Annotated in this window: 59 protein-coding genes and 1 other annotated feature (2 of these 60 cut by a window edge); of the genes, 40 read left to right on the forward strand and 19 right to left on the reverse strand. The window is 38.6% G+C overall.

Annotated elements, in window-relative coordinates; genetic code table 11:
- A protein-coding gene (locus BABA_RS04550) for a YheC/YheD family protein (protein WP_007083958.1) crosses the window boundary here: on the forward strand, nucleotides 1-58 show its 3' end. It extends 1,223 nt beyond the left edge of the window; only the last 58 of its 1,281 coding nucleotides appear in the window; its start codon lies beyond the left edge, outside the window; it ends in the stop codon at nucleotides 56-58.
- Between the two features lie 89 nt (nucleotides 59-147).
- Here BABA_RS04550 and BABA_RS04555 read toward each other — a convergent pair whose 3' ends face one another.
- Entirely contained in the window at nucleotides 148-603 is a 456-nt protein-coding gene (locus BABA_RS04555) for a YheC/YheD family protein (RefSeq protein WP_338040013.1), read from the reverse strand.
- A 741-nt stretch (nucleotides 604-1,344) separates the two neighbouring features.
- Between BABA_RS04555 and BABA_RS28475 the strand changes: the two genes are divergently transcribed.
- Entirely contained in the window at nucleotides 1,345-1,605 is a 261-nt protein-coding gene (locus tag BABA_RS28475) for a YheC/YheD family protein (protein ID WP_420805978.1), read from the forward strand.
- Nucleotides 1,606-1,766: 161 nt separating this feature from the next.
- Nucleotides 1,767-3,155 carry a UDP-N-acetylmuramoyl-tripeptide--D-alanyl-D-alanine ligase gene (locus BABA_RS04565; RefSeq protein WP_007083961.1) on the forward strand — a complete coding sequence of 463 codons (1,389 nt, stop codon included), beginning with the start codon at nucleotides 1,767-1,769 and terminating at the stop codon, nucleotides 3,153-3,155.
- Nucleotides 3,156-3,232: 77 nt separating this feature from the next.
- On the opposite strand, the gene BABA_RS04570 is transcribed toward BABA_RS04565, so the two are convergent.
- Complete coding sequence (locus tag BABA_RS04570) at nucleotides 3,233-4,165, reverse strand: NlpC/P60 family protein (protein ID WP_007083962.1); 933 nt, start codon at nucleotides 4,163-4,165, stop codon at nucleotides 3,233-3,235.
- 295 nt (nucleotides 4,166-4,460) lie between these two features.
- Between BABA_RS04570 and BABA_RS04575 the strand changes: the two genes are divergently transcribed.
- The 3 genes from BABA_RS04575 (at nucleotide 4,461) to BABA_RS04585 (ending at nucleotide 6,961) form a co-directional block, all read left to right on the forward strand.
- The gene (locus tag BABA_RS04575) at nucleotides 4,461-4,808 is read left to right on the forward strand and encodes a PadR family transcriptional regulator (RefSeq protein ID WP_007083963.1); all 348 of its coding nucleotides are present in this window, start codon (nucleotides 4,461-4,463) and stop codon (nucleotides 4,806-4,808) included.
- Nucleotides 4,789-5,427, forward strand: coding sequence for an HAAS signaling domain-containing protein (locus BABA_RS04580; protein ID WP_007083964.1), 639 nt, complete (start codon nucleotides 4,789-4,791; stop codon nucleotides 5,425-5,427). The genes BABA_RS04575 and BABA_RS04580 overlap by 20 nt, the downstream gene beginning before the upstream one ends.
- A 70-nt stretch (nucleotides 5,428-5,497) precedes the next feature.
- Nucleotides 5,498-6,961, forward strand: a complete 1,464-nt coding sequence (locus BABA_RS04585; protein ID WP_007083965.1) for a DUF4153 domain-containing protein — start codon at nucleotides 5,498-5,500, stop codon at nucleotides 6,959-6,961.
- A 27-nt stretch (nucleotides 6,962-6,988) separates the two neighbouring features.
- Here BABA_RS04585 and BABA_RS27160 read toward each other — a convergent pair whose 3' ends face one another.
- Complete coding sequence (locus BABA_RS27160; RefSeq protein WP_157273105.1) at nucleotides 6,989-7,129, reverse strand: hypothetical protein; 141 nt, start codon at nucleotides 7,127-7,129, stop codon at nucleotides 6,989-6,991.
- 335 nt (nucleotides 7,130-7,464) lie between these two features.
- Here BABA_RS27160 and BABA_RS04590 point away from each other — a divergent pair, with 335 nt between their 5' ends.
- The 14 genes from BABA_RS04590 to BABA_RS04655 all read left to right on the forward strand — a co-directional run bounded on the left by BABA_RS04590 (nucleotide 7,465) and on the right by BABA_RS04655 (nucleotide 22,190).
- Complete coding sequence (locus BABA_RS04590) at nucleotides 7,465-9,213, forward strand: SulP family inorganic anion transporter (protein ID WP_007083966.1); 1,749 nt, start codon at nucleotides 7,465-7,467, stop codon at nucleotides 9,211-9,213.
- Between the two features lie 18 nt (nucleotides 9,214-9,231).
- A complete protein-coding gene (locus BABA_RS04595) occupies nucleotides 9,232-9,585 on the forward strand; it encodes an ArsR/SmtB family transcription factor (RefSeq protein ID WP_007083967.1) in 354 nt (117 codons plus the stop codon).
- Between the two features lie 158 nt (nucleotides 9,586-9,743).
- On the forward strand, nucleotides 9,744-11,555 hold the full coding sequence (locus BABA_RS04600) for a TIGR04190 family B12-binding domain/radical SAM domain protein (protein WP_007083968.1): 1,812 nt from the start codon (nucleotides 9,744-9,746) through the stop codon (nucleotides 11,553-11,555).
- Between the two features lie 258 nt (nucleotides 11,556-11,813).
- Entirely contained in the window at nucleotides 11,814-12,014 is a 201-nt protein-coding gene (locus tag BABA_RS04605) for a cold-shock protein (RefSeq protein WP_007083969.1), read from the forward strand.
- 166 nt (nucleotides 12,015-12,180) lie between these two features.
- Nucleotides 12,181-13,326, forward strand: coding sequence for an exonuclease SbcCD subunit D (locus BABA_RS04610; protein WP_007083970.1), 1,146 nt, complete (start codon nucleotides 12,181-12,183; stop codon nucleotides 13,324-13,326).
- Nucleotides 13,323-16,460, forward strand: a complete 3,138-nt coding sequence (locus BABA_RS04615) for an AAA family ATPase (protein WP_007083971.1) — start codon at nucleotides 13,323-13,325, stop codon at nucleotides 16,458-16,460. The genes BABA_RS04610 and BABA_RS04615 overlap by 4 nt, the downstream gene beginning before the upstream one ends.
- A 165-nt stretch (nucleotides 16,461-16,625) precedes the next feature.
- Nucleotides 16,626-16,958 carry a PadR family transcriptional regulator gene (locus BABA_RS04620; RefSeq protein ID WP_007083972.1) on the forward strand — a complete coding sequence of 111 codons (333 nt, stop codon included), beginning with the start codon at nucleotides 16,626-16,628 and terminating at the stop codon, nucleotides 16,956-16,958.
- Nucleotides 16,951-18,150, forward strand: a complete 1,200-nt coding sequence (locus tag BABA_RS04625; protein WP_007083973.1) for a DUF2812 domain-containing protein — start codon at nucleotides 16,951-16,953, stop codon at nucleotides 18,148-18,150. The genes BABA_RS04620 and BABA_RS04625 overlap by 8 nt, the downstream gene beginning before the upstream one ends.
- A gap of 52 nt (nucleotides 18,151-18,202) precedes the next feature.
- Nucleotides 18,203-18,763: a maltose acetyltransferase domain-containing protein gene (locus tag BABA_RS04630; RefSeq protein ID WP_007083974.1), complete on the forward strand. Its 561-nt coding sequence runs from the start codon at nucleotides 18,203-18,205 to the stop codon at nucleotides 18,761-18,763.
- Nucleotides 18,764-18,828: 65 nt separating this feature from the next.
- Nucleotides 18,829-19,347, forward strand: a complete 519-nt coding sequence (locus BABA_RS04635) for a hypothetical protein (protein WP_007083975.1) — start codon at nucleotides 18,829-18,831, stop codon at nucleotides 19,345-19,347.
- 49 nt (nucleotides 19,348-19,396) lie between these two features.
- On the forward strand, nucleotides 19,397-19,975 hold the full coding sequence (locus BABA_RS04640) for a uracil-DNA glycosylase (RefSeq protein ID WP_007083976.1): 579 nt from the start codon (nucleotides 19,397-19,399) through the stop codon (nucleotides 19,973-19,975).
- Between the two features lie 109 nt (nucleotides 19,976-20,084).
- Nucleotides 20,085-21,056 (forward strand): alpha/beta fold hydrolase, encoded by a 972-nt coding sequence (locus BABA_RS04645; RefSeq protein ID WP_007083977.1) that lies wholly within the window; start codon nucleotides 20,085-20,087, stop codon nucleotides 21,054-21,056.
- Nucleotides 21,057-21,192: 136 nt separating this feature from the next.
- Nucleotides 21,193-21,609, forward strand: coding sequence for a vWA domain-containing protein (locus BABA_RS04650; RefSeq protein ID WP_235749575.1), 417 nt, complete (start codon nucleotides 21,193-21,195; stop codon nucleotides 21,607-21,609).
- Between the two features lie 119 nt (nucleotides 21,610-21,728).
- A complete protein-coding gene (locus BABA_RS04655; protein WP_007083979.1) occupies nucleotides 21,729-22,190 on the forward strand; it encodes a GNAT family N-acetyltransferase in 462 nt (153 codons plus the stop codon).
- Between the two features lie 20 nt (nucleotides 22,191-22,210).
- Here the strand turns inward: BABA_RS04655 and BABA_RS04660 are convergent, their stop codons facing one another.
- Nucleotides 22,211-23,515 (reverse strand): Nramp family divalent metal transporter, encoded by a 1,305-nt coding sequence (locus tag BABA_RS04660; protein WP_007083980.1) that lies wholly within the window; start codon nucleotides 23,513-23,515, stop codon nucleotides 22,211-22,213.
- A gap of 237 nt (nucleotides 23,516-23,752) precedes the next feature.
- Between BABA_RS04660 and selB the strand changes: the two genes are divergently transcribed.
- Nucleotides 23,753-25,633, forward strand: coding sequence for a selenocysteine-specific translation elongation factor (selB, locus tag BABA_RS04665; protein WP_007083981.1), 1,881 nt, complete (start codon nucleotides 23,753-23,755; stop codon nucleotides 25,631-25,633).
- Between the two features lie 40 nt (nucleotides 25,634-25,673).
- On the opposite strand, the gene BABA_RS04670 is transcribed toward selB, so the two are convergent.
- Together BABA_RS04670 and BABA_RS04675 are read right to left on the reverse strand one after the other, a co-directional pair.
- Nucleotides 25,674-27,143 (reverse strand): TerD family protein, encoded by a 1,470-nt coding sequence (locus BABA_RS04670; protein ID WP_007083982.1) that lies wholly within the window; start codon nucleotides 27,141-27,143, stop codon nucleotides 25,674-25,676.
- A gap of 198 nt (nucleotides 27,144-27,341) precedes the next feature.
- Complete coding sequence (locus BABA_RS04675) at nucleotides 27,342-28,802, reverse strand: alanine/glycine:cation symporter family protein (protein ID WP_007083983.1); 1,461 nt, start codon at nucleotides 28,800-28,802, stop codon at nucleotides 27,342-27,344.
- Nucleotides 28,803-29,025: 223 nt separating this feature from the next.
- Here BABA_RS04675 and BABA_RS04680 point away from each other — a divergent pair, with 223 nt between their 5' ends.
- From BABA_RS04680 to BABA_RS04710, 7 genes are all read left to right on the forward strand, one after another.
- Nucleotides 29,026-30,000, forward strand: coding sequence for an efflux RND transporter periplasmic adaptor subunit (locus BABA_RS04680; RefSeq protein ID WP_007083984.1), 975 nt, complete (start codon nucleotides 29,026-29,028; stop codon nucleotides 29,998-30,000).
- A complete protein-coding gene (locus BABA_RS04685; protein ID WP_007083985.1) occupies nucleotides 30,000-30,710 on the forward strand; it encodes an ABC transporter ATP-binding protein in 711 nt (236 codons plus the stop codon). Before BABA_RS04680 ends, BABA_RS04685 begins: the two co-directional genes overlap by 1 nt.
- Nucleotides 30,688-31,854, forward strand: coding sequence for an ABC transporter permease (locus BABA_RS04690; RefSeq protein ID WP_007083986.1), 1,167 nt, complete (start codon nucleotides 30,688-30,690; stop codon nucleotides 31,852-31,854). The genes BABA_RS04685 and BABA_RS04690 overlap by 23 nt, the downstream gene beginning before the upstream one ends.
- A 96-nt stretch (nucleotides 31,855-31,950) precedes the next feature.
- Nucleotides 31,951-32,622, forward strand: coding sequence for a response regulator transcription factor (locus BABA_RS04695; protein WP_007083987.1), 672 nt, complete (start codon nucleotides 31,951-31,953; stop codon nucleotides 32,620-32,622).
- Between the two features lie 9 nt (nucleotides 32,623-32,631).
- Nucleotides 32,632-33,888, forward strand: a complete 1,257-nt coding sequence (locus BABA_RS04700; RefSeq protein ID WP_007083988.1) for a sensor histidine kinase — start codon at nucleotides 32,632-32,634, stop codon at nucleotides 33,886-33,888.
- 278 nt (nucleotides 33,889-34,166) lie between these two features.
- On the forward strand, nucleotides 34,167-34,835 hold the full coding sequence (locus BABA_RS04705; RefSeq protein WP_007083989.1) for a cadherin-like beta sandwich domain-containing protein: 669 nt from the start codon (nucleotides 34,167-34,169) through the stop codon (nucleotides 34,833-34,835).
- 317 nt (nucleotides 34,836-35,152) lie between these two features.
- Nucleotides 35,153-35,434 (forward strand): DUF4190 domain-containing protein, encoded by a 282-nt coding sequence (locus tag BABA_RS04710; RefSeq protein WP_007083990.1) that lies wholly within the window; start codon nucleotides 35,153-35,155, stop codon nucleotides 35,432-35,434.
- Between the two features lie 160 nt (nucleotides 35,435-35,594).
- On the opposite strand, the gene BABA_RS04715 is transcribed toward BABA_RS04710, so the two are convergent.
- Together BABA_RS04715 and BABA_RS28260 are read right to left on the reverse strand one after the other, a co-directional pair.
- Nucleotides 35,595-36,479, reverse strand: coding sequence for a cupredoxin domain-containing protein (locus tag BABA_RS04715; protein WP_007083991.1), 885 nt, complete (start codon nucleotides 36,477-36,479; stop codon nucleotides 35,595-35,597).
- Between the two features lie 135 nt (nucleotides 36,480-36,614).
- Entirely contained in the window at nucleotides 36,615-36,749 is a 135-nt protein-coding gene (locus BABA_RS28260) for a hypothetical protein (RefSeq protein WP_268870142.1), read from the reverse strand.
- Nucleotides 36,750-36,884: 135 nt separating this feature from the next.
- Nucleotides 36,885-37,100 (forward strand) — a binding site (T-box leader).
- Nucleotides 37,101-37,139: 39 nt separating this feature from the next.
- Between BABA_RS28260 and proS the strand changes: the two genes are divergently transcribed.
- Both proS and BABA_RS04725 read left to right on the forward strand, forming a co-directional pair.
- Nucleotides 37,140-38,579 (forward strand): proline--tRNA ligase, encoded by a 1,440-nt coding sequence (proS, locus tag BABA_RS04720; RefSeq protein WP_040345192.1) that lies wholly within the window; start codon nucleotides 37,140-37,142, stop codon nucleotides 38,577-38,579.
- A 275-nt stretch (nucleotides 38,580-38,854) separates the two neighbouring features.
- Nucleotides 38,855-39,418, forward strand: a complete 564-nt coding sequence (locus BABA_RS04725; protein WP_007083993.1) for a GNAT family N-acetyltransferase — start codon at nucleotides 38,855-38,857, stop codon at nucleotides 39,416-39,418.
- A gap of 35 nt (nucleotides 39,419-39,453) precedes the next feature.
- Here BABA_RS04725 and BABA_RS04730 read toward each other — a convergent pair whose 3' ends face one another.
- The gene (locus BABA_RS04730; RefSeq protein ID WP_040345282.1) at nucleotides 39,454-40,038 is read right to left on the reverse strand and encodes a YdcF family protein; all 585 of its coding nucleotides are present in this window, start codon (nucleotides 40,036-40,038) and stop codon (nucleotides 39,454-39,456) included.
- Nucleotides 40,039-40,138: 100 nt separating this feature from the next.
- The gene (locus BABA_RS04735; protein WP_007083995.1) at nucleotides 40,139-40,987 is read right to left on the reverse strand and encodes a DegV family protein; all 849 of its coding nucleotides are present in this window, start codon (nucleotides 40,985-40,987) and stop codon (nucleotides 40,139-40,141) included.
- A 229-nt stretch (nucleotides 40,988-41,216) separates the two neighbouring features.
- Between BABA_RS04735 and hmpA the strand changes: the two genes are divergently transcribed.
- From hmpA to BABA_RS04760, 5 genes are all read left to right on the forward strand, one after another.
- Nucleotides 41,217-42,431 carry an NO-inducible flavohemoprotein gene (gene hmpA, locus BABA_RS04740; RefSeq protein WP_007083996.1) on the forward strand — a complete coding sequence of 405 codons (1,215 nt, stop codon included), beginning with the start codon at nucleotides 41,217-41,219 and terminating at the stop codon, nucleotides 42,429-42,431.
- Between the two features lie 189 nt (nucleotides 42,432-42,620).
- Nucleotides 42,621-43,397 carry an SGNH/GDSL hydrolase family protein gene (locus BABA_RS04745; RefSeq protein ID WP_007083997.1) on the forward strand — a complete coding sequence of 259 codons (777 nt, stop codon included), beginning with the start codon at nucleotides 42,621-42,623 and terminating at the stop codon, nucleotides 43,395-43,397.
- Between the two features lie 12 nt (nucleotides 43,398-43,409).
- Nucleotides 43,410-44,324, forward strand: a complete 915-nt coding sequence (locus BABA_RS04750; protein WP_007083998.1) for an ABC transporter ATP-binding protein — start codon at nucleotides 43,410-43,412, stop codon at nucleotides 44,322-44,324.
- Nucleotides 44,317-45,297: an ABC transporter permease subunit gene (locus BABA_RS04755; protein WP_007083999.1), complete on the forward strand. Its 981-nt coding sequence runs from the start codon at nucleotides 44,317-44,319 to the stop codon at nucleotides 45,295-45,297. The genes BABA_RS04750 and BABA_RS04755 overlap by 8 nt, the downstream gene beginning before the upstream one ends.
- Before the next feature lie 114 nt (nucleotides 45,298-45,411).
- Complete coding sequence (locus BABA_RS04760) at nucleotides 45,412-45,780, forward strand: VOC family protein (RefSeq protein ID WP_007084000.1); 369 nt, start codon at nucleotides 45,412-45,414, stop codon at nucleotides 45,778-45,780.
- Between the two features lie 161 nt (nucleotides 45,781-45,941).
- Here BABA_RS04760 and BABA_RS04765 read toward each other — a convergent pair whose 3' ends face one another.
- Entirely contained in the window at nucleotides 45,942-47,165 is a 1,224-nt protein-coding gene (locus BABA_RS04765; RefSeq protein ID WP_007084001.1) for an NAD(P)/FAD-dependent oxidoreductase, read from the reverse strand.
- A 256-nt stretch (nucleotides 47,166-47,421) separates the two neighbouring features.
- Here BABA_RS04765 and BABA_RS04770 point away from each other — a divergent pair, with 256 nt between their 5' ends.
- Nucleotides 47,422-47,970, forward strand: coding sequence for a hypothetical protein (locus BABA_RS04770; RefSeq protein ID WP_007084002.1), 549 nt, complete (start codon nucleotides 47,422-47,424; stop codon nucleotides 47,968-47,970).
- Between the two features lie 136 nt (nucleotides 47,971-48,106).
- Entirely contained in the window at nucleotides 48,107-48,232 is a 126-nt protein-coding gene (locus tag BABA_RS28265) for a hypothetical protein (protein WP_007084003.1), read from the forward strand.
- Nucleotides 48,233-48,284: 52 nt separating this feature from the next.
- Here the strand turns inward: BABA_RS28265 and BABA_RS04775 are convergent, their stop codons facing one another.
- From BABA_RS04775 to BABA_RS04805, 7 genes are all read right to left on the reverse strand, one after another.
- Nucleotides 48,285-48,500, reverse strand: coding sequence for a twin-arginine translocase TatA/TatE family subunit (locus BABA_RS04775; RefSeq protein WP_007084004.1), 216 nt, complete (start codon nucleotides 48,498-48,500; stop codon nucleotides 48,285-48,287).
- Nucleotides 48,501-48,577: 77 nt separating this feature from the next.
- Nucleotides 48,578-49,780: a D-alanyl-lipoteichoic acid biosynthesis protein DltD gene (dltD, locus tag BABA_RS04780; protein WP_007084005.1), complete on the reverse strand. Its 1,203-nt coding sequence runs from the start codon at nucleotides 49,778-49,780 to the stop codon at nucleotides 48,578-48,580.
- Entirely contained in the window at nucleotides 49,777-50,013 is a 237-nt protein-coding gene (gene dltC / locus BABA_RS04785) for a D-alanine--poly(phosphoribitol) ligase subunit 2 (RefSeq protein WP_007084006.1), read from the reverse strand. Before dltC ends, dltD begins: the two co-directional genes overlap by 4 nt.
- Before the next feature lie 5 nt (nucleotides 50,014-50,018).
- Nucleotides 50,019-51,185 carry a D-alanyl-lipoteichoic acid biosynthesis protein DltB gene (dltB, locus tag BABA_RS04790; RefSeq protein WP_007084007.1) on the reverse strand — a complete coding sequence of 389 codons (1,167 nt, stop codon included), beginning with the start codon at nucleotides 51,183-51,185 and terminating at the stop codon, nucleotides 50,019-50,021.
- Nucleotides 51,182-52,693 carry a D-alanine--poly(phosphoribitol) ligase subunit DltA gene (gene dltA / locus BABA_RS04795; RefSeq protein WP_007084008.1) on the reverse strand — a complete coding sequence of 504 codons (1,512 nt, stop codon included), beginning with the start codon at nucleotides 52,691-52,693 and terminating at the stop codon, nucleotides 51,182-51,184. The genes dltB and dltA overlap by 4 nt, the downstream gene beginning before the upstream one ends.
- Before the next feature lie 15 nt (nucleotides 52,694-52,708).
- On the reverse strand, nucleotides 52,709-52,858 hold the full coding sequence (gene dltX / locus BABA_RS04800; RefSeq protein WP_007084009.1) for a teichoic acid D-Ala incorporation-associated protein DltX: 150 nt from the start codon (nucleotides 52,856-52,858) through the stop codon (nucleotides 52,709-52,711).
- Between the two features lie 191 nt (nucleotides 52,859-53,049).
- Complete coding sequence (locus BABA_RS04805; RefSeq protein ID WP_040345285.1) at nucleotides 53,050-54,072, reverse strand: M42 family metallopeptidase; 1,023 nt, start codon at nucleotides 54,070-54,072, stop codon at nucleotides 53,050-53,052.
- A 233-nt stretch (nucleotides 54,073-54,305) separates the two neighbouring features.
- On the opposite strand from BABA_RS04805, the gene BABA_RS04810 reads away from it, so the two are divergent.
- A complete protein-coding gene (locus BABA_RS04810) occupies nucleotides 54,306-54,620 on the forward strand; it encodes a hypothetical protein (RefSeq protein ID WP_007084011.1) in 315 nt (104 codons plus the stop codon).
- 68 nt (nucleotides 54,621-54,688) lie between these two features.
- Here the strand turns inward: BABA_RS04810 and corA are convergent, their stop codons facing one another.
- The gene (gene corA / locus BABA_RS04815; RefSeq protein WP_007084012.1) at nucleotides 54,689-55,639 is read right to left on the reverse strand and encodes a magnesium/cobalt transporter CorA; all 951 of its coding nucleotides are present in this window, start codon (nucleotides 55,637-55,639) and stop codon (nucleotides 54,689-54,691) included.
- 147 nt (nucleotides 55,640-55,786) lie between these two features.
- Here corA and BABA_RS04820 point away from each other — a divergent pair, with 147 nt between their 5' ends.
- On the forward strand, nucleotides 55,787-57,121 hold the full coding sequence (locus BABA_RS04820) for a spore germination protein (protein WP_007084013.1): 1,335 nt from the start codon (nucleotides 55,787-55,789) through the stop codon (nucleotides 57,119-57,121).
- 21 nt (nucleotides 57,122-57,142) lie between these two features.
- Nucleotides 57,143-57,671: the 5' portion of a GerAB/ArcD/ProY family transporter gene (locus BABA_RS04825; RefSeq protein WP_235749577.1), read on the forward strand. 548 nt of this gene lie beyond the right edge of the window; 529 of the gene's 1,077 nt are visible here — the first part of the coding sequence; the start codon lies at nucleotides 57,143-57,145; the stop codon falls past the right edge of the window.

Consider the following 57,671-nt stretch of genomic DNA (forward strand, 5'->3'; position numbering starts at 1 on the left):
TTATCGGCTGGATGATAAAACAATCTATCAGAATATATCGAAAGCCAGACAAGTTTAAAGATGTAATCATTCAAATTTATTCATAAAGGATATGTATTACCAGACTAATTTTCCTTAGGAAATTTAGTCTTTTTTCATAACGTGAGATCATTGATTTCTCATCTTGCGATTATTGACAATTTGTTTCCAGCTTGATTTGTCATCCAACTGATAAAAAAAGGCCACACTAGGAGTGGTATTCAACTCAAAAATCCATAACCTCCCATCGGGATCAATCCCTAAATCTATTCCGCATTCCTTACACCATGGATATTCTTTACCGTATACCTTCCCTGCTTGAACGCCAATAAATGCTGCATATTCTTCCGTTCTTCTAGCTAGGGAATGTTCCAACAAAATGTAATTTTCGAGCAGATCACTTATTGAAACGGCCTTCGCGCCACGATGTCTGTTCACAATTCTATCATTGCCTGCAGAAAGTTTTCCAAGCATTCCTCCGACAATCCATTTTCCATTAATAAGTTGAACATGAACCCTAATACCTGATGATAGTCCACTGGGAGTTGTACTTTGGATTCCTTCTTGAATAACATATGGAAGGATTCACTGTAATTTAGTATATGGTTGAATGAAATTATGCAAATCCTCGATTGTAGCAATATGCTCATCTACGGATTTTCCTTGCAGCGAGCAGCCCAAAATATGATATCCACCTTGTGTCTCTTTATTGACGAGTAAAATCCCTCTTCCCTAACCACTTAAATCAGGTTTAATAAATACTGTCTTATATCTATTTATAAAATTCAATAAATCGTCTTTACTATACGACCTGGTTTCCGGAAAACAACGGGACAGGATAGAGTCATTCATAAATAGCTTAGCCTGTTCCCACCTGCCAATATTGACGGTCAGGATAACCACCTCTCTAAATTTTTTGATTTTTGCCTTAGGCTTATTCCAATATTGTTCATTGCCCGGTAAATCATCAAACCAGGAAGCGGAAGGAAGACAGGGGTAACGCCATATTATTTTTTGTGAATTGGCCAGTAGCAGGCAATAGTTCCTTTGTCCTTTCCTTAGAACAGGTTTACCAAATTGTAGAACAAGAGAAGGCAATATTAATGGTGAAATAAATTCTCTTTATTTTGGACAGGTAACTATACATTAAATATAAAAATTCATAATTTAATGTATATGAGTTTACTGTATGTATTGAAATAAAAAAGCTAGTCCAAAACTTTATGAGATTAGGAAGGTGAGCCAATGGCTATTGAAAGACGCCGGGTAAAAAGTAAAGCTGTCATGGTTTTTGTTCTTCAGTTCTACCCTTAAACTAAAGATTATCTGTCTCATACAGAGGTACTTGAATATCGCGCATTCAGGAAAATGATGGAATCCTACAACAAAATTTATTTGAAACCCGATCAAGGATGCAAATCAAAAGGAGTTATTCGAATCGAGAAAGCAGAAAATGGATTGTATTTAATACGCAGTAGTGAATCGGCGACACCCCAAGATTTTCACGAGTTCCCTGATTTATGGAAAACTGTTCAACTTATGACCTCTCATACTCGCCATATTTACAACTGTCTTAAACATTATTAATTTATTTGGTTTGTCCTATGTATATATATGCTTTCCTTCCTTTCTTTCTTTTTGAAGCTTGATTTATGGCGGTATAGAAAGGCATTAGCATATTCCAACGCAACACCTATACAATTTGACTCGGATTTTCATATGATATTCAGAGGAAAGGAGGAAGTTGTTTGCAACCATTATTAGTGAAAGACATTCGGCAATTGCTTCAAGGCAAATTAATTAATGGTTCAGAAAATTGGCAGGCACAGGATGCCATTTATTATAATCGTCATGAACATAGAAATCGATATTCCCTCATGTTTGTCAGTAGGGGTGATACGATAAATTGGGATGCAATAAATCGAAAGGGGCCTTCCCTTGTCATCTCGGATAAACCTGAGCCGGAATTGAAACTGGCGCTTCCCAATACAACGGTTATCAAAGTGGAAAGTCTTGTACAAGCATACTGGAAATTTATCGAGTATTATCGCGGTCTTTTTGATATCCCTGTCGTTACAATAACGGGTACATGCGGGAAAACAACAACGAAAGATATGATCAAACATATTTTAAGCGAGAATCGGAATGTTCAGGCTTCCGAAAGCAGCAAGAATGAACCACGAAGATCATTTCCGTACTTGATGGGGATTGATGAAAAAACAGATGCAGCCGTTTTTGAACATGGGTTAGGAAATTCGGGTAATATTAAGCATCAGTGTATGATTTATCAGCCTACAATCGGGATTATTACAAATATCGGTGTTCATCATTTAGATGGATGTAAAAATCTTGAGGGATATATAAGGGCTAAATCAGAAATAGTGGAGGGTATAAGGAAAGACGGCACATTAATTTTAAATGCAGATGATGAAAATACCCGAAAAGTTTCCTTGAAATTATTCAAAGGAAAGGTTATTTATGTTGGGGTAAATATGCAATCAGATTTTAGAGCTTCCGATATCAAGTTTGCAAATAATGGAATGGAATTTACGCTTCATTTTAATGATAAAACATATGAAGCATTTATATCCGGTTATGGCGAACACCAGGTATATAACGCACTTGCGGCACTCGCAGCCGTTCACGAAATGGGAATGGATATCGAGGAAGCCATCACTCGTCTTGGATCTTATAAAAATATGACTAGACACTTGGAATTTTTTACAGGTGTAGGCGGAAGCACAATCATAGATGATACATGGACAATTAATCCCACGTCAATTGAAGCTGCATTAAAGGTCCTCGATTCAATTGGAAGTGGGAAAAATGTCATTCTTGTCTTGGGTGATATTAATAGATTGGGAAATTTTGAAAAGAAGTATCATCGTGAAATTGGCACTTTGGTTGCAAAGAGAAACATCCACACTCTTATTACAATCGGAAACAAGGCTGAAGAAATAGCAAGACAAGCGAGTCAAGACGGAAGCAAGGCAAATATTCATATGTTTAAAGATGTCAAAGGTCTTAAAGAGGTTTTGGATCCTATACTTGATAGTAATGCCATTCTACTTATTAAGGGACCAATGTCAAGCAGATCCATGATAGATTTTGCGAACAGTTTAAAAAAGGATAGTTGATCTAAGAACAAAGAAGCATTCGATGCCCAAATGCATCGAATGCTTTTGATTATTTTTACCACTAATACATAGAATAATTACAGAAAACGTTTTGCCGTAATATAATGTTGATTATAATAATCAACAAATAGAACTCTAGTCAGGATACCGTTTGAATTTGGAATAATAATTCTATGGTCACCCGCGTAAATGGCTACTGTAGCTGGTGTGCTTGAACCTATAGTGCTATTGAAAAAGATCAAATCACCTTTTTTTAGGTTTGCGCGTGAAACGGTTGTGCCCAGTTTCATTTGTTCTTTTATATTCGTTGTCCCTAAATTAACGCCATTTGTTTTATAAACATAGTTAACAAAGCCTGTACCTGTAAACTTCATCGCGGTTTCATTATTCACACTGCCCATGGTCACTTTTTTCATTAAATTATAGGATTGCTCAACAATCTTATCCCCTTTTGTTGCCGGGTTAGAAGGGAGTAAGGTTGGTAATACTCTACGGGCTGACATGTAATTATCTTTATAATATGGCTTGCTATTTAAATCTGAAATGACAATATTTTGCTTCGAGTCTGCCATATGAATTACTTTATTGTCACCAATATACATGGCTACATGATTGGGAACAGTGCTAGTTGGTGTACTTCTAAAGAAAACTAAATCACCCTTTTGCAGCTGATTCCTTGCAACATAGGTTCCTTGTTGAATCATATAATCCTCATTGTACGTAGCAAGGTCAACGCCGTTTTTTTCAAATATATACATAATGAAAGTAGCACATGAAAATTTGTAAGGGTATGTTGGCTTGTACGCGGAATTACTGTAAGTCGCCTTCCCAATTAAACTCTTGCCAGTTTGAATTAATTGATCTGCCTTTGCATTAACTGCTAGTTGATTGTTTTGAGTAGTAACTGTTGCTGCCGAGGCCTTTATTGGATTCAAAGCCATAGGGCCTGCAAAAAAAGTACTTAAACCAATTGAGACAGCCAGTGTTGTTGTAACCAAACGTTTCTTCATGGGTTACCTCCTAAAAGTAGTTTACTTAAACTCGTAATCTGAGCTTAACATATAAAAGTGACTGGCCCTTGTGGGAAAATATTCCCGCTTACTTTGTTACAGAACCAAAACCTTGCCGCTAAAGGGTTTTCCGGATCACTTTACAGTTTGGTTACAAGGGAACGAAGCGGTTCTGTCCATACGCAGATAAGCGGAAGTATTAAGTTTTTCTTTAAAAATTGCCATTTATGCTTTACAAAGTTCCAAAGGAAATGTAGAATTTCTATGTACCTAAAATATCTAGGTAGGTGAAAAAATGTTTAATCGTGAATTGGTCAAAGGCAGCACATCGTTAATCTTACTTCAATTATTAAACGAGCGGGATATGTATGGCTATGAACTAGTAAAAGAGCTTGAAAAGCGCAGTGATCATGGTTTAAGTGTGAAAGAGGGAACCCTGTATCCGGCTCTTCATAAACTTGAGAAGCAAGAGTTTATCGAATGTTATTGGCAGGAGCAGGAAAAGGGCCCTGCACGCAAGTATTACCGGATTACCTATGCAGGAAAAGAATTATTAGATGAAAAGACTCGTGAATGGCAGGACTTTGTTAAGGTAATGAACAAGGTGATTGGGAGATCGAAGCATGGAACGGCAGAAGAATAAGTTTCTTGAAGAACTGGCAAAGGGACTTGGAAATCATCAGGATAAAGAGGACATTCTCCTTGAATACGAATCACATATTGATGAAATTCTGATTGAATCTTATGATTGTCCGAATGAGGAGGAAGTGTTTGAACGGATTGTTTCAAGGCTTGGGACCCCTGAAGAGATTGCGGAATTGTGGAAAGAAGAGCTTTCCGTTACCCCGAGTAATATGAAATGGCTGTTTATTCTCTTGAATATCCTTTTTTTTGGCGGAGGAAGTTTATTAACGCTGGCACATAATCTTTTTCAATGGGAATGGTTAAACACTATGTGGAGTTATTTAACAGCAATCCCTACCTTAATTGCCTTTTTATATATGTTTTTTTGGGCATTACTTGGTTACGAAATAGGCAGAGGGTTTGGACATGGGGGGAGAAGACTTCTCAAGAAGACGTTTCTATTATCGCTCATCCCCAATTTAATCTTAATGTTCTTAACGGTTTTTGAAATTATACCGCATTCATGGTTCGCTCCACTGCTCACAAAAACGTTTATTATTGCTTGTATCATTTTTACTATTTTCCTTTACCCGATCAGCTGGATTGGTTATCGCTGGGGGCGGAAGGCTTCGATATGAGCAGTTTTTTTTGCAGATATACCTAGTAAAACTATATATATAGAAAATCTACTTAAAAGAGGGATGAAAGATGGAAATGAAAATTGGCAAAATGGATGGGCTCTTTTTATTTTTATGTTTACTGCTCGGGATTTTAGCGGAAGAATCATTTTTCCGCGGACAAATAGGCATCTCCTATTTGGTATTTATTATCGGATTTTATTCAGTATTTTACCTGCGGTATCACCGTTTTCGCTTTTCTCATCAACGCTTTGGATACCTTGTTCTTTGTTGTATTTGGCTCCTGTCGGCAAGTTACTTTTTAAATAATAATATGCTGTTTTATGCGCTAAATATTATAGCGATTCCCAGCTTGGTGATATTTCACTTAGTATTAGTTACGAGCCCAAAAAGTTTTCAATGGAGTCAACCTGTTTTTGTTTCCTACTTATTTTCAAGGCTGTTAGACGCATTGAAGTATAATGCGGTGATTGCTGCCTATTTAGGCAGAGGCATAAAAAGCGGTGTAAACGAAGATAAATTACTTGTTTGGAAAAAGGTTTTAATCGGTATAGTCATTTCCGTTCCTGTACTGGCTGTTGTCCTAAGGCTGTTAATGACTGCTGATTCTCAGTTTGAACGGATACTTGGGGGCATTCCTAATTGGTTCCGAGTGGTTGACACTGAAAGTTTTATCAGATTCATCATCATACTTATCTCCACAGCCGCAATATTTTGTCTGATGCAGGTTTTGTTTCAAAAACAAATTAAAGTCATGAAGCAGGAGGCAAATTTACAACAGCTCCAAAAGCTTGACTCGATTATTACCATAACAGTGCTGGTCTTAATCAATATCGTCTATATCTTATTTACAATGGTACAATTCAAGTATTTCTTTAGCGGCACATTAATAGGTGATTTCACATACGCCGAGTATGCAAGAAAAGGATTTTTTGAACTCTTGTTTGTCACGATGATTAATTTGTCGATTACCATCGTGGTGGTAACCTTAGGTGACCGTGGGAAAAATGGTGTCAAACGCTTTACACAGCTCATGCTTACCATTCTCGTTTTATCGAGTGGAGTGATGCTTAGTTCTGCCTTTTTACGATTAAGTCTGTATGAGGCTGCCTATGGATTTACCTTTACGAGGGTGTTGGTGCATTCATTTATGATTTTCCTTGTGATCATATTTATCTATACATTGGTGAAAATTTGGGTTGAAAAGCTGTCGTTATTCCATTTTTATTTTATCACATCACTAATTTACTACACCGCCATAACAGTCATCGATTTGGATAGGATAGTCGTGAAGGAAAATATGAACCGCTTCGAGCACACTAAGAAAGTTGATGTACACTATCTAAACAGTTTGTCGCCCACTGGTGTTCTTGGATTGATAGACCTGTACGAAAAAGATAAGAATATTCCGGAATTACAAACCATATTACTAGAGAGGCAAAAGGTAGCAAATAGTGAGAGTCTACCATGGCAGTCGTATAACATAAAAAGAGAGCAGGCTGCAGATAAACTGAAAAAATTACAACTACAGTAGTGGTTGCTTTGAAACTAAATAAGTGTGCTAAGGCGAAATGGTAGTGTGGGGATAGAAACTGGATAATAACAAAAAAGCAGGATCTATTTGATCCTGCCCTGTAATATTAGTCTCCATTAACTGCATATCATCACCATAAATCTTATACCCGATTTCGTGATTATTCATAACAGAATCCCTCCCATTTTTTATTTCCCAACTTACCTTCATTATAAAAAATTTAGGAAAAAAGTGCTATTTTATTTAAAAAATAAATAAAAAAAGACGCCTGAATAATCAGGCGTCTTTTGCGTATTGAGGCGAAAAACCACACTCCACATAGTGCGCTCCATAAAGGAATGTTTCTCGACTTACACAACTCAGCTCATCGCTTAGCTATTATAACATCATGATGAGGCAAAATACAAGTAAATTATTTTTGAATAAAAACTTGATTATTAATCGTTATTATCATATATTCAAATAATCAGATATACAAAAATAAATAGATAAGAAGGGTGAATATGTTAACTGATAAAAGGTTCCATCATTATTCCTTAAGTAGCTTGCCAAAGGATCTCCTTGCAGGGGTGATTGTTGGGGTCATCGCGATTCCACTTGGTATGGCATTCGCCATTGCTTCAGGGGTGAAGCCGGAGTATGGAATCTATACGACAATTGTTGCCGGGATTCTTATTTCCTTATGCGGCGGTTCAAAGTATCAAATTGGCGGGCCGACGGGGGCATTCATTCCGATTTTGTTTGGGATTGTCATGACATACGGGTATGAAAATTTACTCATTGCCGGTTTTATGGCAGGGATTATACTTTTATTCATGGGAATATTCAAACTGGGATCCTTGATTAAATATATTCCCAGGCCGGTTACAATTGGATTCACAACCGGAATAGCTGTCACCATTTTTACAGGGCAGATTGCTAGTTTCCTAGGATTAAAGGGGATGGAGAAGCATGAAGAGTTTATTAGAAACATTCAAGAGATTTTTATCCACCTTAATACAACTAGCCTATTTAGTGTAGTAACGGCAGCAATTTGTTTAGGTACCGTAATCCTTACACCAAAGATCGCTCCGAAGGTTCCGGGGCCGCTCATTGGCTTAATCGTATCCACCTTAATTGCAACAATATTCTTCCCAAGTGAAGTGGCCACAATCGGAACGGCTTACGGTGAAATTCCTAGTACATTGCCGCAAATTCATATACCGGAGATCAATTTCGAGATCATGATGAAATTAATAAAGCCTGCGTTTATTATTGCCATGCTTGGCGGGATTGAATCTCTTCTTTCGGCAGTGGTAGCAGATGGAATGACAAATAGTAAGCATAATAGTAACAAGGAATTAATCGGGCAGGGGATTGCCAACATTCTCACACCATTATTTGGAGGGATTCCAGCCACGGGTGCGATTGCTCGGACAGCAACCAACATTAAGAACGGAGCCATTTCACCTTTTTCGGGTATTATTCACGGGGTAGTCGTGTTACTTGTCCTACTGTTTTTTGCGCCTTATGCCTCTTATATTCCATTAGCAAGTATGGCGCCAATCCTGATGGTGGTTGCCTGGAATATGAGTGAGCGAAAGGTATTCGCCCATATTTTAAAAATAAAATCCACTGATTCACTTGTCCTTGTCGTGACATTTTTGTTAACGGTTTTTGTCAATTTAACGATGGCAGTGGAAGTCGGCTTAATCATGTCAGCGATTCTATTTGCCAAGCGGATGAGCGATGTGATGGTGACGGAAAAAGCATTGCCAAACCCGCATACGAAACATGAAAAGGTGGAGACAGGAATGGTTACTGACACACATGACTGTCCGCAAATCAGTATTTTTAATGTAGAGGGCCCTTTATTTTTTGGAGCCGCATTGTCGTTTGAAGAAACGATCATGAAAACCATCAATTATCGGCCAAAAATACTTTTACTAAGAATGGGCCGTGTTCCTTTTATTGATACCACAGGGGAAGCGAATTTAGTGCACATCGTTCACCATTTTTCGAAAAATGGTATAGTATTGATATCTGGGTTAAACCCACAGCCGGAAAAGGTTTTGAAAAAAACAGGTCTCTATGACAAGATGGGTGAGGAACATTTCTTTGAACATACCGGTGAGGCCATTCAATATGCACTGTCGCAAATTAATCAAAATAAATGTCTTGGCTGTAAACATTTTGCTTTTAGAGAGTGCAAGAAGCTCTCAGCTCAAGATGCTGTTGAAGGCAGCCGGAAGAAGCTTACTGCTACTTTTTAGTAAAAGGGTGATGATGAATTGAATTTGGAGATGCAACGATTTAAAGCGGAGTTTTTTAAAGCATTAGCACATCCATTACGAATCCGGATCTTAGAGCTGCTGGGGGAAGGGGATAAGAATGTGAACGAACTACAAACCCTTGTCGGCAGTGAGGGGTCTGCTGTATCACAGCAGCTTCAGGTGCTTCGTGCGAAAAATATTGTTTCAGGTACAAAGGAAGGTAACAAGGTTATCTACACATTGAAGGATCCGATGATTATTGAATTGCTTGCCGTGGCAAAACAAATTTTTAATAATCATCTTGTGGATACGATTACGATATTGGATAAATTTAAAGAGGATGAAGAAGAACCAGTCACGCCGAAGAATTAAATTCTTCGGTTTTTTCTATTTTTAAAGTGAAAAAGGGAGTATTGCTATATTTTGGGAATTATCGTTTTTTTGTAATATTTATGCCGATTTTTCACCCGGAAAATAGCTTACTATTAAGGTAGTAGTACTAGATATAGAAAAATAGGAAGGTGATTGATATGTACGATTTGGTATTGCTGCATTCGCCTACGGTTTATGATTTCCGCAAAGAGATGCTGTTCACCGGCCCAATCAGCGATGTCGTTCCTTCTTCACCGGTGTTTGAAATGTATCCGATCGGTTTAACAAGTATCGGTGATTATTTAGAACGATTTGGGTTAAAGGTAAAGATTATCAATATCGCTAATCGAATGCTGCTAAACCCTAATTTTGATGTAGAAAAGAAAATTAGAAAAATTAAGACGAAAGCGTTTGGAATCGATCTTCATTGGCTGCCGCATGCGCACGGAAGTGTTGAACTTGCAAAGATTATTAAGAAGTACCATCCCGCTACGCCTGTAATGTTCGGCGGGCTCTCCAGCACCTATTTTCACAAGGAGCTCATTGAATATCCTTTTATCGATTTTGTCATGCGCGAAGATACAACCGAAAAACTGATACTCATGTTGCTGAATAAATTGGAGAAAAAGGAAACGGACAGTTTCTTTGATATCCCGAATTTAACATGGAAAAAGAGCAATTTTTATCATTATAATGAAATGACCTATGTCCCAGATAGTTTGGATGAATTTAATTTACCCGGCTACCGGTATATCATCCGGTCGGTCTTTAAGTATTTTAATCTATTAGACCCACTGCCATATAAAGGCTGGCTGCAGTATCCAAATACGGCAATTTTGACGTCAAAGGGCTGCACATACAATTGTTTAATCTGCGGTGGTTCCAAAGATGCGTACGACCTTAATTGTAATCGGAAAAAGCTGGTGATGCGCTCCCCTAAAAAGATGCTCGAGGATATTGCGTTAATCCAGCGATTTACCAGGGCACCCATATTCCTTTTAAATGATTTAAGGCAGGGTGGAAAAGAGTATGTGGATGAATTCTTAACGGGATTAGAACAAATGGATTTGAAGAATGAAATAGTCTTTGAATTATTCAATTATGTTGATGAAGAGTTTTTCAAGCGGCTGAACAAAGCAATGCCAAAGTACAGTATTGAGTTAACACTAGAATTGGCCGATGAGGATATTCGTAAATATAATGGCAAGCTGCCATGTACAAATGTTAAGGTAATTGAAATGCTGCAATATGCGCTAAAACATAACTGTGCAAAAATTGATATATTCTTCATGACGGGAATTCCCAATCAAGATTACGACAGTGCGATAAGAAATGTGGATTTTTGTGAAACTGTTCACAAAGAGTGTGGTGAAGATTTGCGGATCTCGTACTTCGTTGCCCCGCTTTCACCGTTTCTCGATCCCGGCAGTCCAGCCTTTGAACATCCTGAGAAATATGGCTATAAAAAGTTCTACCATAAGCTTGAAGACTTTCGTGCAGCTATGAAACAACCGTCATGGAAAAATATGCTGAGTTATGAAACGAATAAAATGACAAGGGAGGACATCGTGCGTGCTACCTATGATTCGGCGTTAAAATTAAATGAATTTAAATATAAACATAATATCGTACCAAAGGATGTTCATGATGAGGTAGCGGTTAAAATTGAAAAATCGGTCGAATTCCTTAAACGATTAGATGAACTGGCTCTCTTGCCAGATGATGAACAAAAGACGGAAATGGCAAAAATCAAGGAAGAGGTTGACAAAATTAATCGACACAGTATCTGTGGTAAGAATGAACTTAAATGGGAGGTGAAAAAGCTCTTTGCCGATTTCCCGTCGTTAACCACTATCGGGATGGAATTACTTGTGAAGGACATCATTAAAGGCATTAAGTGCCGGATTGGAAAAATTGATCGGAATATCGCAGTTATTCCAAACTCACAAAGCAATAATATGGAAAAATAGCATTCTCCCATTTACCTAAATAATAGGTGCGAAATGTAGAACTCTGTAGGTTTATGTCGCTCTTCCTTTATTGACCTTTGAGCTATAAATATGGTAAATTATGAGTAGCCGTTGCACGAGATTAGATTTATATTTACTCGCTTTGTTCAAAGTTTTAACCGATGTTTGGATGAGGAAATGAAGGTAAAGCTATCGCGTTGTAATTTGGTGAATTTACACATGGCTTACGTGTATAAGTCAATAGGAGGATTTTTTTACATGAAAAACGGTAAAGTAAAATGGTTTAACTCAGAAAAAGGTTTCGGATTCATCGAAGCTGAAGATGGAAACGACGTATTCGTTCATTATTCTGCAATTCAAACAGAAGGTTTCAAAACTTTAGAAGAAGGTCAAGAAGTATCTTTCGAAGTTGTTGAAGGAGCTCGTGGACCACAAGCTGCAAACGTAACTAAAAAGTAACTTTAAACCACTAATGATAACAGCCCGGACAATGTGCCGGGCTGTTTTTTGCTGTCTTTGATAGTATAAATGACATAATTTGTTAGGATTTCCTGGCTCATGTTCAAACCTATTTTGCTATAATAGTAGTATTGATAATACGTAAAATATAAGTTGGGGTGAAAAGATGAAATTTATCCATACAGCGGATTGGCACTTAGGAAAGCTAGTTCACGGTGTCTATATGACAGAAAATCAAAGGGAAGTACTCGAGCAATTCGTCGAAATTGTAGCTGAAGAAAAGCCGGATGCAGTGGTTATTGCTGGTGATCTTTATGATCGTTCCGTACCGCCGACTGATGCCGTTGAGTTACTCGATGAGATTCTTTTTAAAATTAATGTCGAGTTGAAAACGCCAATTGTGGCAATTGCCGGAAATCATGATAGTGCCGAGCGCCTTTCATTTGGCAGTTCGTGGTACAAGCATAGCCAATTTTATCTTTCGGGTAAATTATCAAACAGCTTCAAACCAGTACAAATTGGCGGAGTAAACTTTTTCCTTGTCCCATACGCAGAGCCAGGTGTCGTCCGCCAGCTCCTCAGGGATGAATCTATCCATTCCCATCAAGATGCGATGAAGGCTCTAATTGGTAAAATGGAAGAATCCATCAATCCAAATGAAGCAAACGTCTTGGTTGGCCATGCCTTTGTTTTGGGTGGTCAAACCTCTGACTCTGAACGGGTATTATCGGTTGGGGGCTCTGGGTGCGTTGGAGCAGAATTGTTCGAACCGTTTTCCTATACGGCACTTGGCCACCTCCACAGTCCTGATGCCATCACCCATCACAAAGTGAAATATTCAGGCTCACTCTTAAAATATTCTTTTTCGGAAGCAAAACAAAGAAAGTCTATTTCTATCATTGAAATGAATGAGAAAGGAAAATTTACTCATCGCTATCGCTCGCTTACACCTAAACATGACATGCGAGAATTAGAAGGACATTTGGAGGAGCTGCTGGATCCACATTTTTATGAAAAAGAACAGCTTCATGACTATTTAAAAATTACCCTACTCGATGAAGGCGCGTTGCTTGATCCGATTAATAAATTGCGGCAGGTTTATCCGAATGTTCTACATCTGGAACGGAAAATAGATATAACCGACTTGAAGAACAAACAGTCTTTTCATGCCCACCGAAGCGAGAAAAAGTCAGAAATTGAGTTATTTGAACAATTTTATGCAGAAATGACCACCTCTGAATTTACGGGTGACAAAAAAGCGGTAATGGCTGATATTATTGACAAAGTGCTAAGGGAGGGGAACGCAATATGAAACCGTTAAAACTAACGATGCAGGCGTTTGGCCCTTATGCCGACAGGGAAGAAATTGACTTTACTTCATTAGGTAACCGCACGATGTTTGTCATTTCAGGAAAAACCGGCGCTGGGAAAACGACGATTTTTGATGCGATTAGTTATGCGATTTATGGAAAAGCAAGCGGTGAGGATCGCAATGGTCCTGAGCTCCGCAGCCAATTTGCTGCTGATGAATTATTAACAGAGGTTTCGCTTGATTTTTCCTTACGAAACAAGGTGTATTCGATTACTAGGTCTCCACAGCAGTTGAAAAAGAAAGACAAGGGAGATGGCTTTACACAGCTTGGTGCAAAGGCCGAATTATACATGTGGAATGAAGAGGGCGAGAAAAACCTGCTGGCCTCAAAAATCAGTGAGGTAGAGGAAAAAATTAAGGAAATCATGTTGATTGACGCTAACCAGTTCCGGCAAATCCTTATGATTCCGCAGGGGGAATTCCGCAAGTTGTTGATCTCTGATAGTAAAGATAAAGAAGTGATTTTACAGCGGCTGTTCCATACCCAGCTCTATAAAATGGTCGAAGACAAATTGAAGGAAGAAGCGACTGAACTAAAAAGATCTGTTGAAGACCAGATCCAGGCACGCAATGAAGCCATTCGCCGTATTCAAGCAGTAACGAATGATGAGCTTCTCGAATACATGGAAGCGGGAAGTGTAAATGACACTATCATTATGCCGCTGTTACAATCAGAAATTGTTGGTTTGACTGAAATGCTTGAACAGCTGAATACCCATTATAAGGACAAGCTTCAAGAGCAGGATCGGTTAAAGGGACAGCTGTTTGAAGCGGAAACGATTGTGAAACAGCTGCAAACAAGAGATGCATTAAAGAATCAAAAAGCGCAGCTTGAATCTCAGCAGGATTTGTTTGTCGAAAAGGAGCTCCAGGTGCAAAATGCGCAAAAGGCTGCACACCTTGCGCAACAAGAGGAGCTGTGCCATCGCTTAAAACGGGACGCTGACAAACTGACTGGTGAAGTACAAACGTTAAAAGGGAAAATAGAAGACTTGGACGGGCTTGCTAAGCAGCAGGAGGAAGAGCTCCAAAAAGAAATAGAACGTGAAAGTGAGCGGCAGTTTGCCTTGGAAAAGGTAAACCAGCTGCTAAATATCAAAGAGGATGTATACTCGTACCATGCATTAGTAAAGGAAACTACAGTAAAAGGAACACTTTTAAAAACGGCTAAGAAAAAGCAGCAAAATGCCGAAGAAAATCTTGTGCAAAATGAAGAAATAATGAAATCCATGCAGCAGCAAAAGTCCGAGATTGAAAAAGGACAGCTAACCTATTTAGAAAATGAGCGACAGGTTGAAAAGCTGCAAACAGAGCTTGATCGCTTAGAAAAATATGAAACGCTTTATGTTCGCCACCAAACAGCAGCGCAAAACCTTAAGGCGATTACCGATCGATATGAAAATACGGTGGCAAAATTCATGGATGCGAAAGCACTTGTGGTGGACTTGGAAAGTAAATGGCTTCATGGCCAAGCCACACTTTTAGCCTCAAAGCTCCAAACTGGAGAAGCATGCCCTGTATGCGGCTCCGAGCACCATCCTTCTCCGGCAATAGGGCAGGATGAAAGCATTCCAAATGAACATGACATGAAGGCAGCAAAAGAGCTTGCCGCCAAATGGGAAAAGGAAAAGTCTGCAGACGAAGCAAAGCTTTATCAAAGCCAGTCCGCAGTAGTGTTGCAGAAGGAAGCCCTTGCCGAAACAATGGAAGAAATTCGTACAGTTCGAGCAGATTTTACCGAAAGCGACCTATCTTTTGTTAAGGCTGAAACTGTTGCTGCCAAAAATTCACTTATTCGGGTTCAGGCTGATCTCGATAAGAAAATCAAGCTACTTGACCAAATTAAAAAGGAATTGGAGAAAAGGGAATCTGATAAGGCAGTGTTACAAAATGCCATTCAACAATTTTCTGCTGATGTGACAGAATTAACGGTGCAATTCACGGAAAAGAAAACGAATTTGACTAGAATGATGAACGTCATCCCTGAGGATTTGCGCTCGGAAGCAGAATACGAGAAAGCCCTTTTTACAGTCAAAAGTCAGCATGAAACTTTGTTAAAGCAATTAGATGATGCACAGAAAAACTTACAGGCAGTAAGAGAAAAGCTATCTAATGAAACCGCTCGATTGAAGGATGCTGAGAAACATTTAGCTGATAAACAGCACGAACTTGATCATGAACGAGAAATCTTTATCAAAAAATTATCAGAGCAAGGCTTTGAAAAATATGGCATGTATGCTGCTTCTAAACGGTCTGAAGGAGAAATTCGCAGTCTTGAGGCTGAAATCCGCGGCTATCGTGAAGAGTTACGATCGGTTTCCGACCGGTTGAAGGAATTAACGGATTTGTTAGCAGACGTAAAAACACCGGATGTTGAAGGATTAAAGGATGAGCTATCAAAGATGGGATTTGCCATCGAAAAATTAAATCAAAAGCGAAATGATCTTTTTGTTAAAAAGCGTGATAATGAGGATATTTATCATCGGGTTGAGCAATTAAATGAAAATATGAAGCTCCTAGAGGAACGGTATAAATTAATTGGCCATCTCTATGAAATAACCAAAGGTCAAAATAATTTCCGAGTCACGTTTGAACGATATGTGCTTGCCGCTTTCTTAGATGATATATTGCGAGAAGCCAATGTCCGCTTGCGAAAAATGACATCCGGACGTTTTCAATTGTTAAGAAAAACGGATCGATCAAAGGGGAATGCCCAAAGCGGCTTGGAATTGCTTGTCTTTGACCAATACACAGGCCAGGAACGCCATGTTAAAACCTTATCGGGCGGGGAAAGCTTTAAGGCATCCCTTTCACTTGCATTAGGTCTGGCAGATGTGGTGCAAAATTATGCCGGCGGTGTGTCGTTGGAAACGATGTTTATCGATGAAGGATTTGGTACACTTGACCCTGAATCGCTAGACCAAGCGATTGAAGCGTTAATGGATATCCAGAGCAGCGGCCGTTTAGTCGGTATTATCTCGCATGTCCCAGAATTAAAGGAAAGAATTGATGTTAGACTCGAAGTAATTGCAGGACAAACCGGCAGCAGAACAGAATTTATGTTTACCAACTAAAAAAAGAGTATTCCCTAAAAGTTCAGTCTTTTTAGGGAATACTCTTTTTAAATTTTAGAGAAATTATTGATATATATGTCACACCGTGATATAGTCATGGCAAGACATATTTACTTGTGACATAGTTTTTACATAAATCAAACAAAGACTTGTGGGGTGAGGGAATTGGAAATTGATAAAGTTTTGAAAAAATATATGCCAATGTCTGAAACAGCATTCTATATTCTTTTATCACTGACAGAACCTCGCCACGGATACGGAATTGTTAAACATGTAGAAGACATTACAAACTCGCGAATCGTTTTAGGGTCGGGTACTGTTTACGGAACGCTAACGAAAATGCAAAAAGATGGAATCATAACCGTATTTGCTGATGAGGAAAGAAAAACAGTTTATGAAATTACGGAAACAGGAAAAAAACTAATCACAACCGAGATGAATAGACTACAGGAACTGCACCAGAATGCGTTGAAATATGGGGGGATTTTTTATGATTAAAAAAGTATTTAGACCATTCTGGAGCTATGATGTCCAAAAAACAGAAAAATGGCTTATGTCTATGGCTGAAAAAGGGTATTTTTTAGTAAAAATCAATCGAGTTACACGTATCTTTTTCTTTCAAAAAGGTGAGCCTAAGAAGCTAACATACCGAATCGGGTTTGATAAAATGCAGGGAGAGGTTCTATCGAGAGGTCTTAAGCTTGAGGGATGGACAAAGGTTTTACGGACGGGCAATTGGTTTGTTACATCAAATGAAAAGCCATTGGAGCAAATGAAAACCTCGACTGTTCGCGATGGAATTATCAAACATAACCGCATTATTATGTATATTTTTGGCAGTCTATTAATTTATTTATCGATTATGGCTGCATTTTTCCTAAGTATTTCCGGGCTATTTCTAATTTCCGATGATTCCCAAGTAATAATTGAGGAAAGCCCCTATTGGATTTTGACCTTTATATATTTTGGAGCCTTACTAGCTACATTCGTACTAGCACTTTATTCAGTGGTTACAATTCATCGGACAAATAAAACATTACTAAATGAAAAAATAATTAGAGATGGGCTACCAAATCTAACTCATGGTGAAGGTAGCCTTAGCAAAGTGGAAGAAAAGCAGTTAAAACGTTCAGGAAAACTCATTAAAAAAAGAAAACTTGGCTGGATGTATGCGCCGGATAAGCTAGAGGAATGGCTTGAGAATATGGAAGAACAAGGATATAATCTCATCCGTGTTAGTAAGACCGGAACGACCTTCCACTTTCTAATTGGCCACCCGCGGAAGGTTAGCTATTGTGCAGATTATCAAAACATTGCCGATGAGAGCTACTCTGATATCCATCGAGATGCAGGCTGGAAACGAGTTTTTGCATCCTTTGGATCATTACAGAAATGGTCAATCTGGAGCCGTGAATATTCTGAGAATGAAGAACGTCCAGAGATTTATACCGATAAAACCAATCAATTAAAACATGCCAGAAAGATTGCCATTACCTATTCCTGCATGTTTCTTCCGTTAATTATAATTTATATGTTTAACTTAAGTTTGGGAGTAGAATTGATTCAGGATAACAGACTAGATAGGTTACGGATATTTACGATAATTGTAATGGTGTTTGCTATTCTGTCTTTCGGCAGCTTTTCGATTCGGATATGGATGTATTACAGCCGATTAAAAAAACGGATTTAATGAAAATTGTTAGATTGACTGGATAACAAAATTTAATTTTAGGAGACATATCATGAAATCAGAAAAAGAAAAGATGATTAATGGTGAGTTGTATATCTCTGCCGACACAGAACTTGTTAAAGAACGTGAGAATGCCAGGAGATTTACCAGATTATTTAATCTCACGCTAGAAACAGAGGGGGACAAACGTTCAGAAATTTTAAAAGAGCTGTTTGGTTCAACAGGAGAAAATTTATACATCGAGCCGACTTTTCGTTGTGATTACGGCTATAACATCCATGTGGGCGAGAACTTTTATGCGAACTTCAATTGTGTATTTTTAGATGTTTGTGAAATTCGGATAGGGGAAAATTGTATGGTGGCACCCGGTGTTCACATTTATACAGCGACGCACCCGTTGAATCCATTTGAGAGAATTTCAGGTGCGGAATTAGGGGCTCCGGTAAAAATCGGTGATAATGCCTGGATTGGCGGCGGAGCAATTATTAACCCTGGGGTTACAATTGGGAATAATGTCGTCGTTGCCTCTGGAGCGGTTGTTACCAAGGATGTACCTGATAATACTGTAGTTGGTGGAAATCCTGCAAGAATTATTAAAAATATTAAAATCTAATTTGGTATGAATTTCCTAATAATGCAGAATAATATGCTCATACGTTATTAGGGGTGCTATTTCACATGAAAATAACAACCATTATTATTGCGGGACTAATTGTTTCTCTTGGCTTCCCTTCTTTGAAATTCCAGGCGGATGACCTGCCAAGGTTATCACCTGATTGCCTTGAAAATAGGGAAATTCGAGATGTAGAATTCAATAAAGAGATCATGAAAGATATTATTTCTGGCCTAGAATTGGACATTGATAATCAAAGTTTTACTGAGGTAACAGACAGGGGATTAGACGCCGCTCATCTTATCTATGGTGGAAAAGAACTAGATGAAGTTTATCAGTCTCTGCATCAACAATTTATTGTTGCCTCCCGCGGTAAACCGACTTTGTTTGTTAAACCTTTAGAAGCCTATTTACTTTACAAGCAGCCGGATAATACCAATGTTGCAGTACATCTTAAGCTTAACAATTTTAAATGGGAAGTCGTTGAAAAGAAAAAGGCAAAGGGCAATGCCATTACCTATAAACTGTTGAAATGTGAAAAAGAATACCTTAAGAAAAAAAGAGAACTTTACAAAAAGGACTAATAAATAATTGGGTTACACTACCATTAAAAAGCAATCTGGAGGAAAAGGCATGACAGAATTTTGTCCAGTTCTATGGCCGGAGGAACCAACACCGGAAGACCAAATCAATTGCTGTAAATGCGGCCTTGACCAGCATGGTTCCCGAATGATTTGGGGTGAAGGAAACCCGGAAGCACCAATCATGATTATTTTGGATAATCCCGGAGCACGGGAGGATCGTGAAGGGAACTCCATTGTATGTGGGACAAGGCAAACCTTGCAAAAAGCGGCGATTGAGGTTGGCTTAACGATGGAAGATTTATATGTGACCTTTATTTTAAAAAGAAGACCTGTTCGTGCCTACGAAAAAGAAAAAACAAGGCAGACATGTATGATGCATCTTGACCAACAGCTTATGGCAAAAAAGCCTGAGCTAATTTTGTGTTTAGGGAATGTTGCGGTGCAGTCGTTTTTCCAAGACCCTGAGGCAGAGGTCAAGAAACTCCGCGGCACGATTCATCAAGTCCAAGGTTACCCCACTGCAGTAGGCTACCACCCATTAGCAGTTAGACGCCGACCGAACCTTTGGTCAACATTTGCGGAAGATTGGAAATTAGTTGCCGAACATTACCAAAATAAATTAACATAGAATATATAACAAAATGCGATACTTAAATTGAATAAGTGTCGCATTTTCAGTTGGATAAAAGTTACAATATGATTTTAGAAGAATTTAAGATTCATTGAGGGGGGAGTATATGTTCAGTAGATCAACTCCAACTATAGTAAGTGAAAATGCCGTGTCTGAATTAAAAAGATTAAATATTGGCGGTGTGAACCAATGGCTTTTAATAAGAGGTGAAAATAAAAACAATCCTATCTTGTTAATGATTCATGGCGGACCTGGCGCAGCACAGATTGGTTTTAATCGGGAATATCAACAGGAACTAGAAAAGCACTTCATTGTTGTAAATTGGGATCAACGAGGAGCAGGTTTATCTTATTCTAAAAAAATTCCTATGGGGACGATGAATGTTGAGCAATTTTTAAATGATGCAATTGAAGTAACTGCATATTTAAATAAGGAATATCAAAAAGAAAAGATTTTTTTACTAGGTCATTCCTGGGGAAGTATTCTAGGTCTGTTAGCGATTAACAAACATCCGGAACATTTTTTTCACTACTTTGGTGTTTCGCAAGTAGTAAGTATGAGACTGGCTGAGGAATTGTCGTATGATTTAGTTTTGGAAATGGCAAGGGAATTAAATAATGTAAAAGCGATTCAAGAGCTTTCAGAAATAGGAAAACCGCCATGGGGCAAATTAAAACATGATAAAGTTCATCAGAAATACCTCGAATTATTTGGGGGCGGAATTTCACATGATGGGAAATTGGTGAAAGAATTTGTTAAAAACCTACTTATGAGTAAAGAATACACCTTTTTTGATATGGTTAGACATGTAAAGGGACAGCTGTTCAGTATGAAAGCAATGATTAAGGAATTAAGAGAATTAGATTTGAAAGATGTTATCCAAAAAGTCGAAGTACCCGTAACCTTTATCATGGGTAAATATGACTTAACGGTGCCCCACTCCCCAACACAGGAATTCTTTAACCAACTAGAAGCTCCGAGTAAAGAATGGATTACCTTTGAAAACTCCGCCCATTCTCCTAATTATGAAGAACTGGAGAAATTTACCGGAATTGTATTAGAAAGATTGAATCGGTAAAGGACGAAATAGCAATTTTCTCTGAATTTAGTTTCTCCCACAAACTTAAATTTTTATCTGACGGAATTATCCAGCCATAATCCCTTTCTAAATAACTCAAAATAAGATGGTTCACTCATTCAAAACAAAGGGGTTGATGGGATTGAAATGGCATAAAACCATGCTTTCCATGATCCAGCAGCGGCAAGACAAAAAAATTGCGCTGGCTGTCGATACATCCACGAATGAAGCACCAAGCCTTTTGATCAATAACATAGTGAAACTGTTTGAACAGCTGAAGCCTGATACGATATTGGTTCAAGCAGATTTCAAAATTAGAAGTATTTCCCCCGTAAAAAGTGATACGATCAAATACTATACACATGGGAAATCTTCCTATACATTAGTGCTGGAGTGGGCAAAAGAAGAAAACATTGATACCCTCTTTTACATTACAGACGTCACTGGCTTTTTTTCTGAAGAAATGGAACAAGTGGATTTTGAACTATTTTGGCTAGTTCCCGGGGCCATTTTGCCGAGAGTACCGTTTGGAAAAGCCATTAAAGTTGCATGAAATCTCGTCCATCCCTCACTTTTGTGGGGGATTATTTATGTTTCTAAAACAAATAGGAAATTTCAATATTGATGGTGAATAGTAATAAAGGGTGCTAATCATAAAAGGGGTTTTAAAACATGATAAAAGAGATTGATTTACATAATTTAAGTCTCGTCAAGGAATTGTTTGAACTGCAAAGAGCCTCTTACCTTGTTGAGGCAAAGCTTATCAATTTTTTTGAAATCCCGCCGCTAAAAGAGACAATGGAAGAATTAATAAAATGTAAGGAATTATTCTTGGGATATTTTGAGGACACGAAACTCGTTGGTGTACTTTCCTATACGATTGAGGAAGAGGAACTGACGATTTGCCGCATGATCGTCAATCCTACCCATTTTCGTACAGGAATTGCACAAAGGTTGTTGGACGAAGTAGAGAAAAATCATAAGGAATTAAGAGCTTTTAAAGTATCGACCGGTAAAGACAATACACCCGCCAAAAGATTATACCTGAAAAATGGCTATAAGATGGTTGGCGATTTTGAAGTAGTTCCAGGGCTTTATATAAGTAACTTTGAAAAAACACCATCAAAAATATGATAGTGTTTTTCTTTTGTACATTACCCCATCATCATCTGAACAACCATCCATACATTTAATCCGAGAATAATTACTGCAAACAATGAAGAAAGAACGGTTGTGATTCTTTTATTCGTCAGCACGCCCATTAGTTCTTTCTTTTGCGTATAGTAAATTAAGGCGATAATTGGAAATGGAAGAACGGCACTAAGCACTACCTGACTGATGATTAATGTTTGAGTAGGATCGACACCGATAGCTACGATGATCACGGTTGGAAGCATCGTGACTAAGCGGCGAATCCATAATGGTATAGTAAACCCTACAAAACCCTGCATGATGACTTGCCCAGCCATCGTACCTACGACAGAACTTGAAACACCTGAAGCAAGTAACGAAATTAAGAATACACTGGCCGCGGCAGATCCGAGCAGCGGTGTCAGGGTATGGTAGGCCGTTGTCAGGTCGGCGATATGACTTTGACCGGAAGTGTTGAAAACCGATGCTGCCATATACATCATCGCAAGATTGACGAAACCGGCAAGTGTCATCGCAATCAAAATTTCTTTTGTACTAAACTTTTGAATTTTTATTTTTTCCATATCATTTCGTGGAACAATCCGGTTCTGTGTTAAGCTTGAGTGCAAATAAATCGCGTGCGGCATAACGGTAGCGCCGATTACTCCGACTGCGAGCATAATGCTTTCACTATTACCAAGCCATGGAACGACACTATGATAGGCAATTTGTGAAAAGTCCGGCTTTGAAATGATTGTTTCGACTAAGTAACATAACCCGATTAGCATCGCAAAAGCAGCGATGAATTTTTCTAACGGTCGGAAGCCAAATTTTTCAAGCATTAAAATTAAATAGGTAACTACACCTGTAATAATAGTAGCAAACAGCATAGGAATGCCGGCAAGTAAGTTTAATGCGAGTGTTGCCCCTAAGAATTCAGCAAGGTCAGTTGCCATCGCTGCTAACTCTGAAACAATCCACATGATCATGGTGAGCCATTTCGGCATATGATCCCGGCAAATTTCCGGCAGGCTTCTTCCTGTTGCGATTCCAAGTTTGGCAGACATGTTCTGTAACAGCATCGCCATTAAGTTAGCTAAAACAATTACCCAAAGCATTTTATAACCAAAGCGGGCACCGCTTTGAATGTTAGTAGCAAAATTTCCCGGATCTACATACGCAATTGATGCGATGAAGGCAGGGCCAAGGAACGGCAACAATGCTCGAAACCCTTTAACTTTTCCATTTATGGCATCTCTTGCAGCAGATACAGTTCGGTCTTCTGCAGATCGAGCCTTGTTAACTGCAAGTGAATTAGTTTGGCTCATCAGATACCAACCTTTCTTATGTGTTTTTCGTGGACGCAAGGTTTGTTCGTTTGTGAACAAAAGTTGCATGGATGCAAATTTATAAATCCATTATATAAAATTTCGAAAAATTTGTGAATATTTTTGCCTAAAAAATAATTATTTTTTGAAGTAGAAAGTGAAATCAACATCTTCGCTTGAACAAAGTCACTTTAAAAGCTACAGTAGAATGGTAGAACGATTAAGAAGGTGGCAAGCTTGGAAAAACGATATTTTACGATTGGGATGGCTGGGCATATTGACCATGGAAAAACCTCTTTAACGAAAGCCCTAACCAATGTGGATACGGATCGACTTAAAGAGGAAAAAGAACGACAAATCTCGATTGAACTTGGATTTGCTCCATTATATGAAGACGATGAAATCCAAATTTCCGTAATTGATGTTCCAGGACATGAACGGTTTATCAGGCAAATGATTGCAGGAGTTGCCGGAATTGATTTGGTGGTGCTGGTCGTTGCAGCTGATGAAGGTGTGATGCCACAGACAAGGGAACATCTGGACATCCTAAAATTTTTAGGGATAAAAAATGGTGTAATCGCGATTACAAAGATTGACAGGGTAGACGAAGAATTTATTGAACTGGTCAAGGATGATATTTTAGAAGAGCTAACCAATACAGTTTTTGAGGGTGCCCCATTTATGCTCGTTGACAGCTTATCAAAAAAAGGAATTGGTGAAACAAAAGACCTGATTATCAAAACCTTAATGGAACAAGAAATGCGTGATGCAAAAGGGGCATTCCGACTTCCGATTGATCAAGTGTTCACGGTAAAAGGTCAAGGCACTGTTGTTCGTGGAACGGTTTATGAAGGGACCGTTGAAGAAGGACAAGCATTGAAAATAATGCCGAACGGGCTGGAGGTAAGGGCTAGGCAAATACAAGTCCACCATAAACAAGCCCAAAAGGCGTATGCGGGACAGAGGACTGCAATCAACCTTTCTAATGTATCAAAGGAAGATTTAGAGCGTGGTGATGTCCTTGTTTCATCCGAACATTTTATTGTGACGAGAACTGTAGATGTGGCGATTCGGGTAGTGGAGGATCTTGAACATCTGGTCAAGCAGCGGATGCCAATCAAGCTTCATATTGGTACGGCGGAGGTTATGGGACGGATTGTGTTCTTTGACCGTAATGAGATTAAAGAAGAAAATGGCGAGATCCTTTGTCAGCTGCGGCTTGAGGAAGAAATTCTAACGAAACGCGGCGACCGCTTTATTTTACGCAGGCCAAGCCCTCAGGAAACAATTGGCGGCGGCTGGGTTATTGACCCACTTGGAAATAAGTATCGCTTCGGAAATCAGACAGTTGAAGATCTTGAGAAGAAAAAGGTTGGTACCCCAAAGGAGCGAATCATGGCAGCTTTAGTGGAAGGGAAGAGCCTTCAGCTAAATGAGTTAATAACACGGACTGCACTTGATGATGAAGCATTAACTGAGCAATTAAGCGATAACGACTTTGTTTTATATAATGATAAAGAGTATACACTTCATTCAATAATCAATTCCATTGAAGAAGATATTTTCGATAGATTACAGGAATTCCATCTGACTCATTCAATGAAGGCGGGGGTAAACAAGGCAGAGCTTTTGCACGTATTACAAAAAAAGTTTCCCAAATCATTGCTGGATTTTGTTGTGGAAAATGGGATTGCAAATGAAATTTTTAAGAGAAAAGAACAATACGTGTCCCTTAAAGCATTTGTCCCGCATGTTCCGAAAAGCTGGGAAAAACGGACTGAAAATCTGCTAATGGAATTAAAAAAGGATGGACTTAAGGTTCGGTATCTAAAGGACTATTTTTCTTCCGCTGGAATTCCGGAAACACTAGAGTTTGATTTGAAGAAATTCTTGGAAGACCAACAGCTAATCGTTCAACTAGATGAGAAATTTGCCTATCATGGGGAAGTGTTCAGGGGAGCGGTTGATAAACTTCGCAGCCAAACTGGTTCTGAATTTGAAGTCGGGGAAGCGAAGGAAGTTCTTGACCTTTCAAGAAAATACATGATTCCGTTTCTAGAAAGATTGGATGCAAATGGTTTAACAAAAAGAGTTGAGAACAAACGAGTCTGGAAATAAATAAAGCCCCATTTCCTTGTTGGAAATGGGGCTTTTAAAGTTACGAAAGAAATTCAGCAGGGTTTAAGCCAAGTTCACGGCAGATGTCGGCAACCATTTGCTGTTCAGTTGGGTCGAAGTTGCCATCCGCATAGCCAATAGCAATGCAATAGCGGGCAACTAAGCGAGCTATTTCTGGCTTAGTTCTTATTTTTCCAAGGGCACGAAATGCTTCAGCACGACCCATCATGCGGTCATTTTCCATTTTTGAAATGAATAAATTGAATTTCTGAATGACTTTATTTGTATCAAAGACGCGTAATTCTTCACTTTGATTGACAAATTCGAGCATTTTTTGCCGTTCAGATGCGTCTAGATATCCATCGGCCATTGCGACTAAAGCGCATGCCGCAACGACTGCATCTAGAACGTCTTGACTTTTATAGCGATTGAATACATCCTGTGCTTTTCGCTTTTGATTGTTCGCCCATTCGGCATAATCCGTTTGCGAAGGGGACCAATTATTGCCGCAGCTATTACAAGAGAACTTTAATTGGTTTTGCCCAATAAAACCGCCCAATAAACCGACTGGGCCAAGGATTAATCCGCCAATGGCAGCTTTGCCGAGACCAAATCCTTTTTTCCCGGTTCGAACATTTGTTGAATGGCAGCGCGGGCACATAATATCGTCACCACCGTAAGATTGACGGGCGGTAGATGACGATGGGTTTGCAGTCTGTGATGGATACCCATAGGCCGGCTGCTGGTAGGAGCTATTGCCCGGCTGGTTTTGTTGATATGGATTATAGCTAGTTTGGTTTTGCTGGTATGGATCATATTGATTCGAATTACTTTGCTGGAACGAATTAGTTGGTTGAAAATTGTTACCAGGAATTTGATTTTGCTGATAATTTGGCTGTTGAGTTGCTGGTGATGCCGGTGCATTAGCTGGCGGATCATCAACCGATATCCCAAAGTTACGGCACAAAGCGGCTAAACCACCCTGAAAACCACTTGCAATCGCATTGAATTTCCATTCGCCGTTATGACGGTATACTTCAGCGGCAACAATTGCCGTTTCCACCGTAAAATTCCTGCCTAAGTTAAATCGCAACAGCTCTTCGTTAGTCAGTTCATTAAAAATACGAACATAGGATTCTGCTACTTGTCCGAAATTTTGCCGTTTTACCTGTGCGTCGTGAATCGTAATGGTAAAGGCAATTCGGTGAATATGAGCAGGTACTTTGTTCAAATCAATTCTGATCTGTTCATCATCATTAACACCTGAACCAATTCGGCTGTCGCCGCTATAAATGATTGAGCCATTTCCGCCGTTAGGGTTGTTATAAAAAACAAAGTCTTGATCACTGTTTACTTTCCCAGATTCGCCTAATAAAAATGCTGAGGCATCCAAATCAAAATTGGAACTAAGACTGCTGCCATTCCAGCCCAAACCGACTACTACATTTTGCAGGCCGGGATGCGATTTCGTTAGATCAACCTTTTGCCCTTTACTAAGTGTAACACCCACACTTTTCACTCCTTATCCATAATGTTTCTATGTAGATTATAATGCAATTTCTATAAAGGGAAAAACTTCTAGTTTATAAAAATACTTTGCCTGTTCTTTAATTGTACGAGATAGGGGGCAAAAAGTTTCACTTTATTTTCGGCAAAAAGAAATGAGAGGCTAACTTATCTAAGTTAGCCCCTCATTCCATTCAATGCATCAGCCTGTTTTTTCAGTTTCAAGTGGAGTAGAATGCTCATGTTCCCAATAATCTGCATTTTTTATTCCCAGCTTAACAGGGTCAAATACAGGATCTTTCCCATCTTTTAATTGTGCTTCATAGTCTTTTAGCACTTTTAATGTCGGTTTAGTAAGGAGAAGAATCGCAATGATATTTAACCAAGCCATACTCCCTACACCTACGTCACCTAATGCCCAAGCAAGACCAGCTGTTTTCACACTTCCATAGAATACCATTCCGCAGATGACTATCTTTAGAAGGAATATGGTCCAAGGACGTTTTGTTTTTCTATTAATATAGGCAAGGTTTGTTTCTGCCATATAATAATAGGCCATAATTGTCGTAAAAGCGAAGAAAAATAATGAAAGTGCTACAAATGGAGCCCCAAAGCCAGGGAATACAGCTTCAACCGCTTTTTGTGTATAGCCAGGACCTGGTTCCATTTTTCCAAGGTTTGTTACAATCGCTTTTCCACCCTCTGGTGTAACATTGTACATACCAGTAATGAGAATCATGAATGCTGTTGCAGAACAAACTAATAACGTATCTACGTAAACAGAGAATGCTTGTACAATTCCTTGCTTGGCAGGATGTGATACCTCAGCCGCAGCTGCAGCATGTGGACCAGTCCCTTGACCCGCTTCATTTGAATAGATTCCACGTTTAACTCCCCATGAAATGGCAGCACCTAGGATCCCGCCAAATGCGGCATCTGCACCGAAAGCACTTGAGAAGATTAGTTTTAATACACCTGGTAATTCAGAAATATTCATAAACGTAATAGTAAGAGCGACTAAAATATAAGCTAACGCCATGAAAGGGACAACAATTTCAGCAACACGAGCGATTCGTTTTACGCCGCCAAAGATGATGATCGCGAGGAACAATACAATGACGCCGCCGGTAATCGCTGGATTAATTCCGAAAGCGTTTTCAACACTTAGGGAAATACTATTTGCTTGAACCCCAGGTAAAAGCACTCCTGTTGCAATAACTGTTACAATGGCGAATAAAACAGCATACCATTTAATGTTTAGTCCTTTTTCTATGTAATATGCAGGGCCGCCACGGAATTGACCATCCTGTTTTGTTTTATACACTTGTCCTAAGGTAGATTCGATGAATGCTGAACCTGCACCTAAGAAGGCCATCATCCACATCCAGAAAACCGCTCCCGGTCCTCCAAATGCAATAGCGGTTGCAACGCCGGCAATGTTTCCTGTACCAACGCGGCCTGATAACGAAAGACTTAAGGCTTGGAATGAAGAAATACCGGCATCAGATTTTCCCCCTTTAAACATTAACGATACGATATCTTTCATATGCCTGACTTGAAGAAACCTAGTTGCAAGTGTGTAAAACAGCCCCACCCCTAAACACAAATAAATTAATGCCTGACTCCAAATAATTCCATTCAACCAATTTACAAAGTTCTCCATAAATTTCCCCCTTTTTCCTTTATGTTTATTATTATATAACAGAATATTACACAAGAGAAAGAATTTTTTAAATTATTAATTATTTCACCATATTAAAGCGTTAGACTACTATAACATTCTTATCATTTCCTTTAAGGAAATGTTAAGGAACAAACGTAATAATAGGCTTATTCTAAATCACATTCTGGCCACATGACCGGGATCAGAAAAGGAGTAAGCATAGATGAAAAAATGGATTTTAATTGTAGTAGGGGTACTGGTAGTTGGATTTGTTGGATACCAATGGTACTCATCAAAAACAAGTACGCAGACAGCTTCAGCACTGGTAAGGACAGCAAATGTTCAAAAAGGAACATTAGAGGTCAAGATTAGCGGGTCTGGGACGGTGCAGTCGGTTACGAACGAAGATATAAAGTCGTTAATCGATAACAATGAAATAGATGAAGTGTTAGTTGCTTCAGGAGAGGAAGTCAAAAAAGGAGCAGTACTGATGACTTATATAGATGGAAGTGATCCAATAATAGCACCAGCTGATGGCGTGATCACTGCTATATCTGTTCTAAATGGTGAACGAGTTAATAACGGACAAGTTGTCGCCCATCTAACCAACTACAAAGACTTACAAACCGTAGTACAAATTGATGAACTTGATATTCCAAAAATCGAAAAAGATCAAACTGTAGCCTTAAAAGTAAATGCGTTTCCCGACCAAATTTTCACTGGAACAGTAACAACAGTTGCGGAAGAGGGAGCAGCAACAAACGGCGTCTCCAATTTTGATGTCACTATCCATATCGACAAACCAGATCATCTTAAAGTAGGGATGAGCACGGAAGCAAGTATCCTAACAGCTAGTAAAGAAAATACTCTTTATGTACCACTGGATGCGGTTCATACAGTCAATGGTGAAAAATATGTCATCGCGGCTTCGGCAGGTACAGACAATGCGAATTCAGGAAAAGCGCAAATAACAGTGAAAACGGGTTTAGCGAATGAAGATTTTGTTGAAATCACTGATGGTCTTTCTGAAGGTGATACGGTTCAATTACCACAATTAGCAACTGGAAACTCCTCCGGTAATCAAATGAGAACGATGCAAGGAAGCTTTGGAGGTGGAATGGGCGGTTTTGGTAATATGGGAGGAATGAACCGCAGTGGGGGTGGACGAGCACAATTTGGCGGAAGGAGCGGAAATTAATGGGTACACCTATTATTCAAATTAGGAATCTAATGAAAACCTATAAACTTGGCGGTGAGACTGTCCGTGCGTTAAATGATGTATCCATTGAAATTGACAAGGGTGAATTTTTAGCCATTATCGGTCCTTCCGGTTCAGGAAAGTCGACCTTGATGAATATGATTGGCTGCCTGGACCTGCCGGAATCCGGAACGTATTTACTGGATGGTAAAGATATTGGAAAAATGAATGACAATCAGCTAGCGGTAATTCGAAATCAAAAAATTGGCTTTATTTTTCAAAATTTTAATCTGTTAACCAAATTATCAGCTCTTGAGAATGTGGAACTTCCCTTGCTTTATGCGGGTATACCTGCGAAAGAACGGCGTGAAAAATCCTTAGAGAGTCTAGAGAAAGTTGGGTTAAGAGAGCGTGCAGGACATTTGCCAACCCAGCTTTCGGGGGGACAGCAGCAACGGGTTGCCATTGCCAGAGCCCTTGCAGGTAATCCTTCGATTCTACTTGCGGATGAACCGACTGGAGCCTTAGATAGCAAGACGAGTCAGGAGATATTATATTTAATACAAGAATTAAACGAGTTAGGCCATACGATTATTTTAATAACACATGATTTAACGATTGCCCAACAAGCAAAAAGAATGGTCAGTATTCAGGATGGGCAGCTGCAAGAGAACGGGGGTGAACTAATTGGGAATATGGCAATCTATTAAGATGGCACTCCGGAGTATTAAAGGAAATAAACTTAGGTCGGCATTAACAATGCTAGGGATGATCATTGGGGTGTCCTCAGTGATCATTCTCGTCTCTATTGCACAAGGGTCTGCTCAAAATGTAACAAGTCGAATTAATCAATTAGGTACAAATTTATTAACGATTAATTCCTTTGGAACAGATATTGTCTTATCGGAAGATAAAATTGATGGGTTAAGTAAATTAAACGGAGTTAAAGCGGTGGCACCTGTCGTTCAGGGACGTGTAAATGTGAAAAAAGATAGAACAACATCACAGGTTTCTTTAATCGGAACAAACGCTGCCTATTCATCTGTTCGAGATGCAAAGGTTAGCCAAGGCCGATTTATTACCGACTTAGATATTGAATATCGACAGAAGATTGCGGTCATTGGTTCGGATACAGCTTCCTCTTATTTTGGAACAGAAAACCCAGTCGGTCAATATCTTCAAATTGATGGAACCTCCTTCAAAGTTGTTGGCGTTCTCGTTTCTAAAGGAAGTTCCTTGGGACAAAGCGGTGATAATGTTATAATCGTTCCTTTAAGTACGGGACAACGCTTGGTTAAGAGTACGACGATCAGTCAGGTTTATTTACAAGGAAAAAGTGAAGATCAAATGGATTTTGTGATGAACGAAGTAGAAATGAAAATGGCTTCATTATTTCCTAACAAAAGTGATTCGTATAGTGTAACGAACCAGCAGGATCTAATGGATACGATGAGCTCCGTCAATGATACAATGACGATGATGTTAGGCGGTATTGCCAGTATTTCATTGCTTGTAGGTGGAATTGGTATCATGAATATCATGCTGGTATCTGTTTCGGAAAGAACAAAAGAAATAGGGATTCGAAAAGCAATTGGAGCTAAAAGGCGCGATGTCCTTCTCCAATTCCTTATCGAAGCTGTGGTATTAAGTGGAGTCGGTGGACTAATAGGGATTCTAACGGGAGTAGGATTGGGGAAACTATTATCAGCACTATTAAATTTAACTGTCACATTCACATCCTCCATTATGTTTTCGTCTTTCTTATTTTCATTAGCGGTCGGAGTGGTATTTGGTGTATTCCCAGCAAATAAGGCTTCAAAGTTAAATCCAATCCAAGCGCTTCGTTATGAATAATAGCAAAAGGTAAAAAGCGGACACAAATATGTTTCGTCCGCTTTATTGCTATATAATGAATGATAGAAAAATCAATAATTAATTGGAGAGTTTGATATGCGCTTATTAGTGGTAGAAGATAATATTCCTTTATTAGAGTCAATTGTTCAGCTTTTATCAGATGAATTCGAAGTAGACCAGGCATCGAATGGGGAAGATGCATTATTTTTAGCAATGCAAAATATTCATGATGCCATTGTGCTTGATGTGATGATTCCGGAAATTGACGGCTTCGAGGTTTTACAGGAAATTCGAAAGAAAGGGTTGAAAACACCTGTACTCTTCTTAACAGCTAGGGATTCCTTGGAGGATCGGGTAAAAGGACTGGATAACGGCGGTGATGACTATCTAGTTAAACCGTTTCAAGCGGCAGAATTAAAGGCAAGAATCCGCGCACTATTAAGGCGCAGCGGCAGCCTTACGACAAATCAAACGATACAATATCGCGGGATTGAACTTCTGGGGAAGGAAAGGGATATTATTGCAAATGGTGATTCTATCAAATTAACATCTAAACAATACGAGCTTCTGGAATTTATGATCCAAAACAAAGGAGCAATTTTAACAAAAGAACAAATATATGACCGTGTTTGGGGATTTGATTCAGATACAACTATTGCTATTGTCGAAGTGTTTATGCACCATCTCCGAAAAAAATTAGAACCGTTTGGTTATCATGCTGATATTAAAACCATCCGTGGTGTCGGCTACATGCTTAACGAAGAATAGGAGACTATTATGTTTCGTCAAACACATATTCGGCTAACGTTGTTAAACTCCTTAGTATTTATTATCTTGATTAGCATTCTTGGAAGCACTATTTATTTCTATACTCAGAATAGGCTCTATAAGGATGTGAACCAAACGTTAATGGAATCGGTTGATTTTTTCAAAAACCAAGGTCAGCCAGGTCAATGGAAAGATGCAGAAGGACCAAGACATAGGTTTATTGGAAAAGACCCAAGAATCTTAACTCTGATATGGGATGAGCAAAATCAGCTTCTGGCAGAACAAAATCGTGATTTTGGTATTTTAACGGATCATCAAAAGCTCATTCAACCAAAGATATTAGATACATTACAGGATGTAAAGGTGGAAGATTTTTCATTTCGCTATATCGCCTTTAAAGTAAGATTTCCTCAAGTTGGAGAAATAACGGTCCAATTAATCCGTAATGTAAATTCTGAAAAGGAATTATTAGACAGACTACTATTAATTATTCTGCTAGGGTGTGGTCTAGGAGTAATTTGCGCAGTTGCTTCTGGTTTTTTCTTGGCGGGAAGAGCTTTAGTGCCGATTAAAAACGCCTGGCAAAAGCAGCAGGAGTTTGTTTCAGATGCTTCACACGAACTAAGAACGCCTTTAGCCGTTATACAAGCAAAAACAGATTTACTTTTTCGAACCCCAGGAGCGACTGTACAAGATAAAATTCTCGATATTTCGACGATTTCCAAAGAATCAAGGCGGCTGTCTAAACTAGTAACAAATTTACTAACTCTTGCGAGATCGGATTCCGATCAAATTGAAATGAAAAAGTCTGATTTCTTATTAGACGAGCTTCTAAGGGAAATTATACAGCAATATGATGAAATTGCTTTTTATCAAGAAAAGTCACTAAGCCTAGAAGCTGCTGAATCTGTTCATTTTTTTGCCGATAAAGAGAGAATACATCAGCTAATCGTTATTTTATTGGACAATGCCATGAAGTATACACACGAAGGCGGAGAGATCTTGCTTTCGTGCAGGCAAAGTCACACTTCGCTTTTCTTACAAGTCAAGGATAACGGGATTGGTATTCCTGAAAAGGATATACCGAAAATCTTTGATCGTTTTTATCAAAGTGATAAGTCAAGAACCGCCGCAGAAGGAACCGGACTAGGATTATCAATCGCTAAATGGATTATTGATAAACACTACGGTAAAACAAAAGTTCAAAGTACCCAAGGCAAAGGGACTTCAATTGAAATTATTTTTCCTAAGGCCCAAAGAAGTTAAATTTTGGGCTATTTTTTTTTAAGAAAATCTTAAGGATTGCCCTTCATAATATGTTCAATTGGTACAAGCACATTTTCGTGCAGTGCCGAGCGAAAATGGAAGAAACAGCATGATGATAACATAGAGGTTTCTTAATCAGAGGAACATGAAAATTACGGTTATCTTAAGCATTAAAGGGTAAAGTAAGTCCAAATTTCACTATTTTATTATGATAGTATATAGAAACAGCAAATACTTATACCTTAACGATTACAAGACAACAAAATGAAAATAATCTATTGCAAAATATTAAACTATCTGCGGGAGCACTCACGCCGGCATTTTCTTCTGCAATAACTGATTATACTGTTCAAGTAACAAATGATGTTAATGCCATCATGGTTACCCCTACATCAATTGATAAGACAGCAACCATCGAAGTGAATGGAACTTTAGTCAAGGGGGCAGGTATTTCCGTAAAACTCGCGGATGGAAAAACAGACATAGTCATTGCCGTTACAGCAGAAAATGGTGATAAGAGAACTTATACAATACATGTAACCAAAGCTGCAGCCACAAGTTTGGCACCCAACAATTCATCAAATAATAATAATTCATCGCGGAATAACAGTAATATTTCTTTCCAGCCAACTAGTCTGCAGCAAAACTCAGCTCCAGAGCAAAAAACAAGTAAGGCAACACTTTCTTCCCTAACAGTTTCTGAGGGTACTTGGGACGGCACTTTTAGTAAAGATAAATTTACCTACCATATAGCAGTTTCAAAGGAAGCAAAAACGATCACCATTAGTCCAACCGCAAGCTACAATGCCTCCACAATAACAATTAATGGTGAAAGCAGCAAAACCATTCAGTTAGAAGATGATCCTAAAACGATTATTCCCATTGTAGTAACCTATGATGATGGTGACCGTAAAACATATGTCCTTGTGTTTGATAAGATGGAATAAAAAAAACAAACCTGCCTTCGCTGACAACGGGCGGGTTCTCTTCTGGGGGACAAAATAGTAAATTAGCTTATTAAATCGCGACCTATTCAAAATAGCGGATAGGCATTCTTTATTGAAATAGAGCCATTTGTTTAGAAAATCTGATAAAAATAGCACCAATATTAGCATAAATTTAACATTGTACAATAGCCATTGTACATTAGATATGAAGTGCAATTTTAATAGCTATAGGTGTGGCCATTTTCCCTAAATAAAGATATTTTATATCTAAGATAAATAAATAATGGTAAAATTATCTAAAGGAGTGAGGGTAGAAAATGTCCGAAAAAAATCAAACAAACAATAATTCAGTAATTTCTTTAACTGTCGGTATCTTATCTTTATTTATTCCTTTTATAGGTGTAATCTTAGGCATTATTGGAATTGTATTTTCAAGAAAAGCTGTAAAGCAAATTGATAAGACAAATGAAAATGGTAGAGGATTAGCAACCGCAGGTTTAATTTGTAGTATAGTTGGCATTATTCTTCAGGTATTTATGGTATTGGGGTACGTTGCCTTTTTCTCTATAACTTCTTCAGGAACCGTTATTAGTGGCTAATTTATAACTACTAAAAAGAGACATTTTGTACTGCACCCCAAAAGTTAGAGTGAAATCTGACTTTTGGGGTGTTTTTTTTATGGCTAAATATAGTGATGAATATAAACTATTGTCCCCCTAAAGAGAACCCGTTACCTTCGCTCACAGGTTTGTTTTTTATTTATTCCACGATGACGGTACCCTTAAACATTTTCATACCACAGCTAAAGGTGTATTCTCCCGTTTTGTCAGGTGTGAATGATAGATTGGTGGTTCCGGTCTTCAAATTTATGTTATTTACATGAAAATCCGGAATCATAAAGGTGGATAAACAGCTATTGTTTTCAAGCGGATTTTCAATTTCAAGTTCAACTGGTACCCCTTTTTTCACCCGAATGACGTTTGGTGTGTAGCCTTTTTCCGTTACAAGCATCTTCACTTTAGGTGTGCTTTCTTTGGTAACATCAAGTTCTGTTTTCTTAACGGTCTGATTATTTGAAGCTTGTGTTTGCAGGGGTTCATTTTCCCCAGGGATTTCCACCATATCGCTGCTATACATAAATAAAAATAATGAAATGAGCACCACCCCACCTGCAATAATCGCAAAAGGGGATAGCTCCTGCGTGTTGATTGAAAATTTACTGTTTGTGGCAACTTTAATATATACAATGACAAACCCGATAATAACAATATAAAAACCTAATAAAATACCAAGTAAAATTGTAGGGTTAATGAATTGCAGGAAAACTCCAAGAATAGCGCCATTAATGCCACCCATTAAGCCGGAAATAGCCCCCATGAGGATGGCTAATAGTCCCACCGGGTGCCCGGCCAAGAAACCAACGACGAAACCAATAATCATACTGACACCAACGACAAGAAATGTTTCACCAGAGGTAATTCCGATCATACTGCCGGATAGCAAGCCCGTAATAACGGCAATAACCATGCTAATCATCATTCCCGGGGTGTTAGTCAATTTGTTTTTATGACGGTAAACAAGATAAATAGAATAGCCTGTGCCAATGGCAACAAAAACAGCTGAAATAATCGAAAAAATGCTCATGATTCGTCTCCTCTTATGTGGTGGCCTTTAGAAATAAACAACATAAGAGTATTATAAATGCAAATTACTGCCTTGAAGGTATAAGGGATATGAACGTTTTATGAATATTGGGTAAGAAGGGGAGGATTGGGGAAATTATTCTTCTTTTTCTTTATCGAGTGTATTTTTGAAAATACGTTTAAGTGCTTCATTTTGCATCCGAATGTATTCAAGTAAAAATTCCTTTTCTTCTTCCTCTATATCGAGACCGTCTTTGTCCTCCTTTTGCACGCAAATCACCTCACTTTTTCTTTTACATGCATTTTAACCCATATAATAATTTGTTTAAAGTAGCATGAAAGAAAAATATTCCACCATAGGAATTGACATTTGCGAGTGGTACGGATATAATTTTGAAAAAATACTATTGAAACAATGACGGGGATTAGTAAAGTGAAATGGTCTTATCAAGAGAGGAAACCAATGGTGCGAGGTTTCTTAAGACAGTCATTTGAACCTGCCTCTGAGTTCTGTATCGGATGCACTTGAAGATACATGCGGATAAACTCCGTTACCATGGAAAGAGTATAAAGCACTTGCTTTATGAAGTTAGGGTGGTACCGCCAGGCCTTGGTCCCTTTTGAGGATTGAGGTCTTTTTGCATTTAAAAATATTAATGAGGTGTCAAAAATGGCTAAGGAATTTGTAAAAGATGTAACCAGTATGGACGAGGATTTCGCCCAGTGGTATACAGATGTTGTGACGAAAGCAGATTTAATTGACTATTCAAGCGTACGCGGATCGATGATTATTCGACCATATGGCTATGCGCTTTGGGATAATATTAAAAATGAATTAGACAATCGGATTAAGGAAACAGGGCATGAAAATGTTTATATGCCGTTGTTTATTCCAGAAAGCCTGCTTCAAAAAGAGAAGGATCACGTCGAAGGATTTGCCCCTGAAGTGGCATGGGTAACCCATGGCGGTTCTGAACCATTGGCTGAGCGGCTGGTTGTGCGCCCGACATCCGAGGTGCTATTCTGCGAACATTATAGTAAAATCATTCATTCTCACAGAGATTTACCAAAGCTATATAACCAATGGGCCAATGTTGTCCGTTGGGAAAAAACAACCCGTCCATTCCTACGTACATTAGAGTTTTTATGGCAGGAAGGACACACTGCTCATGCGACTGATAAAGACGCGATGGAAGAAACGATCAAGATGCTGAATGTATATGCCGAACTTTGTGAAACCGTTCTTGCGATTCCTGTAGTAAAAGGACAAAAAACAGAGAAGGAAAAATTCGCTGGTGCAAAAGCTACTTTTACAATTGAAAGCTTGATGCATGATGGGAAAGCACTACAATCTGGTACTTCCCACCATTTTGGTACTGGATTTGCCGAAGCTTTCGGTATACAATACACAGACAAAGAAGGAAAGCTGCAATATGTGCATCAAACATCATGGGGCTTCACAACAAGGATTATTGGTGCATTGATCATGGTGCACGGCGATGACCGCGGACTAGTCATTCCGCCAAATGCCGCACCAAAACAAGTCATGATTGTACCGATTGCGCAGCATAAAGAGGGCGTTCTTGATTTTGCTTATGAGTTGAAAAAATCACTTGGTTCGGTCGCACGGGTTGATATCGATGCCAGCGATAAAAAGCCAGGCTGGAAATTCAATGAGTACGAAATGAAGGGGATTCCAGTTCGTCTTGAAGTTGGGCCAAAAGACATTGAGAAAAAGCAAGTTGTTTTAGTAAGACGGGATACATTAGAAAAGGTCATTGTTCCTTTGGATGAGTTAGAAATGAAGCTCGTTGAATTACTGGATGACATTCAATCCAATTTATACAACAAGGCACTTAAGCATCGCGAAGAAAGAACAACGGTTGCCTTAACCCTTCCTGAATTAAAGGAATCCCTTGAAGCAAAACCAGGCTTCATCAAAGCCATGTGGTGCGGAGAATTAGCCTGTGAGGAGAAAATCAAGGAAGATGCAGGAGCAACATCACGTTGTATCCCATTTGAACAAGAAAATCTGGCCGAAAACTGCGTTTGTTGCGGAAAAGAAGCAAAACAGATGGTTTATTGGGCAAAAGCTTATTAAAATTAGGTAATGGAGAGGCTCTTCCTTTATGGGAGGGTCTTTTTTTCGGAAAAAAGTATCATGAATAGTCCTTTTTGAAGAAAAATATCTCCTATAAGCGAATATATGCTTTCAATGAGCGGATTTTGGTGTTCAATGAGCGAATATAGGCATTTTATTAGCGAATTTTACCTTTCAATGAGCGAATCTCAATTACTTGATAAATTATATTTTTAAAAAAAGGAATCCCATCAATTCTAGCGAATAGTAAATAATCAGATAGGAGGAACTGAAAAATGAAACCAATCCTAATAGATTTTCCAGATGAATTCCACACTGAAAGATTATTAATCCGAAAGCCAATGCCTGGTGACGGAAAAGCCGTGCATCAAGCAATGCTAGCCTCCTTAAATGAACTGAAACCTTGGATGCCGTGGGCACATATAGGGCAAACAGAAGAAGATGTCGAGGTAAACATAAGGGAGGCCTATGCGAAGTTTTTCACGCGCGAGGATTTACGCCTTCATATTTTTCATAAAGAATCAGGCGAATTTATTGCATCTTCGGGCTTACATAGAATAAACTGGGACATCCCTAAATTTGAAATCGGATATTGGGTTGATACCCGGTATAGTGGAAAAGGGTATATTACTGAAGCAGCAGAGGCAATCATAAATTTTGCCTTTACCAATTTGAATGCAAAACGTGTCGAGATTCGTTGTGATGCTAAGAATGTCCGAAGTCGGGCTATTCCTGAAAAGTTAGGATTTACGTTAGAGGGTATTTTACTTAATGATGGATTATCAGGGGATGGGAAAGAAGTAAGAGATACATGTGTTTTCGCTAAAATCCTGAAATGAGGAAAAGAAAAACTCGACCTCATTAGTCGAGTTTTTCAAAGTATATACCTTTTTAAATAGAATTTAGTAATTGCTAAATACTCACGGGTGTAGGATTTTATTACCGCTTTCAAGGGCGTCTTTGCAGGGAGCCCCTGCACATCTAAACCTTGATCGCGGGCTATTGAGAGAGCACGGTACAGATGAAACGTATTTGTCACCACAAGCCCAGACTTTGCCTCCCGGGGGATAAGCTTTTTTGAAAAATGAATATTTTCATAGGTATCAGTTGAACGATCTTCCAACATAATCATAGATTCATTAATTCCTTGTTTTACAAGTTCCCGCTTGATGGATTCCGCTTCGGAGATTTCTTCACCGGATCCTTTGCCCCCGGAAGCAATAATGATGGTATCCTGATTTTCCAAAGCATATTTCGCGGCTGCATTAATTCTGCTGGCAAATGCAAGTGTGGGAACGGTACCTTTTACTCTTGCCCCAAGCACAATTAAATAATCAGCGTTCTTAGGTGTATCTACGTTACTAGACTGGCTAATTTTATATTGCAGAAAGCCGGCATAGATTAGACCTAAAATCACGAGAATCCGAAATATTGATCCTATTCTTTTCTTTTTCTTCATCCATTCCAATCCGTTTCCTAAAGTCATTATTTAAATAGTACCATAAAATGACAGTCTATAATATAAAAAAGTGCAGGTAATACCATTCACCTTTTCAATGTTATTCACATACCCACGAAAGCCCCAGTGTTCCAACCCCAGTATGCACGCCGGCGACTGTTATGAGCATTAATTTTTCGGTTTCAATAGCAGGAAATGAATCGTTTACCTGTTTTTCAAGCAGCTCTGCCTTTTCTATATCATTTGCATGGACGATGGCCACTTTCTGAACTAATTTGGTTTCAATATCTTCCTTTAGTTTATTGATCAGCCAAGCAAAAGCCTTCTTTTCGGTGCGAACTTTGTCCTTTATTTTTGCAGCACCTTCTTCAATCGATAAAATAGGTTTGATATTAAAGAGAGACGCTAATATTTTTTGACCGCCTGAAACCCGACCGCTTTTATGGAGCTGATCTAGATTTGAGGGAACCAAAAAAAGCCGAGTGTGCTCACGTAATGCATTTAATTGTGCTACCACTTCATCGACATTAACCCCTAATTCTACTAATTCTATCCCTTTTTTTATCAAATGCGAAAGAGGGTATGAACCGGTTTGTGAATCTATCGCAAACAATTTAAACTCTTCCATGCCTGCTGCCATAACCGACGATTGATAGGTACCAGTCAATAAACTTGAGGCATGGATGGCAATCCCGCAGTCATAGTCTTTCTTTAATTTGCTATATAGCTCAACAAAATCATTAATCGATGGTTGAGAGGTTTGAAATTTGCCTTCCTCATTTTTCATTCGTTCATAAAATTCTTTATCCGAAATATCAATAGTCTCTTTATAAAATTCATCATTAATCACAACGTGCAGTGGAATAACATGAATATGATGTTGTTCAATAAACTCTTTGCTTAGAGAAGCGGTCGTGTCAGTAATCCACGCAATCTTTGGTTTGTTCATCTAATCCTCTTCCTCCAGTGGTTATTTCTAACTAGAATAACCATATAAAAATGGATACCAACTGACTAGTTACATTTGTCATGTTCAAAAGTGAACAATTTGTGAAATTGCTATCAATAAATAATGCAAATATAGTTATGTGTGATTTATATCACTTAATCTGTGTGCGGCATTTCATATACTTAACACTATGTTCATAGTGAAAACACAAATAAGGAGTGTATATAACATGCTAGATCAGAAAACAATTGAGATCATTAAATCAACTGTACCAGTATTAGAACAACACGGTGAAACCATTACAACTCGCTTTTATCAATTAATGTTCGGAAATCATCCTGAATTATTAAATATCTTTAATCATGCTAATCAAAAACAGGGGAGACAGCAAAAAGCACTTGCAGGTACGGTATACGCTGCAGCAATGTATATTGACAATCTTGAAGCCATCCTTCCTGTCGTAACACAAATTGCCCATAAACATAGAAGCCTTGGAATAAAGCCTGAGCATTATCCAATTGTTGGCAAGCATCTATTATTAGCGATTAAGGATGTATTAGGAGATGCCGCAACGGACGAAATTATCAATGCCTGGGCCGAAGCTTATAACGTCATTGCCGATGCCTTCATCAGTGTAGAGGCAGAAATGTATGAGGAAGCAGAGAACCAAGCAGGCGGTTGGGATGGCTTCCGCAGCTTTATGGTTGATCGAAAGGTAGTCGAAAGTGATGTAATAACCTCTTTTTATTTAAAACCGGAAGATCAGAAAGGAATTGCAGGCTTTATCCCTGGTCAGTATATTAGTATAAAACTAGAAATAGAGGGAGAAGAGTTTACACATATTCGCCAATACAGTCTTTCAGATGCACCTGGAAAAGATTATTATCGTATTAGTGTGAAGCGTGAGGCAGGAACCGCAAATCCTGACGGAAGGGTGTCCAATTACCTGCATAATGATGTAAATGAAGGGGACATTCTAAAAATTAGTGCACCTGCTGGTGATTTTGTGCTTGATACAGAAAAAACAACCCCTGTTGTGCTGCTAAGTGGTGGTGTTGGTTTAACACCAATGATGAGTATGTTAAAAACAGTTGTTAAAATGCAGCAAGGACGTAAGGTAACGTTTGTTCATGCAGCCGCTAATAGTAATGTACATGCCCTAAGAGACGAAGTGGAAGAATTAGCAGCGCTTGACCACGTAAATTCATTTATTTTTTATGATGCACCAACAGAAGAAGATCGGTTGAACAATCGCTTTGATGTGGAGGGCTATATCACTCGTGATTGGTTAAAGAGCAATATTTCCATAGAGGATGCAGACTTTTATTTTTGCGGGCCGGTTCCATTTATGAAAGCAATAAACCGTTCGCTTAAAGATTTAGGAGTTTTTGAAGAAAGAATTCATTTCGAATTCTTTGGCCCAAAAGGGGATTTAGAAGAATAGATAAGGAGAAAGCCGATTTCCAATTAAATTTGGGAACCGGCTTTATTTTATTTGAAATAAAGGTTTTTAAGAGAGAAAAGGTAGATTTAATGAGCATTGTAATATTTAATTCGAAATGTCGGCATTGAAAGTTTGAATCATCTCACAACTATGATTAAATAATAGAAAAGGCCAGAAAGGATGTCTTTCATGAATAAAAATGTCATACGTTCGATTACTGCTATAGCGGTATTATTTTGTCTTCTCTGGCTGATTGGGCTTGGCTGGGCGGTCGGGGAGTATTATGCCGGTAAACCGGAAAAAGTTCCGGAGACCACCACCGTTAACAAAAAGGTGGAAAACAAAAAGGGGTTAACCATTGTGGCATTAGGTGATTCCCTCACACGGGGCACTGGTGATGAAACGGGAAAAGGCTATGTGGGAGTCCTGATGGATGAAATAAAAGAAAAGTCTAAGCGTCCCGTTCAGCTTACCAACTTAGGCATTAACGGTCAAAGATCCGACCAGCTGCGTAAACAGGTTCAACAAACCGAAATAGGAAGGCAAATTCAAAAAGCGGATATGGTATTGGTGACGATAGGCGGGAATGATTTGTTCCGCGGTGGTCAAGGATTAGCCGATTTTAAAACCGAAGACATTGTCTCGATTGAAAAGAAATACCTTGATAACTTAAAATTTACTTTTGAACAAATACGCAAAAATAACAAAAAAGCAAATGTATTTTTTATAGGATTGTATAATCCATTTATTGAATTAGATCAAGGGAAAGAAATGTCCAAAGTGATACGCCAATGGAATTATGACAGCGCAGAAGTAAGTGCCGTCTATCCTAAAATCGTGTTTGTACCAACGTTTGACTTGTTTGAGCTAAAGGTAAACGACTATCTGTATTCTGACAAGTTTCACCCAAATTCAAAAGGGTACCGGTTAATTGCTGAACGAGTAGCCTCATTGCTCACCTGGTAAGGAGTGTTATTGATGGAGAAAAAAATTACGTTATCGGTTAAAGATGTAAAAAAAGTGATTGGGAAAAGAGAAATTATCAAGGGGCTAACCTTCGATTTGCGTGAAGGGGAAGTGTTTGGCTTTTTGGGACCGAATGGTGCCGGGAAAACAACAACCATCCGTATGCTAGTCGGTTTGATTAAACCGACATCGGGAAGTGTCCACATTTGCGGTTATAGTATTGAAGATCAATTTCAGGATGCGGTAAGTAATCTTGGCTGTATCGTTGAAAATCCGGAACTATATCCATACCTGTCGGGCTACAATAATTTGCTTCACTTTGCCCGGATGCTTGATCGTATCGGGGATAATCGGATTGAAGAAGTCGTCGAGCTTGTTGGATTAACGGAAAGAATTCATGATAAAGTAAAAACCTATTCTCTTGGGATGCGGCAGCGTCTTGGGATTGCCCAGGCACTTTTAGGGGAACCCAAAGTATTAATTCTCGATGAACCAACAAATGGATTGGATCCGGCAGGGATACGTGAAATGCGGCAATTTATTCGGTTTCTAGCGGAACAGGAAGGGCTGAGTGTCCTTGTCTCCAGCCATTTATTGAGTGAAATTCAATTGCTTTGTGACCGGGTGGCAATCATTTCAAAAGGGACAATCATTCGCGTTGACACCGTCCAGCATCTGTTAGCTAATCGCGAAAGGGTAGTTTGGCACATTACCCCTTTTGCTAAGGGAAAACAAGTTTTAGAAAGTTTAACCGCCATTGAGGCAAAAGAAGACGGTACGATTCTAACAGAATTTGATGAGACGAAAATACCGGAATGGAATAAACAGCTTGTTGAAGCGGGGGTAGCGGTAACTGAAATGAATCGAAAAATGCCGGTGCTGGAAGATTTATTCCTCGAACTCACGGGGGGTGACAGCATTGAATAAACTGATCCAAAATGAAATGATGAAGTTGATTGCCAAAAAGCGGCTGATTGTTATTGCGCTCATTATTGGTGTTCTTGTCATATTATTTACATATGCACAATATAAACAAGTCCAAACTCAGCGGGAAAAAATTGGGACAAGTGATTGGCGCACGATCTTACAGCAGCAAATTGTGGATACGACAAACCGTTTAAGCAGCAGCAGAATATCTGATGAGTGGAAAAAACAATTGCAAATAACCTTGCAGCAGGAACAATATTATTTGGATCATGATATTAATCCGTCAGAGCCCGGTGCACCGACGTTTATGAGAATTTTTTTGGAAAACTCAATCGATCTTTTTATCCCATTAATGGTGATGGTCATCGCCAGCGATTTAGTTTCCTCTGAACACAGTTTAGGTTCGATCAAACTGTTATTGACAAGACCGGTGAAGAGGTGGAGGGTGCTATTAAGTAAATATTTCACCCTTTGTTTAGCGGTATCCTTAATTATTGCCATTGCCGGCATCCTTTCCTATCTCATTTCGGGTGTAGTCTTCGGTTATAAAGGCTGGGGGGCACCCATTTTGACCGGCTTTAATGTCACGGATGCTGGGTTAAATACGTCAGAGGTTAAACTTTTAAGCCTTTGGAAGTTTTTGTTGATGGATTTTGGCTTAGTTTGGTTTGTTGCTATCGTGGTCGGAACCTTATCGTTCATGCTTTCTGTTTTAATCCGCAGCACGGCAGCGGGCATGGGTGTCATGCTCGCAGCCTTAATCTCAGGAGCAATCTTAAATAATATGGTATCTTCTTGGCAATCGGCCAAATACTTTTTTATGGTGAATTTACGGTTAACGGACTATATGAAGGGTACAGCACCGCCCATTGAGGGAATGAATCTCACCTTCTCGATGCTGGTTTTATTGGTTTGGTGGGCTGTTGCTTTATTCGTTTCATTTATCGTCTTTACTAAGAAAGATGTTTATTAATGATAAGTAATCCCTGTTACGGTGGGGATTGCTTTTTTTTGTTAAAAAAATTGCCGGGGCATTAAAAATTTTATAAAATAAAGTGTGAAAATACAGAAAACTGGGGGAGTCTATATGTCATTTGTAATAAAAAAGATTGATCATGTTCAGCTTGCAGCACCCAAGAGCTGTGAAGACACAGCAAGAGAATTTTTTGCCGGAGTCCTCGGCTTAATAGAAGTGGAAAAGCCCGAAGAATTAAAAAAACGCGGCGGAGTGTGGTTTGAGTTTGGAACGTTTCAACTTCATATTGGCGTGGAGGAACCATTTTCACCAGCCAAAAAGGCACATCCGGGTTTCGTTGTAGAGAATATTGAAGAATTAATAACGGTTCTTAGGAAAAAGAATGTTGCCTATACCACGGACAATAATCTTCCAGGAGCAAGTAGAATTCATGTCCATGATCCGTTTGGAAATCGTCTTGAATTTTTAGAATGGATTTAACACGAGCATAAAACCAGCCCCATTCTAAATAATTGGGATGGGGCTGATCGCCTTAAAGTTGGGGGATTTAAGGCATGGTGTATTCGGGATTATTCTAATCAATTGGCTGCAAGGGGAGGGAAAACCCTGCAGCCAGGAAAGTTTATACTATTTTGTGATGTTTACTGTTTCACCATTTCATTTACCTGTTCACGGCTTACACCAAAGTGCTGTTTGATAATTAATGATGGTCCGCCCAGATTAAACAAGTAACGAGCCTCAATAACTTGTTTCATAAAGGCTCCAAACATCCCTGATAGGCGGAAATTACCTACTTTACCCACGGCGGCCATGAGACCGATGGATGCCACAGATCCTTTGTGGTGATATTCAAACGTTTTTAAAGATTCACCTCTTATGGATGCAACGATGTTTTTCGCACAAACAGGTGCTTGCTGCAATGCCACTTGTGCAGTCGGGGGCAAAGCATTCTTTTCATCTTTCATGAATAATGAACAGTCTCCGATACTGAAGATGTTTTTCGAATTTTTAACGCGAAGGTAGGAATCAACCGGAATTTTGCCTTTTTCAATCGGCAGTCCCCATTTGTGAACAATCGTATTTCCTTTAACGCCACAAGACCAGATTAATGTTCTTGTTGGAATTTCGAGGTTATTTTCAAGTAAAACCTTCTCAGGTGTACATTCCAGTATTTTGGTAGCGGTGATAACCTCAATATTCCGCTTTTCTAAAACCTCTTGTGTGTATTCAATCGATTGCTTAGGGAAAAATGGAATGACAGATGGTGCTGCTTCAATGCCGATAATTCTTATTTTTTCAAATGGTATATCGTGTTCTTTGCAAAGTTTTGGCAGACCATCAGCTAATTCGCCGAGCATTTCGATTCCAGTAAATCCTCCACCAGCTACAACAAAAGTTAACCGGGAAGGGTCATAATCCTGTTTATATAGGTTAAATTGTTTAACGATTTGATGGTAAATAATTTTTGTACTTCTAAAGCTGCGAATCTTAAAAGCATTTTCTTTTACACCTGGAATGCCAAAGGTTTCTACTTCAAATCCAAGGGCAATTAATAAATAGTCATAAGTAACGGTTTCACCGCCCTCTAAGTGGACACCTTGGGAATGGATATCAACTGAGGATACAGCTGCTTTGAGAAACCGTGTTTTTGCAGGATTGATTAGTTCAGGTATAGACATGGCAATTTGACGATCTGCGGCAGTTCCCACTCCTGTCTTATGAAGTTGTGTTGTTAGGTAATGATAGTCGTGTTTATTGATGAGTGTAACATCTGCTTCCCCGGATTTTAATAATTTTTCTAAACTTTTACTAGTAATGATTCCTCCATATCCCGCACCTAGGATGACGATTTTTGGCTTTGTCATAGTTCCCCACTCCTAATACTATTTTTATGTAATGTTTGTGATATATTTCACAATTAAGTGCGAAAAAAATGAGCTATTGCTCCATAACTTTATGTGAAATATTTCACATTATCTTTATATTTTTAGGATACGATAAACTAGTAAATTCCTCAAGAGCTTTTTAACTAAATTTTTGTCGAATTGGTAAATTTTTTTTGACATTCAGGGAATGATAAATTAGTGATTTAATTTCTAGGAAGAATGGAAGGCGATAGTTATGAAGCTTAAATTGTTATGTTTATCAATGGCATTGGTTTTCTCCATACCAAATTTTGCTGCAGCACATGAATCTACCCCGGTGGATCATGAGGAAAAACCTTGTAATTGCCAAGAAGGCCAACACCGCCACTTGATGCATAAAGACTGGCAGGCAATGATGAAGGAGAGAGAGGAGAAGCTGCTTTCATGGGTTGACCAATATACTCCGGAAAAAAAGGGAGAATGGACCAAAGTCCTTAAGGAAAAGAAAACGCTACGGAAGCAGTGGATGAGCCCAGAAAATGCTGCAAAACGGGAGCAATGGAAAAAAGAGAAAATGAAGAATATGGAAAATCTTAAGAAACAATTGGATGAAGGAAAGATCACGAAGCAAGAATTTATGGAAAAGGCGCATCATGGTAAAAAGATGGGACATTGGAAGATGTTCCATGATCTGCGACTTGCTGTTGATAAAAAGGATGATAAGCAGGTGACAGTTCTCCTAAATCAACTCTTAGTTCAAATGAAAGAGCATAATCAATTATTAAAAGATAAATTGAAAAAGTAATAATTACTGAGAAAAAGTTAATCCCAAATGGGGATTGACTTTTTTCTTTATGTAATAAGGAAATATTTTAGGCTGCTAAAATCCGATTTCTAAGGGAATATTTAAAAGGTAGGAAAGTCTTAGGAGGGTGATTATAATGGACAAAAAGAAATTAATGATGACCACAATTGGAATCGGTGCAGCCTATTTATTAAGGAATGGAAAATCACGAAAAAAATTAATGAACCAATTTCAAGCATTTGCCGAAAAGTCCAAAAGGTAATCAAAAAGCATCCCCTGAACTTTTGTCGTCCGGGAGGATGCTTTCTTTTAGCTTATTTTTTTAGGTCAATTTGGTCTTTTTTAACTTCTTTGATATCTTCTGTTATTTCAGCTTTTATATCGTCAGCAATTCCCTCTGTTGCTTTTTTAAATTCACGGATTGACTTTCCAAAAGCGCGTCCAATTTCGGGGAGCTTATTTGGCCCAAAAATGACTAAGGCAACAGTAAGAATTAAAATTAATCCCGGAACACCAATATTTGAAAACATTTTTCTCAACTCCCAAAACGAATAATATAATCAAGTATAGTATAACTTGTAATTTACCATTATGAAAGCCGTTCAAGCTATCGTGCTAGAACGACCTCAGTTTCAATTTTTTTACCCTCATAAAAGTCCTTGATAACTTTATCGGCATAGACCCAGCCTTTCCAGCCAATATGAATCGTATCCTTCATGAAATATGGGTCATATTCATGAGTGGAAAAATCAGCAATTTGAAAGCCTTCGGACTCAATTTGTTTCTTAATCCGTTCATAATACGCGGTACGCCCTTCTTTTGGAAACCCTGTGTAATCGTACCATTTTCCGTTTACAGGAATGGAAATAAACAATGGCTCTGCTCCAGACTCTTTTAAAAGGTCAAGTACCAGTTGGAAATCATGATATTCAGGGGATTCCCCGTAAGATGCACCTACTTTATTATCCTTTAAGGAAGGAACTAATTTTTGAATTTTCATATATTGATTATTACTCACAAAAAAGCGATTATTCGTTGATCTTCTTTCACCGAAATGGTCTGCTTGAACCGCTAATTCATCCCAGGTTTTATGCCTAACCTTGGGGCTAATATCCCGCTTACGAGGAACCCCGCCTGCCAATGAATAATAAAGATCCTTTTTTATCAATAATTCACGGTAAACGAACGCCATTGGGCGAACCAATGCACACTCTCTTTTAGTCCATGTATTATTCGTAATCTCTGCTTTATACATGACGGAAAGAAATGGGTCGTTTTGAACGGGTGAAAATTTCAGCAGCCGTTCCATAGCCTTTTTCTTAAGCTGAGGATCAATTTTGTTGTTAAAAGCCAAATCATATCCTTGAAGGGAAGAATAATTAGGAACAAAATGGGATTCATCCGTTCCTTTTGGTTGAAACCATTGCGGTGATATGACGAAAACAATTTTCTTTCCTTGCAGTTGTCCAGTGTGCTCAGAAAAATTTAAAAAATGAATGAGAGATTCCGTCCCGCCCCGGCCAATTAAAAAAGGGGTAAAATCTGCTCCTGTTTCTTTAAAATAATTGGCCGGGTGGAAACGGTCAAGTCTGGCAAGTTCCGAAGACCCATAGATTGGCAAATATTGATTGTCTTCAAGCATTTTTTGCTGAACATACTTTCCTTGAAACATAAAAGGATTTAATTCTGTTGCAGCCTGAGAGATTCTTGATTTTGGAATCATCTTCTCAATCCATTGATTTGGCATTACAACCAACATAACCAAAACGAGAAAGGCTAAAATAATGGGTGAGAATAATGCTTTTTTCATTGCATATCAGCCAATTGAAGGGCTATTTTATTTGGTGTATTCCATGTTTCACGATCGAATTCGGTAATCGGAACAAGGATTCCAAAACGTTCTTCTACTTGAACAAGTAATTCAACGGTTCCGAATGAATCCATTAACCCGGCATCAAATAAATCAATATCCGGATTTTCCTTTACGACATCGTCTTGGCAAATTTCTGCTAATAAAGTGATAACCTCATTTTTGAAATCCATTATAATCAAACTCCTTTATGAAATAATTGTCCTGAGAAAATATAAAAGCCAAAGCAAATCACATGAAAGGTAATGATAATCGCCACTACATGTGTAAGCTTATTTTGCGGCCACCATTTGCGCTTTTTATTAAATCGCTCAAATGAATTGTAAGCGATCATTAATAAGGCATGGTACACCCCATAAATGATATATTGTATTTCAAGTCCGTGCCATACCCCCATAAGCAAAAACAGTAATATATAACCGAGGTTTGAAAGAAGGTTACGGTTTTTTATCCACTTCTTCTTGGTCATCCAAAAGACAAATCGCATGTACACATAGTCTCTGAACCAAAAGGATAGGCTCATGTGCCAGCGGTTCCAGAAGTCTTTTATATTCCTGCTAAGGAAGGGCTTATTAAAGTTTTCCGGAGATTTGATTCCCATAATATAACTAACACCAATCGCAAAAGCACTATAACCGGCAAAATCAAAAAACAGATAAAGGCTGTAGGCGTACATATAATAGAGATGGTGTTCAAAATGGCTATGGGCAATAAATCGTAGGTTCGCGATAAAATAATGATTGATTGAATAGCCGATAATATATTTATATAAAAAGCCGCGAAAAATTTTGTTAATCCCATCGTAAAGTAGTAATTTGTATTGTTCGCCCGAAATCTCCAGTTCAAAATCTTTATTAAAGCGTCGGTAACGATCGATAGGTCCCGATGAAATGGTCGGAAAAAATAAAATGAAATAAAGTAATCGGGATAGCGGCAGGTTTTTTTTGATCAGCCCATCACGTGTCTCTATGATTAATTGTGTACCCTTAAATGTTAAATATGAAATACCAAGGAAGCCAATTACGTTTACAACTGATAAAAACGGCAGCAGCTTTGAAAGAATTAGCGGTAGAATCGAAAGAATGACTGCCAAATAAAAAATCGTGTTTGCATTGCTTTTTTTTCGATAGGTGATGTAGGCCTTTATTAACACCACTTGCCAAATCGTAAAGATAATTAGGGCAATCGCTTGGGTAAGAGATGAAGCGAAGATTATCCCAAGTGCAACGATCGACACAACCATGTTGTAAGTATGAAATCTTTTTCCTTGTAAACCGAGTATGACCGTTGGTGCAAGAAGAACGGCAAGGATGAGAAAGAAACTAAAAGAACCATAAGGTGTCATTGTACTACCATTTCCTTACACTTTTTTCGATCCATTTTTCCATTTGGTGTCAGTGGTAGCTCCTGATAATAAGAGAACTTTCTTGGAATCATATAAGCAGGCATGACTTCACTGAGTTCTTTTTTAATAGCAGTTGTTAATTGATATTCCTTTTCAAAATTATGGGTTTCAGGAATAATCGCCGCCAATAAATAGTCAATTTTGTCTTGTTGATAGATCGGAATGACTGCGGCGGATTTTACGAATTTACAATTGGCCATATGGTATTCAATTTCTTCTAATTCCATTCGGTAACCATGAAGTTTGATCTGAAAATCCATCCTGCCTTTGTAAAAAATCAAGCCATCTTGATCGACGTAGGCGGCATCACCAGTACGATAGGCCTGTTCACCTTCATATTGAAAAAATGACTTTTCCGTCAGCTCTTGTTGTCCTAAATAGCCTTTACTCACACTAGGGCCAACAATTATCATTTCACCTTTTTCAGCTGGGCGGACTGCCACACCATATTCATCAACAATAAAAATCCTGGTATCTCCTTTTGGTTTTCCAATTGGGAGATTCTGGTGTGTTTCGAGTATTTCAGCCGTTACTTCAACGGAAGTGACCGCTACGGTTGCTTCTGTTGGCCCATAGGTGTTGAAGATTCTTGCCTTTGGAAAGCGATCCCTTAATTGTCGGCAAATCTCAACCGGCAAGATTTCCCCGCAAAATAAAAATACGCTGAGCTCCGGCAGCAGTTCTTCTGTAAATGATGGATCCATTAAACACATTTGTACGAATGAAGGGGTGGAAGTCCATACCTGGGACTTAGATATTGCTAATGCTTCAAATAATAGTTTTGGCCTTGCAATCATTTCTTTTGTAATCGAAAAAATGGTACCGCCACTAGCAAGCGCCGGATAAAGATCCATAACGGATAAATCAAACGAGTATGGTGCCTGATTTAAAAAACGAAGCCCACCAGCGATTGGGAAATCCGCTATCATCCAATCCACAAAACTTTGCAGGTTATTTGCAGAAATCTGAACACCTTTTGGATTACCAGTACTTCCTGAGGTATAAATAATGTAAAAGTTTTCTTCTCCAAAAACCCAATTTGACGGGTCAATAGGGATACCTAAAATTTGTTCAGCTTGAATTTTATCAATTGTAACCATTGAAACTGCAACATTGTCCAACATTAATTCTTGATTAGAGGCATTGATCATCATTTCTGCTTGTGAACTAGCGATAATTTTTAGTACTCTATCAGTTGGTATCGAAGTATCTACAGGAATATAAGGAAGTCCTGCTTTAATACAGCCCAAAAAGGAGCTTATCATTGAAGCATTCATGTGACCGTAAACTAATACAGGTTTTTCCATGTTTTGTTTTAATAGAAATGCAGCAACTTGTTCCGATTGTCGCCATAGCTCACCATAAGTCATTTCTTCCGTGGGAGAGATATATGCTAATGTATCTGGGTGTATATGTGAAAAGTCTTTAATGGCGTTTAGCATTTTCATATTACGTACCTCCCTTTAAAAATCGTTGTAAATGTAGGAGCCTGCACTTGCATCGTTAAATCCGTACATAAAAAATAACAAAAGGAGAATGAGCAAATAGTATGCAAACCTTCCCAACCACCTTAACTTTTGGTTGGCAAAGAAAACTAGTAATCTTTCAAACATTGGTCTTGCCCCCAAACCATATTTTAACAGATATTAATGCCGTTTGCTTCCCTATACTGAGACTTTCTTATCATAATGTGCTTTAAGGTTAGTTGCAATATAATAATCATTAAAAAATCATTAGAAATTTTTAATGAAATTTTGAAGAAAAAGACCGTTGGGGCTACCCAAAGGTCCTTTGTTCTTATAACTTATTGGACTAAATCTGACTGAAGATAATGATACAAAAGCTTTGCCGTGTGTTCGATTGACGATTGGTGTGTACGCTCAAAGGCATGCGATGAATCAATCCCTGGTCCGATGAGTCCATGAACAATATCGTGTCCTGAACGGATGGCGGCCGAGGCATCTGACCCATAAAAGGGATAAATGTCTAATTTATAGTCAATTTTATTTTCTTCAGCAATTCGTACTAAATTTTTACGCAGCCCATAATGGTAGGGGCCGCTTGCATCCTTTACACAGATGGAAACCGTATATTCATCAGTGGACTGTCCGTCACCCATTGCACCCATATCGACAGCTAGGTATTCAACAGTTTCAGGTGTAATATTAGAGTTGCCTCCATAGCCAATTTCCTCATTATTCGAAATTAAGAAATGGGTTGTATAGGGCAATGTAAGGTTTTCGGTTTTCACTTGCTTGATCAATTGCAGGAGGATGGCAACTGATGCCTTATCATCCAAATGGCGCGATTTAATATATCCGCTTGTAGTCATTTCCACCCTTGGATCGAATGAAATAAAATCACCAACCTCGATACCCAGCGCCCTGACTTCTTCTGCATTATGTACTTTTTCATCGATCCGAACCTCGATATTTTCCTGATTTCGCTCAGCTTTACCAGCATCCTTATAAACATGAACGGAGGTCTGATGCATAAGAATGGTTCCGGTATATTTCTTTCCGATGCTTGTTTCAATTTGGCAGTATTCTCCCTCAATAGAGTTGAATTTAAAACCGCCAATTAAGTCAATCTTCAATCTTCCGTTTGCTTTTACCTCTTTTACCATCGCTCCGAGCGTATCGACATGCGCCGTAAGCATGCGATGTTTACTTGAATCATTTCCGTCAATTGTCGCAATTAGGCCGCCTTTACGGTTTCTGTATGTTTTGATTTGTAATTCGGCAAGGAATTTTTCGACAAAGGTGATGACTTCATTTGTATTTCCTGATGGGCTTGGAATTGAAACTAAGTCTCGGATTAATTTCATTGTTTCTGCTACATGTGTATGATTACCCACTGTAAGTACCCCTTTCTAAATTTTATTTCCTTACTATTATACTAAAAATTGAAAACGCCATGTAATTTATCGAATTTTGGTCAACTTTTTATGAATCCTTGCATAGGTTAATTGTGTTTATTATTTCTCTGTATGGATAAACAAGGAGTAAATTGGACATAAATGGGAGTATTCATACTATTTAAATAAATGGGAGGAGAAAAATGTTGACCAGAGTAGAATTGTATAATCATAAACCGAAGCAATCTTCCCGGAAGGGTCTATTTTTTTTCATTATCGCCTGCATCATTCTATCAGCTAGTTTCTTTATTTTTCGCTATTACTACCAAAGTACGATAAAAATTGAAGCACCGAGTGAGGATTTGGGACAAAAGGTTGTGATCCATCTTCCAAATGGACAAAAGGTTTTTACGTATGACAATTTAATTTTCGAAAAAGATGGAAAGACCTACTATAAAGGGGAGAGGAATACAATTGATTTAACGGGAGGAACCGTTGCCTATGAAAATTGGGAATAAGAAAAGCGCTAGCGCCCTGGTCAGCCGCTAGGGCGCTGGAGCTGGATATTTCTCAAAGTTATTTTTCGCTATTTAAACCAGCCTTTTTTGGTAAACCATACTGTCATCCCTACTGCGATGAGAAACATTAGGATCAGTGACCCGAAATAACCATATTTCCATGTCAGTTCCGGCATATGTGTAAAGTTCATCCCATACACACCGACGATGAAGGTTAGCGGCATAAAGATGGTCGTAATCACGGTTAAGACCTTCATCACATGGTTGGTTTCATTCGCATTGATGGAAATATAGCTATCACGTATATCGGTGGTAAGCTCCCGGCTGGCTTCAATCATCTCGGTTAATTTAAGCAAATGATCGTAAATATCAGAGAAATAAGCAATTTTCCCCTCGATACTCGTTAATCGCTTTGAATTAAGAATCCTGTACAACAAATCCCTCATCGGTGAAATCGTGTGCCTTAATGATAAAAGGTCATGCCGTGCATCAAATAAATCCTTCAGCAATGCCTCCGTTGATCTTCCTTTGGAATTCTCATCAATTTCGTTTAAGGTATCATCAATTTGATTCACTAAAGGAAAATAATTATCGACCATATTATCAAGAACATGGTAAAAAACATGGGAGGGATCCCATTGCTTCACATTTGTCGATTGACTAAGACGTTTCCAAACCTCATCAATTTCAGTTGATGATTTATGATGAAAGGTAACGACAAAGTTTTTGCTAAGAAAGAAATCAACTTCCTCTCTTGCAATTGTTTGTTGGTTCAATGCTTGGATCACAAAAAAAGCATATTCCTCATAATAATCTAGTTTTGGTCGTTGTAAATGATGTATACAATCTTCAATGGCTAACGGATGGAAGGAAAGAGGGGACCTGAGGAATTCAATTTCCTCTTTGCTCGGCTCGTGAAAATCAATCCAGTACCACTCATAACCACCCTTCACAAGGGTTGGGATTTCCAGGTCTTTGACTACCTCATGATTCTTATTAACTGCAATTGTCCTTATCATAAGATCTCCTTATCGACTTTTTCCTACATCCACTATAAAGGATTGAATGAAAAAAATCAGCTAGTTACAGCAAAGATAAGGGATTAGAATAAAATACCAATCAACGTGGGAAGTTATGAAGAAAGGTCTGCGATGAGAGGTAGGAAAATGCAATCTAACAATGATCAAATCATAAAAGAGAATATAAGGAATAAAATGCAGCCGGCAGTGGATGTAGTCTTTAAAGAATTTCATACAGAAGAAAAATATATGGAAGCTTTGTATATTAAAACGATTAGCGATGAAACGATTATCTATGATAAATTGCTCAAACCTTTTTTTGAAACTAATAGTCATGAAGAATTTTCAGCCTATCTTCGATCGAACCCGCAAGTAAAACCGTTTGAGAGCGAACAGAAAACGCTTGATGAGTTAATAAAAGGTGTGGCAGTTATATTTTATAAGAATTCCATTCTTTTATTAGATAGTAAAGTGGATCGAAATAACTCGGTCTTAGCTACAACGGTCGAGACGACGATACAAGGCCCGCAATCAGGGTTTAGTGAAAGTTTGGGGACAAATCTGGGGCTTATTCGCAAGCGTTATCCGGAAACTACACTAAATGTGGAATCAACAATAGTTGGGACAATTTCAAAAACTGATGTGATGATTCTTCATGATTCAAAGCGTGCTGACCCCGATACGTTAAATCGAATAAAACAGTTTTTAGCTTCTATTGATGTTCACATGTTTCAAACAGGCGAGCAGTTGCTCGATATTATTAAAAAAAGTAACAGGGCGCTCGTACCCGTGATGCTTGTAACCGAAAGACCTGACAGGGTTGCGGTGAATTTAGCGGCTGGGAAAATCATTATCTTAGTTTCGGGTACACCTTTTGCTGTTGTTTTACCAACGGTTATGAAGGATTTCATGTCTTCAATGGAAGATATATATCAGACATACTGGGTAGCAAAATTCCTACAAATACTGAGGTATATTGGTTTTCTGACTAGCCTGGTTCTACCAGGTCTTTATGTTGCAATCACTAGTTATAATCCCGAACTGTTTAGGGTTCAACTAGCATTAAGTATTGCCGGCAGTCGGGCAGGTGTACCATACCCTTCATTCATTGAGGTGTTGTTGATGTTATTTATGATGGAAATGCTGACCGAGGCAAGTATCCGTCTGCCGAAGGCGATTGGGCCGACTGCCACTACCGTAGGTGGTCTGATTTTGGGACAGGCAGCGACAGAAGCCGGCCTTGTCAGTAATATTATGATTATCATTGTCTCATCTGTTGCCATTTCAAATTTTGTCGTACCGATTAATGCCTTCAGCTTTACCTTAAGAATCATGAAATACTTTGTTTTAGCAATGGGAACAATATTTGGTTTAGTCGGTGTTGTCATCGGATTCTTCATGCTGGTTGCCTATATGGTAAAACTGGACAGCTTTGGTGAGCCATACCTAACCCTAGTCCAAAGTAAACCTGGTAAAGAATAGAAAAGAGTAGAGGAGGGGAGGATGTTGAACCGATATTTCTTATATTTAGTGTTATTGAACATGCTTATTAATGTCATTATCTTTGTTCCCAAAATATTAATCAAACATCGTTACGAAGGCGCGGTAATGGGTGTGCTAATCGCCATACCGATTGGTGTTGCCTTAAATTATTTATATAGTATTGCGATTAATAAGTTCCCTGAACAAGGCCTTCCTGAAATTTTAGCAAACTCCAAGAATCGATGGTTTAAAATACTCCACTTTGGCAGTATTCAATTCATTTGGTTTTCTGCTGGTCTGATTACGCTCGTTGGATTTATTGATATATTAACGAGGTATATTAATCCGGAAATGCCGAAGTTACTGTTACTGGTTATTTATTTGGCGGCGGTTTTTTTAATTATCCAGCTCCCTACAGAAAGAGTTATGTATTTTTTGGAAATTGTTTTATTCCTTAATACTCCGTTAATTGGTTTTATTATTTTTAAAGCGTTTACAAATGATTACCTTATCTGGGATTCGATTTTGGAGGTCGGTACCTATATTTTCG

This window comes from Neobacillus bataviensis LMG 21833, from assembly GCF_000307875.1.
GTDB classification, from domain to species: Bacteria; Bacillota; Bacilli; order Bacillales; family Cytobacillaceae; genus Neobacillus; species Neobacillus bataviensis.

Excerpts from the sequence above, each read along its gene's own strand:
- BABA_RS04730 (WP_040345282.1), bottom strand. The coding sequence starts at position 40,038 with ATGAAGAAAAAGAAAAGAATAGGATCAATATTTCGGATTCTCGTGATT.
- corA (WP_007084012.1), bottom strand. The coding sequence starts at position 55,639 with ATGATAAGGACAATTGCAGTTAATAAGAATCATGAGGTAGTCAAAGAC.
- BABA_RS04770 (WP_007084002.1), top strand. The coding sequence starts at position 47,422 with ATGAAGCTTAAATTGTTATGTTTATCAATGGCATTGGTTTTCTCCATA.
- BABA_RS04575 (WP_007083963.1), top strand. The coding sequence starts at position 4,461 with ATGTTTAATCGTGAATTGGTCAAAGGCAGCACATCGTTAATCTTACTT.
- hmpA (WP_007083996.1), top strand. The coding sequence starts at position 41,217 with ATGCTAGATCAGAAAACAATTGAGATCATTAAATCAACTGTACCAGTA.
- dltX (WP_007084009.1), bottom strand. The coding sequence starts at position 52,858 with ATGTTTGAAAGATTACTAGTTTTCTTTGCCAACCAAAAGTTAAGGTGG.
- dltD (WP_007084005.1), bottom strand. The coding sequence starts at position 49,780 with ATGAAAAAAGCATTATTCTCACCCATTATTTTAGCCTTTCTCGTTTTG.
- BABA_RS04660 (WP_007083980.1), bottom strand. The coding sequence starts at position 23,515 with ATGAGCCAAACTAATTCACTTGCAGTTAACAAGGCTCGATCTGCAGAA.
- BABA_RS04650 (WP_235749575.1), top strand. The coding sequence starts at position 21,193 with ATGGGATTGAAATGGCATAAAACCATGCTTTCCATGATCCAGCAGCGG.
- BABA_RS04700 (WP_007083988.1), top strand. The coding sequence starts at position 32,632 with ATGTTTCGTCAAACACATATTCGGCTAACGTTGTTAAACTCCTTAGTA.
- BABA_RS04630 (WP_007083974.1), top strand. The coding sequence starts at position 18,203 with ATGAAATCAGAAAAAGAAAAGATGATTAATGGTGAGTTGTATATCTCT.
- BABA_RS27160 (WP_157273105.1), bottom strand. The coding sequence starts at position 7,129 with ATGAATAATCACGAAATCGGGTATAAGATTTATGGTGATGATATGCAG.
- BABA_RS04735 (WP_007083995.1), bottom strand. The coding sequence starts at position 40,987 with ATGAACAAACCAAAGATTGCGTGGATTACTGACACGACCGCTTCTCTA.
- dltB (WP_007084007.1), bottom strand. The coding sequence starts at position 51,185 with ATGACACCTTATGGTTCTTTTAGTTTCTTTCTCATCCTTGCCGTTCTT.
- BABA_RS04750 (WP_007083998.1), top strand. The coding sequence starts at position 43,410 with ATGGAGAAAAAAATTACGTTATCGGTTAAAGATGTAAAAAAAGTGATT.
- BABA_RS04600 (WP_007083968.1), top strand. The coding sequence starts at position 9,744 with ATGTACGATTTGGTATTGCTGCATTCGCCTACGGTTTATGATTTCCGC.
- BABA_RS04695 (WP_007083987.1), top strand. The coding sequence starts at position 31,951 with ATGCGCTTATTAGTGGTAGAAGATAATATTCCTTTATTAGAGTCAATT.
- BABA_RS04605 (WP_007083969.1), top strand. The coding sequence starts at position 11,814 with ATGAAAAACGGTAAAGTAAAATGGTTTAACTCAGAAAAAGGTTTCGGA.
- BABA_RS04570 (WP_007083962.1), bottom strand. The coding sequence starts at position 4,165 with ATGAAGAAACGTTTGGTTACAACAACACTGGCTGTCTCAATTGGTTTA.
- dltA (WP_007084008.1), bottom strand. The coding sequence starts at position 52,693 with ATGAAAATGCTAAACGCCATTAAAGACTTTTCACATATACACCCAGAT.
- dltC (WP_007084006.1), bottom strand. The coding sequence starts at position 50,013 with ATGGATTTCAAAAATGAGGTTATCACTTTATTAGCAGAAATTTGCCAA.
- BABA_RS04775 (WP_007084004.1), bottom strand. The coding sequence starts at position 48,500 with ATGTTTTCAAATATTGGTGTTCCGGGATTAATTTTAATTCTTACTGTT.
- BABA_RS04725 (WP_007083993.1), top strand. The coding sequence starts at position 38,855 with ATGAAACCAATCCTAATAGATTTTCCAGATGAATTCCACACTGAAAGA.
- BABA_RS04805 (WP_040345285.1), bottom strand. The coding sequence starts at position 54,072 with ATGAAATTAATCCGAGACTTAGTTTCAATTCCAAGCCCATCAGGAAAT.
- BABA_RS04685 (WP_007083985.1), top strand. The coding sequence starts at position 30,000 with ATGGGTACACCTATTATTCAAATTAGGAATCTAATGAAAACCTATAAA.
- BABA_RS04715 (WP_007083991.1), bottom strand. The coding sequence starts at position 36,479 with ATGAGCATTTTTTCGATTATTTCAGCTGTTTTTGTTGCCATTGGCACA.
- BABA_RS04680 (WP_007083984.1), top strand. The coding sequence starts at position 29,026 with ATGAAAAAATGGATTTTAATTGTAGTAGGGGTACTGGTAGTTGGATTT.
- BABA_RS04820 (WP_007084013.1), top strand. The coding sequence starts at position 55,787 with ATGCAATCTAACAATGATCAAATCATAAAAGAGAATATAAGGAATAAA.
- BABA_RS04580 (WP_007083964.1), top strand. The coding sequence starts at position 4,789 with ATGGAACGGCAGAAGAATAAGTTTCTTGAAGAACTGGCAAAGGGACTT.
- BABA_RS04810 (WP_007084011.1), top strand. The coding sequence starts at position 54,306 with ATGTTGACCAGAGTAGAATTGTATAATCATAAACCGAAGCAATCTTCC.
- BABA_RS04655 (WP_007083979.1), top strand. The coding sequence starts at position 21,729 with ATGATAAAAGAGATTGATTTACATAATTTAAGTCTCGTCAAGGAATTG.
- BABA_RS04710 (WP_007083990.1), top strand. The coding sequence starts at position 35,153 with ATGTCCGAAAAAAATCAAACAAACAATAATTCAGTAATTTCTTTAACT.
- BABA_RS04765 (WP_007084001.1), bottom strand. The coding sequence starts at position 47,165 with ATGACAAAGCCAAAAATCGTCATCCTAGGTGCGGGATATGGAGGAATC.
- BABA_RS04585 (WP_007083965.1), top strand. The coding sequence starts at position 5,498 with ATGGAAATGAAAATTGGCAAAATGGATGGGCTCTTTTTATTTTTATGT.
- BABA_RS04635 (WP_007083975.1), top strand. The coding sequence starts at position 18,829 with ATGAAAATAACAACCATTATTATTGCGGGACTAATTGTTTCTCTTGGC.
- BABA_RS04615 (WP_007083971.1), top strand. The coding sequence starts at position 13,323 with ATGAAACCGTTAAAACTAACGATGCAGGCGTTTGGCCCTTATGCCGAC.
- BABA_RS04590 (WP_007083966.1), top strand. The coding sequence starts at position 7,465 with ATGTTAACTGATAAAAGGTTCCATCATTATTCCTTAAGTAGCTTGCCA.
- BABA_RS04640 (WP_007083976.1), top strand. The coding sequence starts at position 19,397 with ATGACAGAATTTTGTCCAGTTCTATGGCCGGAGGAACCAACACCGGAA.
- BABA_RS04760 (WP_007084000.1), top strand. The coding sequence starts at position 45,412 with ATGTCATTTGTAATAAAAAAGATTGATCATGTTCAGCTTGCAGCACCC.
- BABA_RS04675 (WP_007083983.1), bottom strand. The coding sequence starts at position 28,802 with ATGGAGAACTTTGTAAATTGGTTGAATGGAATTATTTGGAGTCAGGCA.
- BABA_RS28265 (WP_007084003.1), top strand. The coding sequence starts at position 48,107 with ATGGACAAAAAGAAATTAATGATGACCACAATTGGAATCGGTGCAGCC.
- BABA_RS04745 (WP_007083997.1), top strand. The coding sequence starts at position 42,621 with ATGAATAAAAATGTCATACGTTCGATTACTGCTATAGCGGTATTATTT.
- BABA_RS04610 (WP_007083970.1), top strand. The coding sequence starts at position 12,181 with ATGAAATTTATCCATACAGCGGATTGGCACTTAGGAAAGCTAGTTCAC.
- BABA_RS04645 (WP_007083977.1), top strand. The coding sequence starts at position 20,085 with ATGTTCAGTAGATCAACTCCAACTATAGTAAGTGAAAATGCCGTGTCT.
- BABA_RS04625 (WP_007083973.1), top strand. The coding sequence starts at position 16,951 with ATGATTAAAAAAGTATTTAGACCATTCTGGAGCTATGATGTCCAAAAA.